Here is a 57,671-nt window from a genome sequence, read left to right on the forward strand (position 1 = left end):
GAGCTGTACGATATGCTGTAGAGAATGTAACAACTATTTCCCTATGTTGTGCTTCACACAATGAAGCTTCGAATAAATTGTATTATGAACTATTAATGGAGAAAAATATTCCCTTGAATCATAAACATGTCAATTCTTCTCAACTACTTGGCATGAGTGATAATATCACTTACAATCTCTCAGCCTTAGGCATGAATACGGCAAAGTATATGCCTTTCGGTCCAGTGAAAGAAGTGATTCCTTATCTTATTCGTCGGGCACAAGAAAATACTTCTGTAGAAGGGCAGACGAGTAGAGAGTTGCTGTTATTGGAGAAAGAATTGAATAGAAGGAATTTATAATTTATTATTGCAAGGAAAAAATTAGTAAGTTAAAAATATCAGCAAGAGAATTCTATGAGATATGTCAGTATATTTATTGCAATTATTAGTGCTATTTCAAGGTTAAATTCTCAGGTCTATGTTAAGGAACCTACTCCTAATTGGGTAAAAGAAATTAAACTAGACACCATTTCGCTGGAAACTTTAAGTGCAGAAACTAGTGGTAATGGTTACAATCTAGCCGTTTCAGACTTGCAATTTAATTTGAGTGAGAATATTGCTTATACACATAAAGCAATAAAGGTTGTTTCATATTCAGGAATTACTGAAGCTTCTCAACTTACTGTTGCAATAGATACGTCTTACGAGAAGTTAAAAATTCATCATTTATATATCTGGCGAAAGGGGAAAAAAATTGATAGAACTCAAGATTTATCGTTCAAAATCTTAAACAACGAGGATAAATTGGCAGATGGATTATACTATGGAAAAATAACTGTATATAGCAACTTAGATGATATAAGGAAGGATGATGTTATTGACTTTGGATACTCTACTTATGGCATTAATCCTATTTTCAACGACGAGAAGTTTTTATTCATGCTATTAGAGGACGATTTTAAGATAGATTTTTTTAGTATCAGAGTGCTGTACAATTCTGATAAAGAATATAAATATGATTGCACTCGTTGTGATAGTGCTCAAGTTTTATCCTCTAAGGTTGAAGGTAATTATAAAATACTTGAATTAATGAAGAGGAATACAAAAAAACTTGATTTAGAAAATAATCTACCGCCAGGTTTCATTCCATGTGGTTATTTCACCGTATCTAGTATTAATAGCTGGAGAGAAGTAGGGGAATGGGCAAAAAATGTTTTTAATGTAAATGATAAACCTCACCTTGACATTGTCTTTAAGGAATTGTTTGATGGAACCGAATCACAAGAGAATAAGATAAATAAATTATTAAACTATGTACAAGATGAAATTCGATACATGGGAATAGAATCAGGAATAGGGAGTATAAAACCTTTTCACCCTGATACCGTTGTGAAAAGGCGATTTGGCGATTGTAAGGACAAATCAAATTTATTCGTACATTTACTCAGACATATTGGAATAGAAAAATCTTATCCTGTGCTTGTGAACACAACTTTTGTTAAAGAACTAGCCAATCTACCTCCATCCAATCAGGTTTTTGATCATTGTATTGTAAGATTTGAATTTAATGATACAGTTTATTATATAGATCCAACAATATCTCAACAGGGGGGAGACTTTAGGCGTACTGGAATATTTGATTATGGCAAAGTCTTGGTTGTTGGCTTGGAATCTGATAGTCTAATTTCAATGAGTTCGAAAAAAAATGATAGAACATATTTTAAGGATGAATTTTTTATTAAGTCATTCATGGATCCAGTAATATTGGAAATGCAATCGAAACGCTTTGGTCTTAATGCTGATATGAGAAGAATGTATATTCAATTGCAGCCAAAAGATGATGCGACAGATTTAATTTCAAAAGAATTAAGACTTAAGTATACTGGAATTCAAGAACTTGAAGCCCCAAATTATATAGATAGCATTGATAAAAATGAAATTACCTGCAAATATAAGTTTTCACTTGATAAAGTCTGGAAAGATGGTAATGAGTTGAAGTCTTCTGGATTATCTGGTCATTGGTATTATCATTTTGAGCCGCTTTCTGTTTATCAATTGTTAAATGATTATGATTGTAGTAAAAGAAAGAATAATTATGGATTGCCTTACCCGTTTGAGATGGAGTATGAATATATCTTTAATTTCCCTAAGGAGATTTTGATAATGGATGATTATAAAAAATGGGTAACTTCGAGCTATACTATTATTAAAAGGACAAGACAATTGAGCGCGAATAGAATTGAAATTTTATATAATTATAGTACTAATAAATCAATTTTGACACCACTAGAATTGGTTGAAACTTGCAATGAAAAAGAGAAAATAGCCAATGAGCTACCAACAGTATTTTATTTTAAAAAGTAGTCCAAAATTTTTATTACATAGTAAGGACTTGGTACTCTCTTTTTATTAAATAGTTATGTGAGAGTTTGCTAATTAACTAAAAACCTATATCTGAATGAAGAGACTTTTATTTTTTGTAAGTATGCAATGTTTTTTTGTATCGAATTTCTATTCTCAAGACACAATAAATGTTTTGTATGATAAGAACTGGAAAGAGGTCAAAACTAGGGAAGAGGCTGCGTATTATAGAATTGCGTTTAAAAATGAGGAAGGCAAATGGGAGGCATACGATTATTTTATGAGCGGTGTATTGCAAATGATAGGGGCTTATAGTGATAAAAAAATGACTACTAAGGAAGGAAGTTTTGTGTTTTTTTATGAGAATGGTAACAAGTCTGAGGAATCGTTTTATTCTAATGGTAAATTAAATGGACTTCTCACTGCTTTTTATGATAATGGTAATGTTAAGCGTAAGGCAATATATGTTGATGGTAAAAAGAATGGAGAATCCAGCACATGGTCAGAGAAGGGCGTAAAGATCTCGGAAGGCCTATTCGTTAATGGATTCGAAGAGGGGGTTTGGACAATATACCATGAAAATGGTAAAAAGAAAGCACTTGGTAATATTACATTGGGCAAGCTAGATGGCTATTGGATATATTGGTTTAATAATGACTCTGTTCAAGGAAAAGGGAAATTCGTGATTGATAAAAAGGATAGTATTTGGGTTCATTATAATGAGTTTGGAAACTTGACTGAAATTGATTCTTTCGTTGACAGAGAATTAGCAGGAGCTAGAGGGTTTCATTATAATGGCAAATTGTCATATTATGGCAATTATTCTTCTGGAAAAAAAACAGGGGCATGGCATTTTTTTAACGATAAAGGTGAACTTATTTTTGTAGGAAACTTTGTCAAAGGGAAAAAAGATGGAGAATGGATAAGGTATTTCCCAGATGGAAAAGTAATGAAGATTTTTTATAAAGAGGACAATGCTATGAATAAGGATTTAGGGAGTGTTATGATTGATGAATAATTATTTTGATTCTTCTATCGAACTACGCACTCTCCGCCAAGGTTCTAAAATCGACAGGAACTACTCTACTAACACCTTGTTCTATCATGGTGACACCATAGAGAACTTCTACACTCGCCATCGTTTGCTTATTGTGTGTGACGATAATGAATTGTGAGTTCTTAGAAAACTCTTCAATGATTTTATTGAATTTAGCTATGTTCGTATCATCCAAAGGTGCATCTACCTCATCGAATATACAGAATGGTGCAGGCTTCAAGAGATAAAGCGAAAAGAGAAGAGCAGTTGCCGTGAGTGTCTTCTCACCTCCCGAAAGCTGGTTGATAGTAAGTGGTTTCTTCCCTTTAGGCTTAGCTATAATCTCTATATCCGAATCAATAGGATTTTCAGGATCAACAAGTATCAAATCACAATCGTCATCTTCGGTAAATAAGATGCGGAAGGTTTTGATGAAATTCTCTCTGATTTTATCGAAAGACTCTAAGAAACGCTCCTTCGCATTCGCATCTATTTCCTTGATTGTTTCTAATAAGTCATTTTTAGCTGCCAGTACATCTTCTTTCTGCTCTACTAAGAAGTCATAGCGCTTTTTCATTTCGTTGTAGGTCTCTATAGCCATAGGATTGATCTCTCCATAGGTATCTAGTCTCTTTTTAAAATGAGCTAATTTAGTTTCTACCTCTTCTTGAGGTATAGATACTGTCAAGTCTGAATTGATAAATTCATCTAATTCCATTTCGAATTCAATTTTCAATCGCTCTTTGATAGACTGTAATTGAATACGCATTTCTTGTAGTTTTGAATCATAGGAATATACGATTTCTGTTTGGCGGGTCAGTTGACTTTGGATCTCACGAATAGCATTTTCCTGCTCTGCTACTAGATTTCGAGAAGTGAAATAATCTTTTTCCGCCTCTTGTACACTTAATGTTAGACTATCTCTTTCGGTATAATTGGAGAGAATATCCATTTCCATTTTGGAAAGCAATTCTGTCTTTTCTGCCTCCTCTTTATACTGACTTTCAATTTTATTTTGAAATTGAATGACGTTATTATTTAAAGTATCTAACTGTTTAGTAAAGAATAAAATCTGCTGATTCTGCTGCATAATAGTGATGTGAAGCGTATTGTATTCCACATCGATTTTATTTGCCTTTTCTTTTATTTCATTGTATTTGGCCAGATAGGCTTCTAATGCTAATTGGTTTTGATCGTTCTTATCTTTCAGCACATCAAGACTATTTACTAGCTCTTTATGTTCTAGTTCTATCTTCTGAAGAGCTGCTTCATTTGATATTTTACTATCAGCTAATTCTACTCTTTTCTCCTCTATATGCATGAGTCTTGTTTTGGTTTGCTCTACCATTACCGATTTTTTAGCAAACTCATCTTTGACACTAGAAAACTTTGCTTGCAATTCTTCTATTTCTTTAACCTTGGTTTTGGTTTTGAGATCTTCTATTTCTTTGAGCAAGGTATTGTGTTGCTTTTCGACTATTGCTACTTCTTTGTCCAGTTCTATGATTTCGGCATTTAATGCTTCTAGATTTCTACTTCTTCCTACTTGGGCACCATCAAATAAACTGGCAGAACCTCCGTACAAAGCATGTTTATCCAAAATGGCTGTTCCTTGTAGATCAATGATCTTGATATTTTCATTTTCAAATTCGGCTAGGTTCAGTTCTTCGATATTTTCTGCGAAATAAATATTATGAAATAAATAGGAAGCTAAAGCCTCATATTGTTTATCTAGTTTTACAACCTCTGCAGCCGGAATCAAGTTCTTAAATGATTTTGGAGAAGGTGTAGATATTTTTTTGACCAATTCCATGACAAATAAGCCTACTTTACCTGCATTCTGTTCTTTTAATTTGCGAATTGAAAGTTGGGCGTCGAATAGTGTATCTACAATAAAATAATTGCCATATCCGGTTATCAATCCCTCTATGGCTATCTTATATTTCTCTTCGCATACTATGAGGTCAGAGAAAACATTTTTATGTTCAAAGAGAGATACATTTTTCTTAAGAAATTTAATACTTTCTGGAAATCCTTCTAGATTGTCAATCATTGATTTCAGAAGGTTATATTCGTTTTTCTTGCTATCATTTTTTCTATGAACCTGATTGAGCTCTATCTTTTTCTGATTGACCTGTTCATTTTTTTCTTCAATCGTTGTTTTATTGACTTCTTCTTCTTGAGTCAATTTTTGAAGTTCTGACTCTAAATTATCCTTTGATTGCGTGATGAGATTGAAAGCATTGTCGAGCGTTTCTCTTTCTAAATACAGCCCTTCATATTCATTTTCAATTTTTAATCTATTTTCCTCTGCTAGTAAAATTTGAGACTGTAGTACAGATTTATTCTTATCTAACTCATACACCTGTTTCTGTGTTTCTGTGAAAAGATTCTTGTCTTGATCTACCACAGATTTATTTTCCAAAAATGTTTTTTCATTGGCATCTAATTCTTCTTGTATAGCCTTTCTTTCTATCTCTACAGAATTAAACTTTTCTTGAGACTTTGCCACGACATCATTGAGCTCTCTAAGAGATATATTGACGCGTTCAATTTCCGATTGTGCTTCTTGAATCTGAATTTTTATCTGCTCATTATTTTTTGAAAGATTCGATATCTGCTCACGAAGAAGGTTGCGTTCATTTTCATTTCTACCTATTCCTCCTATAAGATCATTGACTTTTTTCTGCACTTCAGTCAGTCTTGTCTCTTTGGTGACAAGTTCTAGTTTCAGTTTCTGGGTCTCCGCATCTCGAGACTGTATCATTGTTTCTATCTCATTCTTTTTGTCTTGTTCTTTTTGCTTATCGGCAAATAGAGTATTATAGCTCGTTTTATAATTACTAACTTGATACTTGATAGATTCTAAAGAATACGTCTTGTATTCCTCTTTGATTTGATAGTATCGCTCTGCTCGTTTGGCTTGAGTCTCTAATGTTTTCATATTGGATTCGATCTCAGCTAGAATATCCTTTAATCTTTCGAGATTTTCTTCTGTCGCTTTCAACTTCTGCAAAGATTCTTTCTTTCGGATTTTATACTTACTGATGCTCGATGCTTGTTCAAAGAGTCGCTTTCTGGATTGCTCTTTATTTTGTAAAATTTCATCAACCATACCTAGTTCGATAATAGCATAGCTATCACTACCAATACCAGAGTCGATAAATAGATTATGAATATCTTTTAATCTACATGTGACATCGTTGATTCTGTATTCGCTCTCACCAGTGCGATAGAGACGTCTAGTAATGGTCACTTCCTGGAACTCTGTGGTAAGAATATTCTTCGTATTATCAAATGACAGCGAAACTTCGGCTAGCCCACTTGACTTTCTTGATTTCGTTCCATTAAACAGAACATTATCCATTTTTTCTAATCTGAGCTGAGATGTTTTCTGCTCGCCTAATACCCATCTGATAGCATCTACTATATTGGATTTACCACAGCCATTCGGACCTACTATTCCAGTAATATTATCATTGAAGTGTACGGTAGTTTTATCCGCAAAACTTTTAAATCCCTTAACCTCTAAACGCTTTAATTTCACCTTATATCTAAATTAATTTTATGTATGCCATGCTTCAAAAGAGCAGCATTAGTAAGATAGTTCTTATTCTATCTATTATTTTAGGCAATAGTAGGAATATTTCGATAAAAATTTAACTAAGAAGCAATAAAATCTAGCTTATCAACATTATTTTTAGCAGTATTGTAGAAAATATGTGGAAAAAGCTATTCGATTGTTTTCAAAACATAAATTAATTCTCTTTTAACTCCTTCTTGATACGGACTGAAATCCCACCAATTATATAATTTCTCTATGTCTAAGTTATTTTCAAGAAAAAGCTCATCCATTTGCTGTTTGGTCATGAATCCTAGTTCAATATGTTCGTGAAATTGGCTTAATTCACCTTCTAGATTAGTTACCTCGAATTCATATTTTGTTCTTAGAATTTGTCTTTCAAAATCAACCCATTCTATCTCGGAATATCTTTGTACAGTAGATAATAGGTTGGGGTCGAAGTATTCATAATCCAAGCTTCTTTTGTTCTTATTATCATTTAATATTTCAAAATTGGGATCAAATGCATTGATAATGATTCTACCATTTTCTGCTAAGTGGTTTTTAATAGTTTGTAGACATCTAATTTTATCTCCTATACTTGTTAAGGCTTGAAATACTCGAAAGGGAAAAATGACTAAATTGAATTTTTGGTTTAAATCAAACTGTACCATGTTGGCTAATTGAAATTCAATTTTAGCTGTAAACTCCTTACCTTCTACTTTCTCACGAAATATGTGCAGCATAGCTTGAGAATAGTCTATCCCTATAATTTCAATAGGCAAATGGGCTAGCGCCAAAGCGACTCTTCCCGTTCCACACCCTACATCGAGTATACGGCTACCTTTTTGAATATAATGTTCATAGAATGAAATATCTTCTTTGAGATTTCTATTGTTTCCACCATCATAGAATTGAGCCGTATTTTGATATAATACCATTTATAATTTAAATATGGTCCAAATGATTTTGGTATAATACCGACATACATTGAAATCTAACAACTATTATTGGACTATTTTCAATGTATCGTCGGTATAAGTTGATAGTCATTCTTTAATATTCAGCTATCATTTAAATACTTTAACTAAGCTTCGTTTAGCTTAAAATTTTGTATGCCAATAGAGCGCTTAAATAGGCTAAGGTTAACATAATTGAAAAAGAGATGAAAGGATATTTCCAGCTCCCTGTCTCCTTCTTCATAGCTGCTAGTGTGCTCATACACTGAAGAGCAAATGCATAGAATAAAAGCAAAGATATACCCACTGCTAAAGTATATACTGGTTCATTAGTTGTAGCATTTTTTTGACCTTTTATACTTTCAAAAATTGTTCCATCCTCTTCTGAATCTATATGATATAATGTAGCTAAGGTAGAAACAAAAACCTCACGTGCTGCAAATGAAGATAGTAATGCAATTCCTATTTTCCAATCATAACCAAGTGGCTTAATTGCAGGCTCTATCGTTTTTCCGATATCGGACAAAACGGAGTGCTCAATAGTTACCTTTTCTATTTTTTCATCATTGAAATGAAAGGAACCTAAAAACCAAAGCAAGATTGAAATAGAAAGTATAAATTTCCCTGCAGTTTTGACAAATGGAACTACAGCATTTTTTATATTGGTCAATAAATTTCTAAACGAAGGTAATCGATATGGAGGTAGCTCCATAATTAAAAAACTTTTCTCTTTGGTATCAATTAATTTATCGAGAGCCCAAGCAAAAACTAAGGCGAACACAATACCCAATATATATAGACCCAATAACGAAATACCCTGATATTTTAATGGAATAGTAATAGATATAAGTAGAGCATATACTGGCAAGCGTGCCGAACAAGTCATAAATGGTATGCTTAATATGGTTATCAACCTTTCTTTTTGAGTAGGAATAGCTTTTGTAGAAGCAATAGCTGGAATAGCGCAAGCGTTACCAGAAAGGAGGGGCAGAATACTTTTGCCACTCAATCCGAATCGTCTCATAAACTTATCCATAAGAAAAACAATTCTTGCCATATACCCACTTTCTTCAAGGAAGGTGTTAAGAAAGAAAAGTAGAGCTATTTGCGGTATAAAAATGAGAACACCACCAATTCCAGGGACAACAGCTTCCGCTAAGAATTCAATAAACCACTTCGGATTTTCAAATTGATTTAGGCTAGCAGAGATAAATCCAAATAGCATATCTAGCCATTCCATGGGATAGGCTGCAATGGTGAATAAGGTTTGAAATACAATAAATAAAATGATGAAAAGAATCAAATATCCGAGTATTGGGTGTATCACCCATTTATCAATTTTATCTGTCCATTTAATTCTTTGGAAAGCTTTCGATGTCTTTTTGGTAGTTAATTGCAGAATACTCTCAATTTTATTGTATCGAAATATTATTTCTTTACGTTTAGTGTTTTCTATGATGGCATTATTTGGTGTTTCATAGACATACTGTTGCCATTCTCTGTAGTTCAAGGCATTATCATTGGTTTTGTTTTCAAATAATTCGGCATTTCCAAAGAAACTACTCGACGCCTTGAAGTTTTGTTTGCTAATAAAATCTTTGATTTTATCGATTCCTACTCCTTGTTTTGAATTGGTTAAAAAAACTGGTACTCCTAGTTCTTTACTTAAGAAATCGGCATCTATTATTTCACCTTTTCGTTGGAGTTCATCGACCATATTAATCACTACAATATTCGGCAAATAACAGTCTGCAACTTGGGTGTATAATAAGAGGCTTCGCTGTAAATTACTAGCATCTGCTACAAAGATGATGAGCTCGCTGTGATGATTTATCAATTCATCAATGACTACTTTTTCATCTATGGAATTTGGATAAAGAGAATAGCAACCAGGTAAATCAATCAACTCATACTCCTGTTCATTGATTTTTAGCTTGCCTGATTTCTTTTCAGTGGTTACTCCAGGATAGTTCGCCACTTTTTGAAATATTCCCGTCAACTGATTGAACAAGGAGGATTTCCCTGAATTAGGATTGCCAATAAGAAGTATTTTTTTTATTTCCGTCACAGTTTAATAGTGGTCAGTTATAAGTAGTCAGTCACAGTAGGATAAAAAAACATTTTCAAATTGACTAATTTTCAAATGAATCATCATATCTCCACATTTTCACAGCGTCTCACCACCACTCCTTTGGCCTCTTTTTCTCTCAGCATTATTTTACTATTGCCTAGGCTTACACAGATAGGATCATTTCCAATAGACTTAGCCTCTACGGTCAGCATTTTATTTTCATAAAAACCAATCTCAACCAGCTTTAACATAAACTCGTTGTTCAATAAAGACTTGATAATAGCAGATTCGCCGACTGGGATTTCGTTTAAAGTCATTAGGGGCAAATATAAGGCTATTTAGAGAGATTCTAAATAAAATTTTCGTTTATTTTAATTTTTATCTTATTTAACTTCGTTGATTGATTAGAATTTAGAATAAGTTTTTTTACATATATTTGTCAGGTACAAATTAATTATTTTTTTGATATGAATTTCGAATTGAGCGAAGAGCATTTAATGATAGAGAAAATGGCGAGAGACTTCGCTGTGAACGAACTTTTACCTGGCGTTATAGAGCGAGACGAACACCAAATCATGGCCACCGAGTATCTAAAAAAAATGGGAGAACTAGGTCTTATGGGTATGATGGTAGATCCAAAATATGGAGGTTCAGGTATGGATTCTCTATCGTATGTTATTGCCATGACAGAAATTTCGAAAATAGATAATTCATGCTCAGTGGCTATGAGTGTCAATAATTCACTCGTGTGCTATGGACTGGAAAAATATGGCAATGAAGAACAAAAAGAGAAATATCTCAAACCATTAGCTAGTGGCGAAAAGCTCGGAGCTTTTTGTTTGTCTGAGCCGGAGGCTGGTAGTGATGCTACGAGCCAGAAAACGACAGCCGTGGATATGGGAGACTACTATCTTCTCAATGGTACAAAAAATTGGATCACTAATGGAACACAAGCCTCTACTTATCTGGTGATAGCTCAGACGAATCCTGAATTGAAACATAAAGGAATCAATGTGTTGATAGTTGAAAAAGGAATGGAAGGTTTTGTAGTAGGTCCTAAAGAAAATAAACTTGGAATAAGATCAAGTGATACGAATACACTGCTATTTAACGATGTAAAAGTTCCGAAAGCCAATAGAATAGGAGAAGATGGATTTGGATTCAAATTTGCTATGTCTACCTTAAATGGAGGACGCATTGGTATCGCAGCTCAAGCACTAGGTATAGCTATGGGGGCATTCGAGCGTTCAGTAGCCTATGCGAAAGAAAGAAGTGCATTCGGTGATAAAATTTCTAAACTTCAAGCTATACAATTCAAATTAGCAGATATGGCTACCGAAATTGAGGCTGCTAAACTATTAGTCTATAAAGCCGCTAAGTTAAAAGATGAAGGTAAGGATTATTCACAAGCGTCTGCTATGGCGAAGCTGTATGCCAGTAAAGTAGCTATGGAACAAACCGTAGAAGCCGTGCAGATACATGGTGGTTATGGTTATGTCAAAGAATACCATGTAGAGCGATTGATGCGTGATGCCAAGATTACTCAAATTTATGAAGGTACTTCTGAAATTCAGAAAATAGTCATATCTAGAGGTGTCTTAGCTTAAACTATTTTTTGATTTTATACGTTAAGAGTGCGTTAGACTAATTCAAAACGATGCAGCTGCGCTCAAGTTTTTTACTATATATATATATATTGTTATGTCCGTCACTTTTTGGTCAGTTCCGGGAAGTGGGTACATGGCGGTATTATGCCAATAGAAGTGAATTTCTGGAACTAGAAAAGGTAGATAAAAACCTTATAGTGAATGCTAAGCGTCTTTTATTTGATCTAAAGGTAAATCCACTGGAGGTAGCCAACCTTGATCGAACCAATGGACTGGCCGATTATGCTATTTCTACAATTGCCTACGGAGAAAAGGCAAAGAAATTATTTATCGTCTATGAAAATTCCATGATGGATATTATTAGTTTCCAAAATGGACGAAGAATCATTACATCCAACTTCGATGTCTATAACAAATTAGTCGTAGCTGATAAGACTATTACCCAGATTAAGTTTTATAGAGATAGAGCCTATTTTTGTTCCAAACTAGGACTTATAGTTTATAATTATGATCGTAATGAAATCGAAGATAGTTATATCATAGGACCTGGTGGACAAAATCTAGCTGTGCACACCATGGAAATAAAGGATAATAAAATTTATGCATCCACTGATCTTGGAATTAAGGTAGGTGAAATAAAGCCTGCTATCAATTTGAAGGACTTTGCAAACTGGTCAAATCCTTTAAGCATTATCCCTAACGATACATTTATGCGGTCTGGGCTACTATCAAATAAGCTATTTTGGATGTCAAAGTATACCTTGGTAGAATTTGATGGAACCAGCTCAAATACCATAATAACTAAGGATACTTTGAGGGTAATGAAACAGTTACGTACTATTGGTAATCATATTTTTCTAATCTATGATTCACTGCGTGCGGATTATTCGCTTCATTCTTCCAAGGTATTAAAATTGGATGGGGTCAATATAGAATTGATAAAAACTACCAAAGGGGAACATTTAAACGATATACAAGAAGTTGATGGTAAGTATTATTTTACAGGGTTTGGTTTTTTCGAAAATGGGAATGGAACCGATTTAAAAAAGAATAGATTAAACGACTATCCATGGGATAATCCATTTCGAATGAGTTATCAAAACAATAAACTATACGTCAATCTAGGAATAATGGCTAGAAATCTCGATGCTTCTCAAAACAAGGATGGTCACTTTACTTATGGTCCTGCCGACTGGTCTAATGGTCAGTATATATGGATAAATAATGGAATTTGGTTTGATTCTCTTTCAGACTGCACGAATGAGATAGCAACCATAGAGCGAGATGGGGGTAAGTATCGAGCCTTTGTCAGAGGAGGGGTAGCATTTGAGAAATCGGGGCAACCTATAATTAAATATAATAAAAGAAATTCCACTTTGGAAACCAAAGATAGTATCTATAGAATTAGCGACATGGTCTTGAATCCCTTAGACCAATCTATATGGATAGCTAATAATGAAAGCCCAAATCCATTAAAATGCTTGACCAAAGAAGGTAAGTGGTTGAGGTTTAAAATTTCTTCTGTCACGAATACAGATGCTATCTATCGAATTATTATTGATCAAACTGGAAATAAATGGCTTCTGACTAGAAATGAAGGGGTTATATTATTTAATGAAATGGATATCAATGATACTACGGATGATATTGTTAGACAATACACAGAGATAGCAGATAAGAATTGTAAGCTCGATATAAAGGTACCTTATTGTGGAGCAGTAGATAAGGACAATAATTTATGGATAGGATCTGAGAAAGGTGTTGGGATGATGACGACCTGCACTTATAATCCAGAAAGAGAATGCAGAATGTCTATACCTATACAACAAATCTCCAATCCGAATGATACTACGGTGTATACAGAGTGTGTATTCCTCAATACTGCAGTGACTGCTATGGCTATAGATCCGGGAAATAGAATGTGGATAGGAACCTCTGATGGAATTTTTTACAACAACGAGTATTTGAGTGATGAATTTATACGATTAAACAAACTGAATAGCCCTTTTTCAGTAAAATCTGTGCATGATATTCTGGTACTGCCTCAGAATGGAGAAGTTTTTTTTACTACCGAGGTAGGCTTGCTTTCTTATATGGGACAGAGCAGTTCAGCAGAAATCAATGAAGGAATTTCCCCATATCGAGTTATCCCCAATCCTGTGCCAAGAGATTTCGAAGGCTTAATCACTATTGATGGGTTGGCAGATGGGGCTTATTTTAAAATCGTAGATGTCATAGGTAATGTCATGTATCAGGGACATGCCAATGGCAGCCGGGTTACCTGGGATACTCGCTCATTAAATGGTTTTAAAGTACCCACTGGAGTTTATTACATCCTATCTAGTCGCCCTCAGTTAAAGGGAAATCAGGGAGTAGCAAGTTTTACAATTATTCGCTAGATTCATATCCTAGTCGGTAAAGTTTCCATCTTTTTCTTACATTTGCATATATTTTAAATTATATGTTATTAGAGATTAAGTCCATTTTAGCCACAGGAGTTGTAGGTAGTGAGATAGAAGTTAAAGGTTGGGTGCGAACATTTCGAAATAATCAGTTTATTTCCCTTAATGATGGCTCTACGATTCATAACTTACAAGTAGTGGTAGACTTTAATCAAACAGATGAATCCTTATTAAAGCGCATCACCACAGGTGCCGCTTTACATGTAAAGGGTCAACTAAAAGCCTCACAGGGAAGTGGTCAGGCACTTGAGTTAATCGCCAAAGATGTAAATGTTCTCGGAGATTCAGATCCCGAGAAATATCCTATGCAACCTAAGAAGCATAGTTTAGAATTTTTGAGAGAGAATGCTCATCTACGATTTAGAACACAATTGTTTAGCGCAGTGTTTAGAGTTCGTCATCATCTGGCCATTGCTATCCATAAGTATTTTGATGAAAAGGGATTCTTCTATTTGCATGCGCCTATTATCACCGCATCTGATGCTGAAGGCGCAGGTGAAATGTTTCAGGTGACCAATTTGAATATTGAAAATTTACCTAGGAATGAATCTGGTAAAGTAGATTACTCCCAAGATTTTTTCGCAAAGAAGGCTAGCCTTAGTGTTTCTGGTCAGCTACAAGCAGAATTAGCGGCTATGGGTCTAGGCAAGGTGTATACTTTTGGACCTACGTTTCGTGCGGAGAATAGCAATACTGCAAGACATTTAGCAGAGTTCTGGATGATAGAACCCGAAGTAGCATTTATGGATATTCACGGAGATATGGATTTGGCGGAAGGGCTTTTAAAATATTGTATTCAATACGCTCTCGACCAATGTACAGATGATTTACAATTTTTACATGAACGACTGGAAACTGAAGAAAAGCAAAAACCTCAGCAGGAGAGAAGTCCTATGCCTTTGATAGAAAAATTGAAATTCTGTGTAGATAATGAATATGAAAGATTGACCTATACCGAAGCAATAGAAATTCTCAAAAACTCTTCCCCTAACAAAAAAGGTAAGTTTCAGTTTCCGATCACAGATTTTGGAGCAGATCTGCAGAGCGAACATGAGCGCTATTTAGTAGAAAAGCATTTTCAAAAACCTGTCATTCTTATAAATTATCCAAAGGAAATCAAAGCCTTCTATATGCGTGTCAATGATGATGGAAAAACTGTGGCTGCTATGGATATCTTATTCCCTGGTATAGGCGAAATGGTAGGTGGTTCGCAGCGTGAAGAACGCCTTGATGTATTAATTAAAAAAATGGAAGAGTTTCACATACCTCAGCACGAGATGGAGTGGTATCTTGATACACGCAGATTTGGGACTAATCCACATGCAGGTTTCGGTTTAGGTTTTGAACGTTTGGTTATGTTTGTCACAGGTATGAGTAATATCCGAGATGTAATACCTTTCGCACGTACGCCGAGGAATTGTGAATTTTAACTCAATTAATAATTAGTAATTAATAATTATTAATTACATTTGCGCTCCAAAATTTAGTGAAGGGTTATTTACTTACCACTTAAAACTTTTCACTTAAATTAATTTATGGAGGTTATAGCTCAGTTGGTTAGAGTCCCGCAGGTGCGGGATGGTTCCGAAGGGGTAAATAGCCGAATTAAAATAAAAACGGAGGTTATAGCTCAGTTGGTTAGAGTCCCGCAGGTGCGGGATGGTTCCGAGGGGTAAATAGCCAAATTAAAATAAAAACGGAAGTTATAGCTCAGTTGGTTAGAGTCCCGCAGGTGCGGGATGGTTCCGAAGGGGTAAATAACCGAATTAAAATAAAAACGGAGGTTATAGCTCAGTTGGTTAGAGTCCCGCAGGTGCGGGATGGTTCCGAAGGGGTAAATAGCCGAATTAAAATAAAAACAGAGGTTATAGCTCAGTTGGTTAGAGTCCCGCAGGTGCGGGATGGTTCCGAGGGGTAAATAACCGAATTAAAATAAAAACGGAGGTTATAGCTCAGTTGGTTAGAGTCCCGCAGGTGCGGGATGGTTCCGAAGGGTAAATAGCCGGATTAAAATAAAAACGGAGGTTATAGCTCAGTTGGTTAGAGCATCGGATTGTGGTTCCGAGGGTCGTGGGTTCGAGCCCCATTAATCTCCCTTCTTTTCTCTTTTTTACAAGGCTCATAGGATTTGAAATTTTTCATTATACTTTCTGAAAGTCATAACTTTCAAAAAGTATAATGAAAAAAACGTCTAACAAAACCTCATTTTTCTTTTATTTTTTCATTGATTTTTGCCTCATCTTTGTTTTAGAAAAAATAATTATTAAAATATCGATTGGAATTTATCCACAGTATATTGCAAAATAATGAAATAAAAATAGCAAAAAATGGAGATTATTCGTATCTTTGTCAATGGTAAAAAATATCTATTTATGAAACATTTATACTTTTTAGTATTGGGTATACTATTTGGCAGTGAGGCTTTGTGCCAGACTACAGTTGCCACCACGCTCACACCCAGTGGTTCTCTAGGTGGTGGTGGGTCTCATGGTATACAGTTTTGGGTTAAAAATAATAATTCATACACTATCCGATTATTTAGGATTAACGCAATGAATAGTGTAACTAGAAATCCACAAAACCATACCTACACAGTCTCATTTAAGAATACAGCTAATAATTCGGCTCCGGGTAATATTAATGCAGGGAATGGTTGGACTTCTGCTGGAACTTTTGTGCATAATCAATGTTTCAATACATTATATCCTGTCTTATCTAATTTGGCGATAGATATTCCTGCTGGGGCGACTTATAGAATATGGATCACGAATACTGATGCAACAAACAATGTGAGAAGTTCCATATTTTTTCCATCGGTAGGTGTTACTACCAGTTCGAATGGGGGAGTAGATTTGATGACAGGCGATAGTGTCGGATGGTGGGGTTCACCCACTGCTAGTGGTGCTAGTAACCCATTTATTGACTTTATAGGGAGTATTGAATTTTATCAATTGGTATCATGTACAGGTACTCCTGAAGTTGGGAACATTATAGGTAGTTCTGGGTCTTGCAATGGGGATACAAAATTCTACTATTTAGATGGTTACATCCCAGCGAATAATATCACCTATCAATGGCAAATATCAACTACGTCGCCTACTACTGGTTACACTAATGTAGCGGGAAATAATACTACCATGCTAGCTAGAACACATGGAGCTACTAATGAATTTATACGCTGTATTGCTACCTGTGGCTCTCTGCGAGATACGACGCCCGTATTTCGCGATACCTTAAATCCTTTTTACCTGTGCTATTGTAATCCTAATGCTTCAACAAATACTACAAATTGGGGTAGCATTGAAACGGTAGAAGTTTCTACTACAAATACTTCAAATACAACAGGTACTTGTGAAACCTATACGGACTATCGTACTTTACCCATCCCAAAAGTTAGAGCTGGCGAGCTATTGAAGGTAAGGATTAAAAATAAAAGTTGCAGTCCTAATTCAAATTCAGCTGCTACTTGTTGGATCGATTTAAATAGAAGTGGGGCATTTGACGCGGCTGAGGCTATAACAGGTGGTTTTGTTTTCGGAGGTTCTGGTTCAGTAGCAACAGTTGAAAAAACTTTACAAATACCTTTAACTAATCCCCTCGGTATTACAGGTATGCGCATGAGTTTAGATGCTCTAGGAGGCACCCCACCAACCACTCCATGTTCAGCAAGTTTTTGGGGAGAGGTGGAAGAATATCTCGTTGATATCATCCGCGACTCCAATGATATCAAAATGGATTCCATAACAGGTCTGGCAGATGGCTGTGATCTAGGAAATACGAATATTAACTTTAAAGCAACCAATATAGGTCACAAAACTATGAATCCTGTCACGGTGAGTTATTCCGTCAATGGTGGTACACCGGTTACCGAGAATTTTGCTAGCTTAGCACCGGGAGCTACGGCTGCTTATACTTTTTCTGCTCAGGCAAATCTAGCAGGTAATGGTACTAAAGTTATTCGAGTATGGCATCAGAATACCCTGGATACGAATAAACGAAATGATACGCAAGTAATGACTATCATCAGTCATCCTACACCGCCGAATTTGACACCGATAGACGATACTGTCTGTGTGGGGTCTGACTTTACTACTTTTACGGCTGCATCCAATCCTCCATTTATGACTCGCTGGTACACCGATGCCGGTGCATTAAATGAAATTGCTACTGGAAATAGTATCGTGGTAAATAATCCGACAGCCTCTTCCATACGATATGCAAAATCAGTCTATACCTTTAATGGTAAGGTGGGACCAACGGCATTGACTCCGTCTATTACAGATTTTAGTTCGGTGGGTCAGGGCTTATTGTTTAATGTATTGAGAAATAGAGTTCGCATCAATTCGGTCAAGGCAAGATTTACACAGGCTGGTGTAGCAGCTATCGAAATCAGAAGCCCATCAAATGCTGTATTACAAACGACTAGCTTCCTCATATTGACAGCCAATACAGATGTAGTTGTACCATTAAATATTGATCTACCAATAGGTACAGGCTATAGAATGCTTATGAATTCTACCTCTGGTCAGCCTTTTTCTATCAATGGATTTTCTAGTTTTCCGCAGATGATACCTGGTGTTATTAGTATTACTGGAAATACGAATACCTTTACACCTCCACGATACAATTATTTCTTTGACTGGGATGTCACCTACGATGCCTGTTCCAGTCCAGTGGTGCCAGTGAACTCTGTTTATCTCGGCAGTGTCAATGCTCCTCTGAAAACTTTATATAAGGATACTTTTTTCTGTCAATTTCCTACTGTCTTTTTAGATGCTAATAATGCTGGGTCTAGCTATAAATGGCATGATGGTAGTACAGGAAGAACGATACAGGTGACCAATTCTGGGGTCTATAAAGTAACAATAACTAGTCCCGAAGGTTGTAAATCAACAGATTCTTCAAAAGTTCAAGTGCGTACATCTCCTATTTTTAATATAGGTAATGATACGACAATATGTTCTGGGAAAAAAGTCAAACTTAAATCTGGTTTTTCTAATGAAGGATTCAATCATACATGGAGCACAGGTTCTTTAGATCCATCGATTGAGGTACAGGCTCCTGGACAATACACTGTAGATGTATTTAATACGAATACATCCTGTGGATACAAAGACACCATCATAGTAAGCACCGTTCAAAGTCCGAATGCATTTTTAGGAAGAGATACTTTTGCATGCAATAGTGCGCCTATCACTATAAAAGCACCAAACCCGGGCAGTTATGCCTATTTATGGGATAATGGTACGAGCCTTCCTACACGTACAGTTTCGCAGAATGGGGTCAATAAGATTTTTGTAGAGGTGACCGATATTTCGAATCCTTATGGTTGTAAGAGTTCAGATACCTTGATAGCTGCGCTATCCAGTTTGACTAAACCAAATTTAGGAAGCGATGTGACTACCTGTACAAACCCTTATACCCTTGGTATAGCTGCAGACCCGCTCCTAGAGTATAGATGGAGTAATGGTGGAACGACCAATAATATTAAGGTGACGGAATCAAATGACTATGTACTAACTGTAACACAGGTGAATACCACATGTTCATATATGGATACTGTCAAGGTGACTATTAACTCTAATCCTCCATTGGACTTAGGGGATGATATAGTGACCTGTAAAAATGACCCTATAACTATTACTGCTAATACAGGTTGGACGACCTATGCATGGAGCAATGGATTTAATGTCAATAAAATCACCGTTATACCTACACCAGGTACGAATACCTATACGCTGACTGTCACAGGACCATGCGGCAATAAGACGGTTTCAAAAAATATCATTTATACTGCAGATGTTCCGGATGTGGATTTGCCAAGTGATATGGTAGTTTGCGAGCCTACTACTCTGAGTATTACAAATCCAGGAAGTGGCATTGATGTTCTATGGTCTACTACTGAGACAGGTCTTAGTATCACGGCTGATAAGACAGGAACGTATTGGGTAAAAGTCTCTAATGCCTGTGGCTCTAAGTCTGATGCCGTAAGAGTGACCTTTGACACTATCCCTACTCCTGAATTTATTGCGAATTGGTCTGGTAATTTTGCTTCATTCTCTAATAAAAGCACGAATGCTGTAAGTTATTACTGGGAATTTGGTGATGATAGCACCTCTACTGACAAACATCCTACTCATATTTATAAAGATAGAAAACAATATACCGTTAAACTCACAGTTAAGAACTCTTGTGACTCTTCCGTTACCATAACAAAATCTATTGATCTTAGCAAAAAGCCTGTGGGTATACAAGTAGCTCAACTAGATGGCATTACCGTATTCCCGAATCCTACAACCGATGTATTTACTGTGAAGTATACACAGGCAAATCAGCAAAACTATACTTTGGAACTGCTAAGTATGGACGGTAGAATCGTGAAAAATGTCAGCGATAAATTTGATTTGAATAGCGAGATAAAGCTCGATGTGTCGGATCTAGCTACAGGTAGTTATATTCTTAGACTATCTGATGTGAAAGGCAACCAGGAACTTAAAAAACTTTCTATTATAAAATAAACTAATCAACCTTAATTTTTAAACACTATTGAGTATGAAAAAAATTCTAAACTTGACAAAACGAATAGCTTTAGTGCTTACACTTGTTATGCTCTATCAATCGACAGATGCCTGTCCTAATAGAGGAAATATAAGAGTAGATACGAGCCGATGTGATATAGGTAGAGCTAAACTATGGTTAGTGAATCATACAACCACTGCAGGTACTCAGTATTTCTGGCAGTCTTCCAATGATGGAGGATTGAGTTGGGGAACCATGTCTACCAATTCGGGAAGAGATACTCAATTGGTCAATACTATATTAGGTAGAATGTATCGTTGTCTATCAGTATGTCCTAGTGGAAATACCTATTCGGATACAATTATGCTTTTTTTACAGAATAGAACAATCACCGTAGACCAAATTTTTTGTAGTGCTACGGCTGGGGGTAATGATAGTTTATTGTTAAAGGCAGCTCCGCCTAATGCTATAACTGATACCGCATTTTCGAAATATTTTAAATGGCAAGTATCTGCTACGAATGGTTTATTATGGAATGATATTGGGGGGAATTCATCAACCCTGAAAGTGGCTTTTACACCGAATGTTTTACAGTATAGAGCCTATGTTAGTTTTTGTAAACTGACAGGGCCACCATCAGGTTACCCTACAGCTGCTCCTTCATTTGTGCAGCCAGTAAGTATAGGGTTGAATAATATTGGTCTGACAATTTCAAATAAAGATTGTGTGAATGATACGGCTAGATTAAGTCTTACTAATTTAGATAATAGTTTAAGAAACTTTCTAAAATATAGATGGTCTGATTCCAATCAAGTTTCTGGGGTATTTTCATTTATGGGAAAGACGGATTCTTTTATCAATGTCAAAGTAGATAATGTTAATAGATTCTATAGATCGAGTGTAAAACTGTGTACAAGCCCTCATCAATCCAAGGACTCCGTTTATACCAATACCTATGCGATGTGGGTAAAGTTAGGAGCTATTTCACCTGTGTTAAACTGTGCAGCGGAAGTAGTAGAATTGGATTATACTAATAGAAATCTTACTAGAAAAAGTGTTCATGTTTCATGGACTCGCTCCCAGAATGACTCTATAACGCACTCTAGTTTTACAGATCCAGCAGATTCTATCAAGTATTCTTTTTCATTAACTAATGGAACAAATAATTTTTATAAACTTTATTCTAAATTTTGCAATACTTCTACCAATGTCTTAGACTCTACATTTAACATTAATGTAAAACTTAAGATAGATACTGGTCAGCTAAAGGGAAGTTTCCAAACCTGTACGAATGATTCTGTTTATATGAGGTTGTTGAATTATAAGGATTCAAGTAATTTTCCTTTAGTTAAAAAGTGGATGGTTTTGAAGAATGGCAGCAGTTTTTGGGAAGATTACAATCAGGCTCCATTGACGGATACCACGATAGTATTTCGTATGAATAATGGATTGAATTCTTACAGAAAATCTGTCGCCCTCTGTGCTGATAAGTACGCTAGAAAATGGTCATCAACTGTAGCTAGTACTTTTCTCCCATATCAGGCGGTATTCAATGCTACTTGTACAGGTAGCATGACAATAAATGTCTTAAATGACACTGTAAAAATAGTCGATTATACTGGCACTATACCGCGGAGTAATTCTACCTTTGCATATCAATGGCTTCGATCTACAAATAAAGTATCTAGTACTATTGTAGCGGGTGCAAATTCAGCCAATTTAACTATAACTCAGGCTGATAGAAGAGCCTTCTTTAGGAGATTGACAAGAATTTGCTCTGCCAATACCTTCTCTGATACTACGAATTGGTCTAATACCACGGTCGGTAATCCTACAGCACAAAATGGTAGAGCTATCGTAGTAGACCAAATTTGCCTCAATGAAACTGTTCGTTTGTGTTTAGATAACTATTTGCCCTTAACTACAGATACACCAACTTTCGTCTGGCAATATTCCCCTGATGATATCACTTGGACGAATATGAATACTAATAATTCAAATGACACTTGTATTACAGCGGTGGTTGGGGCTGATTTTCAATATTTCAGAAGATTGACTTATTGGTGTCCATCTGGTCGAGTAGATTCTTCTGTATCTACACCATTAGTCTATATCAAAAATTTACCTTGGTTTGAGAGCTTTACTGCACAGCAACAGTTCGGTAGAGATATCTTGTTTAACTGCTGGAGAGCGAGTTCTCCTGTTTGTAATACCTATAATCCAGTATATGCTGGTGGGCAAATATGGTCAAGAGCATCTGGTGGTAAATCAGATAAATTTATGTCTAATTGGGGACCTGCTCCTGTTGACCCTAAAATGCCTCCTGGTCGCAGAAATGACATGAAACTCATCACTCCTGCTTTTGATCTTAAAAGAGGTAAGGTGTATAGATTTTCTTTCTGGCATAGAGAGACTACTGCGAATATCTGCTGGGATTCACTCTATGTTACTTGGGGTACAAAGCCTACACCATGTGATATGACAAATAAATTTGGTGAGCAATTGACAAAATTCAGCTTTGACCAATACAATAAATTCTGGTCTGATTTTACTCCACCTGATGATGGTATTTATTATTTTGCTATTAACTTAAGAGAAAGTTCACCTACAACCGGTGAGGTAGGCTTTGATGAAATAGGTTTGAAAGAGGTGGAGTCTTGTGCTGGTAAAGATCCCGTAAAGGGCTCTACTTTTGCACCCTCTCGAATTATAGATAGATCAGAAGAGCCGAGTGCAGCGAATACCTATGACAAATCAAATGTAACCCACCAGTATTGTTTACATGATACAATTATGCTTTCTTATCAAGAAGCAAACTATAATTCTAACTTTGACTATCATGGTATGACTTATCAGTTCTGGAAAAAACGCTCCGATATCGATTGGAAGGTTGAAGATACCTTTTTCAGACCAGTACCGAGCGATACATTATGCCATATCACCAATAGATCTAACTATCATGTAATGAATGTATTGGTTACCGATACGCATACGTGGTATAAAATAGTAGCTACCTGTCAGTATGATGGCAAAACTTACCACTCAGATTCTTTATTAGTAAATGGTACGCATTCTGTACCTTATTGTGAAGATTGGGAAGGTGTAGGTAATATCCAGAATCAGCAAAGCCCTATGCCAGCTCAAAATTCAGGTGAGATATCTGGTAGAGTGCCTTCCTTTGCTTATTGTCCTACTTGCTGGGCTGCCTTCCCGCAGTTTACACCGACCAACCCTCAACCGAATCCTCAAAATCTTCATAGTTTGACCCTTCCTATTCGAAATCCGCCTCCAGGACCTCCTGCACCTCCACAATTGAGCCCTGATGCTGGATATAATGGTAATAATGTCGTCATGACATCTGCCTTGGCACCTACTACGAATAGGAAAGTATTGGTCATGCCTGCTGTTAGATTATATAAAGGTAGAGGCTATCGAATCTCGATGCGATGGACGGATAATAGAACTTCGACACAAAACCCGTGGGGAAGTGTAAATCAAGACTTGGACAGTTTGTACTTAACCGCCGTCAAAGGTAATGAATCGGGTAAGGTGATTGATAGTTTCCCTCGTTCTAAAATGGTACCAAACAGTTTGCACCTCAATCTTCAGTCGAATATTCTAGAAAATGGACCAGCAAAATACCGAACATACTGGGTAGATTATACACCGAATGATACGGGTACTTATTTCTTTGGTATTGTTATTGTACCTGGTCCGTTGAATAATGGAGCTTATCGCTTTGTTATGGATTACTTCTGTATAGACACTATTCCTATGGATGACTGTAGTGAAATACCTAAGTTTAGAGATCCACTTCGAGTCCGTGTAAACCCTGATGGCAAAACATGGCTACCAGGAGATACTGAAATATCTCCTGCTGGTGTGCAGTGGTGTGTGGGTAACCGTGTCAACCTAGAATTGGATTTCGGACTGGGTGCAGATAATGCATGGAAGTATGGATGGAAACATATTTGGTTAAGAACATTAATGGATTACAATCTTCCACCAGCGAATGGAAACCCATGGCATCCTAGCATAGTTTGGACAAAGGTAGATTCTACCAATGGTATTAATTATTTATTGACCAATAAATTTCAAGATTATGCACTTATTTTATCGAATAGCTGTAGCACAAAGTTTGACACCATAGGTCCTTTTAAAGTGCGAGCATTTCGTGGTACCGAGTCTTGTGTAGTAGGTTTAAGAGAGACTTTTTTAAATGAACAGTTTAATTTTGCTGCTGTACTTCCACAGTGCTGGGATGTATATCCTCAGTGTCGAGTCAAAATATTAGATGATGCTGGTGTGGGTAATGAATTCCGTCAAAAATCTAAATTGGATAAGAACTATCTAGATATGGATTTCATCTCTCCTGCCACGGGTACCTGTCCTATGCCTACAGTACAAACCTTCGTTCCACCGGGTTATGGTGTCACGGGTGGTGTTACTTATAGATTTTCATTCTGGTATAAAGACAATGGTATCAGTGTGCCTATTGATTCTATCGTAGCAGGTTATTCCTTCTTGAGACCTACTGATGTTTATCAGGTTCGCTTATTGAATAGAGTGAATAATGACGTCGTGAAAAATTCTAGAACGAATAAATGGAGATACTATACCACAGAGGTAACTCCTGCGGTAGATACCGCTATTCACTTCAAGGTTAAGACGTTTAATTTAGGTAATAAGCGTATTTATAGAACCATGTTCGATGATTTATTATTTAAACCTAAGCAGAATATAGATGCCTTGGTCATAGCAATAGATTCACCAGAATATGCATGTGATTTAACTGCCAATACCACCGTAAAGGTAACGGTAATGAATATTGGTAATAGTAGTATAACAAATCTGCCAATAAAAGTACAAGCAGGAACAGCTACGCCTACTAGTTTTACTGTTTCAGGTACTTTAGCATCGAATGAGACCAGAACAGTATTGGTGCCTAATGTAGATTTGTCAACTGTAGGGACGAATATAGTCAAAGCATGGACAGAGGCACCGGGAGAGCAGTTTACTTGTGATGATACCTTCTTTACAGAAATTATACATCTGGAAATGCCTAAAAAACCAACAGATACTATAGATTCAGTCTGTGTCTGTACTTCTCACACAATGTATGCTCCATATGCCAATGCGCGGTGGTATAAGAATGCAACTGACTTTACACCTATATTTAGTGGACCAGAATTTAAAATGGATTCTGTATGTAAGGATACCAATATCTATTATTCGATGTGGAATGGTGCAGAGTGTAATACCTATCCACCGAACTTCTCCTATGGTGCCCCGACGTATAGTGCTGCAGCTGGAGGTATAGCTTTTGATAATATTTCTAAAGATACCATACTCATAGATAGTGTCATGGTGTACGCCAATACCTTGAGTCCTGGTCCTACTTTAAACTTGACTTTAACTCAATTTGTTGGTGGACAACAAGTTACGATTATTTCGGTAAATGCGCCAGGAATTACTAAGTTAGGTAGACAGTGGATTCCTGTGAAAATTAAAGTACCCCCAGGAACCGATTATAAACTACGATATGGTGGTGGTGCATCTCTAGCACAACTACCTGGATTTATATTCTTAGGTGCGGGTTGCGTGACTATGGATATTAATTTCTACGGAGATGAGAATTATCCTACTGCTGCTACTGCTTATAAGTACTTCTTTAATTGGAAATTAATAAGATTAGGTTGCGAATCGGAGCGCGTCAAAAAAGACATCAAGATTGTTCCTTCACCTAAATTTCAGTTAAAGGATACCGCACGAGTTTGTTCGCGTCCTATTTTCCAATTCTGTGGTCCAGCAGCGCCTGTAGGTGATGTATACCGCTATAAGTGGGCATCTGCAGATCCTAATGATACGAATCAATGCAAACCAGCTACGGCTACTGGTTGGTTTAAGTTGACCGTAACAAATTCCTTTGGTTGTGAAGAAAAGGACAGTACTCAAACAATAGTAGACCCATCCCCTGAGTTTACTTTGGGAGCAGATACTAGTTTCTGTCGCTTCACCCCTCACACACTTTCTACTGGTCTCAGCCCAGCGAATAATGTGGTGACATGGAGTGATAATCAGGCTGGAGTTAGTATTAGTATCTTGAATCCTGGTACTTATATTGCTACTGCTTATAATACTCAAAACTTCTGTACGGCTAAGGATACTATTAATGTGATACGGCATGAATTGCCTGTATTTTCTCTAGGAAATGATCGTGTATTCTGTGGCGGCACTGCTGATTTACAAGCATTAGCGACGAATATGCCATCAAACCTTACTTACACATGGGGTGGTCCAGCACCAGTTCCAGTCATTAATAAGTCTGGGAAGTATTGGGCGACTGGGTTTGATCCTGTTACAAAGTGCAGAAGTACAGATACGGTTCAAGCTAACCTACAACCAAAACCTACGTTTGATTTAGGTCCTAATGTATTGGCTTGTGGCAGTAGCTATACGATAAATGGACCCACTGGAAACCTCTTCTACAAATGGAGTACTACCGCTACGACTAGATCTATAGCCGTATCAGCACCTGGCATGTACTATTTGACGGTGACGGATAAGACATTCGGCTGTGATTTTGTAGATTCGGTTCAGATAGGATTTAAAGTAGTTCCTGTATTTGATTTAGGAGCTGATGTTGTCAAATGTGATATTACTCACTTACTCACAGGACCTACACCACCTGCTGGTGATACCTATACTTATTCTTGGAAAAAACCTGATGGTAGTTTGGCTACTGGTTCTACCTTTATTGCTGACAAGTCAGGAGTTTACTATCTCACCGTAGATAATGCATGCTATAACTTCCGAGATAGTATTCGTATTACGCTGAAAGTACGTCCAACCGAGGCTATAGATTTATTAAAAGATACGTTTGGTTGTAAAAAAGTAAATTTACAGGCTACATCCACGACTACGTATACCAATCTTACATGGACTGGACCTGCTGGGTCTGCAGTGACAGGTTCTAAAGCAAATATGGTCTTAGCCGATAAGACGGGTACATATTCCGTGTCATTAACCAATGAATGTGGTTCGGCTACGAAAGCAGCTTATGTTCGCATTGATGACCTGCCTGTGGCTGACTTTAGGGTCGAGTATATTGACTCTCTTGGTGGCGATACGTGTATGTCCATAGTGTTGAAAAATGATTCTAGAAATGCAATTACCTATCTGTGGTCATTTGGAGACGGTAAAACTTCTTCTATTGAGAACCCATTACATGTCTACGAACAGGAGGGTAGTTTCTTAGTCACGCTTAAAGCTTATAATTCTTGTGGATTCTCGTCTAAAACGGTTGCGATCAAGAAACGAAGCTACAGATGCTCTACCTTAGGTATTGCCGGTCAAGATTTCAAAGCTTCAGATATTTACATTTATCCTAACCCTGCACGAGATCAAACACAAATTTTAGGTGTAGGTCTGCCTAATGGAAGTTATCGATTGTCTATTAGAAACATATTGGGTCAGTTAGTATTTAATGATGATATCAAAGTGATAGGTAATGAAGTGAATGTCAAATTAGAAACGGCTAAGTTTTCTAATGGTGAATATCTCATTGAGTTGTCGAACGATTATGAATCGATAGTGAGAAAACTACAGGTTGTAAAGTAATCATCAATCAATTTTAAAAAGAGAACGGCTACTTATATTTGGTAGCCGTTTTTTATTAAAAGAAAATGGAATCTGATACCAATAGCGGTTTTAAAATGGTTCAACCCATTTTAAAACCTTGCTATGGTAAGTGCCGTAGCTGTATTTGTTTAGTGCAATGAGCCATGCGATATTAGACTATTACTAATACGCTTACGGTATTAGTAATAGTCTAATGAAAATTGGAAAGAGGCAAGACAAAGAGAAATATTTTTTAAATCAACTCAAGGTAAAAATTGGCTAAAAGAAAATGGAATCTTAAACTAAATAATTTTCTATATTTGCACTCCAATATTTAAGTACCTGCCGTAGGCAAGGCAAGCCTGCCCGTGTGGCGGAATTGGTAGACGCGCTAGACTCAAAATCTGGTTTTCGCAAGGAAGTGCTGGTTCGATTCCAGTCGCGGGTACAACTAAAGCCTTCTCAAATCGAGAAGGCTTTTTTGTGTTCGTTTTTGTATTCACTTAAAGGTGAAATGTTATGATTAAATAAGGCTAAAAATTGGGATAAACATAACTTTGTATATGCTTTCGCAATATTTGGAAATGCCTGACTTGGCTTATATCAGTGATGAGAAAAACTATCATCAGTATGAGATTGGCTATCATGTAAAGTTTTTAGAAGACGATATCTATGACTTTACTGACTATGACATAGCTATACTAGGTGTAAAAGAAGCTAGAGCTGCTGGATTTAAGAATCTTAGTTGCGACATGGCTCCAGATGAGATCCGTAAAGATTTTTATAGATTAAATATTACGAATCCTATGCCTAAATTGCTAGATTTAGGAAATATATTGGACGCAGAAGAAGTCAATGATACTTATGACAAGTTGGAGGCCGTTTTAAGTTATATTTATAAGAACAATATACCAGTTATTATCATCGGAGGTAGTCAAGATTTGACGATATCTCAATTTACGAGTTTGAGCAGCATCATTGAAGAAGCCTCTGTGGCTATAGTAGATGAACGAATAGACTTGCTAAAATCGCAAGAAACGATAACTTCTGATGGTTTTATACAGCATTTGTTGGCTAGTAGTCATCCTCAGTTGTTTCATTTGACTATGTTTGGCTATCAGTCATATTTTACGAATTATAATGTACTAGATGTCATCGATTCTATGTCGTATGAGTCTATACGACTAGGCCAACTGAGATACGCCATACCACAATGGGGTCATATATTTCAAATGGCAGATATGGTAAGTATAGATATCTCAGCAGTAAAACAAAGTGATGCACCTGGTAGGAGCATGCAGTCACCGAATGGTTTTCAATCAGATGAGCTATGTCAAATCACAAGGTTATGTGGTATGAGTACCAAAGTGAAATCTATCGCTATTTATGAAGTCAATCCTCAATTTGATATTAGACATTTGACAACCCAAATGGTTGCTCATAGTCTTTGGTATTTTCTAGAAGGATTTACTTATCGTACGGATGAATCACCTGAAATAGCTGACCAGTTTGACAATTTTAACGTATTTATGATTGAGCATTCCGAATTTGAGTCTAAACCGTTTCACTTCTGGCAGAGTAAATTGTCCGGAAACTGGTGGGTAGAATTGCCCCTCGGAGAAAGTGCCCAGGATCGTTTTTTCCCATGCAGCAAAGCAGACTACGAGTCTAGTGCTCATGGAGAAATGTCCAAATGGGTATTCAACCTAGTAGCAAAGAAAATGTCATAATCATTTTATTCTTTTTAGAGTATATACTTCTGTGAAAGATGTTAGATTTGCAGAGGATTAGACAGAGGTATACTTAAGTCCATCTGTTACCATTTTTTATTGAAAAAAATATTTTGTGAGAGAATTTTCAAATAATTTTTATTTAAACGAGAACTTGTTTTTCGGACATCTAGGAGAGTTGCTGATTATACTAGCATTTGTATCCGCATTGTTTACTTTTTTGCTAGGTATGAAGTATTATTTAAGCAAGGAAAGGTTTGAGACAGACTTGAGACAAGTTCGCATATTTTTTTGGATTCACTTAATTTCTGTCTTAGGGATTTTCTTCCTTTTAATCTTTTTATTCAAAGGACAATATTTTGAATATCATTATGTATGGAGACATTCTTCGAAAGATTTGCCGTGGTATTATATCCTCTCCGCTATGTGGGAAGGGCAGGAGGGTAGTTTCATCCTATGGCTGCTGTGGCAGGCAATATTGGGCTATTTTTTAATGAGAAAAACAACTGAAATTAAGGTCGGTGCGCTTGCGATACTTATGTTTATTCAGGTTTTACTTCTTACTATGATATTAGGAGTTGATGTTTTTGGAAAGTTAATAGGTATGAATCCTTTCATTTTATTGCGCGATGAAATGAATATTCCCATACTGAGTAACCCTAATTATCTATCTTTAATAAAAGATGGAAATGGTTTAAATATTTTATTGCAGAATTATTGGATGGTTATTCATCCTCCAGTTTTATTTCTGGGATTTGCGAGCGCATCGATTCCCTTTTCTTTTGCCTTGGCATCGCTTTTGAAAAAAGACTATATTGGCTGGACAAAAGAAGTCAATAGTTGGACCTTATTTTCAGTAGCAGCTTTGGGAGCGGGCATACTTATGGGAGGTCGCTGGGCTTATGAAGCATTGAGCTTTGGGGGCTTCTGGGCATGGGATCCGGTAGAGAATGCTAGTTTAGTGCCTTGGTTATTTTTAGTCGCAGGCTTGCATACCTTATTAATTTATAAAGCTACAGGCCATAGCCTTAAGGCAAGTTATATTTTATTGGTCTTGGGATTTGGCTTTGTATTATACTCTACCTTTCTCACACGAAGTGGCATTTTAGGGGATAGTTCAGTTCATTCGTTTACTGATTTAGGGATGACAGGTCAGCTACTCGTTTTCCTAGCCTTATTGCTTATTCCTGTATTTTTACTCCTTGCCTTTAATTGGTCTCGAATCCCCGATATCAAAGAAGAAGAACATACCAAGAGTAGAGAATTTTGGATGTTTTTAGGGGTACTTTTTATCGTAGTTTCTGCTATACAAGTAAGTTTTACGACATCTATTCCTGTGTGGAATAAGTTGTTTGATTTTAAGGAAAAACTAGCACCACCTGTCAATGCCAATGAGCATTATAATAGTATTCAAATCTGGTTTACGACAATAGTTTGTGCTCTGATGGCTTTCTCCTTATGGCTACAATATAAAGTCACTAAAGGATTGAAAAAGATAAAGGTTTTAGGAATTGTTTTTCTCGGTTGTTTCGTAATCACAGGTGTCCATTTGTATCTATGCGATATATTGCCTTTTCAAGAGTATGTGCTTGAAGTTAAATCTTATAAATTGACTGTTAAATTTATCTCAACGTATTTGCTCTTGTTTCTATCGAGTCTAACAATGATAGCTTGGTCTATTTATTATATTGTTTCACAATTGAGAAATTCAAACAAGCTATACTGGGGTGGGAGCATTGCACATATTGGCTTCGGATTGCTAGTTATAGGAGCTCTCATTTCACAATATCAGAAACAAGCTATTTCTCTTAATAAAGCCGGATTTGATTTGGGAAAAGAATTCAGTATGGAAGAACAGTCTAGCAATACGCTATTAATGAAGAATAAGCGAGAGGCTATGGGGAAATATTGGGTAACCTATATAGAAAAGTCAAATGTATTCAAAGGAGAGAAGTATAAAGTATTATTTCAGTCACAAAAAGATTTATCTGACTCCTTTGTAATCTATCCAGAAGCTAAAATTATCAAAGAAGGGGAGAACAATAGATTAAATCCAGAACCTGGGATTAAAAATTTCTGGAATAAAGATATATTTTCTCATGTAAGCTCAGTGCCTGATGACACCGAGACCAAAGACAAGGCAAGCATAAAAAAGGTGAAGATAAAAGATACATTTTATACCGGGAATCGATTTGTAGTTTTAGACAAAGTGACCTCTAGTGAATCTAATTCAAAAGAGCATATCGAAGCGAAGGCATCGCTGAGAATATGCGAACTCAATGGTGCCGAAGAGCCTATGGAGGTTTTTTACAAACTGAGTTTGAAGAGCCGCAGCATGGAGAATCCTATAGCGATTTCTAAAGATGGTCAATTGAAAATTAACATTGCTACTATCGTGCCAGAATTGCAAGAGTTTCATTTTGCAGTTCAAGATAGTGCTGCTACGAATGATTGGATCATATTGAAAGTATTAGAATTTCCATATATACAAATACTATGGCTAGGTTGTATCTTGATGGTGATAGGTACCCTCATGAGTATGATGTATCGAAGAAAATTTAAGAAGTAAAGCTATTAGAAATGAAGTATCCTGTCATGGAGCATTTTTATACCTTACAAGGCGAAGGTTATTGGTCGGGGCATGCGGCTTATTTTATTCGTCTGGCTGGATGTGATGTAGGCTGTACCTGGTGCGATGTCAAAGAAAGCTGGGATGAGACAAATCATTCCTCTTTTTCTATAGAAGAAATAAAGACTTGGTTAGAAAATTGTCCAGCATCTATTGTGGTTATCACTGGTGGTGAACCCACCTTATATCATCTGGAAGCGTTAACTTCTATGATAAAAAGTATGGGCAAACGCACCCATATAGAAACCTCAGGAACGAATGAATTAACGGGGATATGGGATTGGATCACCTTTTCACCAAAGCGGTTTAAGAAACCTATAGAAGAATATTTACAGTGTTCTAATGAACTAAAAGTAATCGTAGCTCATAAAAATGATTTGAGATGGGCTCTCGAATTTGAACCAAAATTATCTGCGAATACTCGATTGTTTATTCAACCTGAATGGGAGGTTCGAACAGAAATGGAACCACTATGTATTCAATTTGTGAAAGAAAATCCCAGATGGAATCTCTCATTGCAGACACATAAATATCTAGGTATAGACTAGGAGGTCTGTGTTAAAGTTTTCTTCCTAGCTTGCAGCGTATTGAATAATAACATGGTCACTGTCATAGGACCTACTCCACCAGGCACAGGAGTGATATATGAGCATTTCGGGGCTACGCTATCGTAATCAACATCTCCTTCGAGGTGAAAACCCTTTTCAGAATCATCAGCTACACGTGTTATTCCCACATCAATAACAACAGCTCCCTCTTTCACCATATCAGCGGTTACCATTTTGGGTTTACCTATAGCCACGATGAGGATATCTGCTTCGCGGGTATAATTTTCAATGTTTTTAGTATGAGAATTTAAGATAGTAACGGTACAATTACCTACTTGGCTATTCTGTCCTAGCATAATTCCAATGGGCTTTCCTACAATATTGCTTCGCCCAATAACTATACAATGCTTGCCCTTGGTGTCGATATGATATCTTTCCAGCATTTTTATAATGCCAAACGGAGTAGCAGGCTTAAAGCCATCAAGTCCTAAGGTCATAAGCCCAATACTGTGAGGTGTAAATCCATCTACATCCTTCTCAGGTTTTATCTTTAATAAAATTTTGTTTTCATCGATATGCTTTGGCAGGGGGAGTTGAATAATAAAACCATCTACTGATTCATCTTTATTGAGGTCTTCAATAATTGCTATTAGCTCATTCTCGGACAAAGAGGCATCTTTCCTAATTTCAGAAGACTTAAAACCACATTCCTTGCAGCTTCTGATTTTATTATTGACATAAGTCTGACTAGCTCCATCATCACCTACAAGTATTGCCACGAGATGTGGAGGTCTATGTCCTTGGCTGATTAGCTCGTCTACTTCTGCCTTGATTTCGTTCTTTATCTTTTTAGATAATTCTTGTCCATTTAGAATTTGCATATCTTCAAAATTTTTAAGCTAATTCAAACAACTCTTCTCTTCCAGGTCCTACAGAAACTAGATTGGCTTTTACCCCAATTTTTCTCTCTAGCAAAGTAACATAGTCTTTGACATTGTCATTTAATGTTGAGAATTGGTTACCTATTTCAATATTAGTATTCCAACCATTTACAAATTCTAGTTTTGGTTTAATATCCTCAGTGAGATATGAGGGCATCTCCTTGGTAGGTCCTGAGGAAGTTTCATATTGGTCACAATATCCAATGCTTTCAAAATTATTAAGTACATCGATCTTGGTGATACATAATTTGGTCACACCATTGAGCATACAGGCGTAGCGAAGCGCAACGAAATCTATCCATCCACAGCGTCTTGGACGACCTGTAGTAGCTCCGAATTCCCCTCCTTCTTTACGTAGCTTTTCACCTATTTCGTCATGTAATTCTGTAGGAAATGGACCAGAACCTACTCTGGTACAATAAGCTTTGGTTATACCATATACTTCCTTAATTTTTTGTGGAGCTACACCGAGACCAGCGCATACACCGCCAGTAATAGTATTCGATGAGGTGACGAATGGGTAAGTGCCATAATCTATGTCTAGCATAGCACCTTGTGCACCTTCTGCCAATATTTTTTTTCCTTCATTTAACCTAGCATTGACATATTGTTCGCAGTCGATAAAGGAATACTTCTTTAAATCTTCGAGGCTTTGTAACCATTCGTTTTCCTTAGATAAATCAGCTTGGCAACCCATAGAGGCTATCATTTCTAGGTGTTTATCCCTAAGAGTTATATATTTTTCTTTAAAATTTGAAGAGAAGATTTCTCCAATTTTCAGTGCATTACGACCAGTTCTATCCATATAAGCTGGTGAGATACCACGAAGGGTACTACCTATTTTAGCATCACCTCTTTTTTGTTCTGAAGCCTTATCTAGCTCTATATGAGTGGGAAGAATTAAGCTAGCCTTTTTAGCAATAAATAGTTTTGAAATGATATCGACACCCGCTGCCTCTAAGGTCTTTATTTCTCCTAATAATGTAATTGGGTTGATAACTACTCCATTGCCTATAATGTTTCCGATTTTATCATGAAAAATGCCCGAAGGAATCGTGTGCAATACAAATTTATCTCCATTGAGATAAATTGTATGGCCTGCATTTGGTCCACCTTGATATCGTGCTATAAAATCATATTTAGGCGCCAGGAAATCAACGATTTTACCCTTGCCCTCATCGCCCCATTGGAGGCCGAGAAGTACATCTACACTCATAATTGGTATTAAGGTGTAAATCTAAGCTAATAAAAATTTATTCTACTTCTAGACTTTTCACACCCTGTTGATTCTTCACAGGTTGCTGATTATTAATGGATTCTTTTGCAGGCGGAGCAGTCTCTACAGCTGGCTGGGTTATCTCTTCTTGTTTGGGCTCTGGTTCCTTTGCCTTAAAATCTGCTGGAGGGTCATTAGGATTTACACGTCCTTTACCCATTATTTCCAAAATTTTAAACTCTGTACGTCTATTTTTTTCATGTTGTTCTTCAGTGCAATTTACACCATCCACACATTCATTGATCAATTTGGTCTCGCCATAACCCTTAGCTACCATTTGATTAGCATAAACTCCATTGTTGGTTAAAAATTTAACAATATGCTCAGAGCGCTTTTGTGAGAGTTCTTGATTAGCTGCACTTTCACCTCTACAGTCTGTGTGTGAGCTTAACTCGATTTTAATATCTCTATTCTTCTTTAGTAATGTTGCTAGTTTGGTCAGTTGGGGTACAGCAGAAGTGGGGATTTCATACTTGGCAACTTCATAATTTATCTTATCAATACCTATAATGTTGTCCAATTCTTTTTTGTATAGCTCTATTACAACTGTTTTTTTGAATCCGTCGTAGTAGAATAAGTTATTAAGATAGAAATCATGAGTCGCTTCTACATCAAAGTCATTACAGCCTTCTACCAATAAATGAATTTCCCCATTCTCATCCGAGATATCTTGATAGACCCTACCATCTAGCTTGACAGTCATTTTAAGATCGGTATTTGGGATTCTCTCCCTCGTTTTTTTATCTACGACTATTATCTTAAAGTTCTTAACAGGATCCTTACATACTTTATTATTTTCATAACTAAATGAATATACATCGTCCCCTCCTTTGCCATCACTAGTTCTATTCGAAGAGAAAAATCCTTCCGTGCCATAATCATCACTGAATGTGAGGGCATAGTCGTCATCATGACTATTAAATGGAGGCCCAAGGTTAATGGGTTTTTTGAATGCGTGAGACCTTGTCTTTTCTGATTTGTTTAGATCCAAGCCACCCATAATGGAGTGACCAGTTGAAGCAAAATATAAAGTAGTACCTTGAGGATTGATATATGGGTAAAGTTCGTCTCCAGCGGTATTAACTTTATTCCCTAAATTAATGGGATATCCCCAGGTACCATCTTCTAATTTCATACATCTATAAATATCAGCACCACCTTGACCTCCTGGTTTATCAGATACAAAATAGAGCATTTCTCCATCTTGGGTTACACAGGCTTGACCTACAGAAAACAAAGGATTGTTATATGGGAACTCTGTCACATTTATCAATTGAAAATTATCATTTAGGCTACCAATAATTATTCTTGATATTTTGTTACCATTTGGGTCTACAATTGTTCTCGTAATATAAACTTTGTCTTCTACCTGATCATAGTGTGAAATTACATCATATTCATTTGGCAATTTAGGTCCAATGCTTATATACCTTGGTCTTCCTCTTCCTGTATCCATGTAATCAATTACATAAGGAGCGAACGACTTTTTTGTAGCTTTTCGGTCATAGGTGAAATCACTATTGACAAATTTAAAATTGTCAAAATAGGTTATACCACCATACTCATTATTTACAGAGTTAAAGTGCACACTTTTTTCAAAATATACTGGATCTGCCATTTTCATCTTTTCTGCGGTATCCATTTTAGCTATCAAGTCAGACTTTTTAAATCTGGTTAAATATTCATTGGCTATGGTTCTAGCTAAATCTATATCCCCGTTTTCATAGAGACAGGAAAAATAATTCAATATATGTTTTTCACTTAAAGGACCTTCTAATAAGGCTGTTTCATAATACATCAGGGCTTTCTCATATTTTTGAATATAGCAAAAGGCATCGGCTAAATCTAAAGCTACAGGGCGTGAGGGATTTCTCTGATAAACCGGTTCTAGATTTAGGATAGTATTATTATGCTTTATTTTTTCTAATCCAAACTCACCTTTTCTATTCTCCAATTGTGAATGACAGACTGCTTGTACTAAAAGTATTGATAAGCTAAATAAAAAAATTCTCATTATGTAGGTATTTTATAAACTAATTTATTTTTTTCTAAAATCGATATTGTCCTCTTCGCTACTTGTAGGTGCCAAATTCTTATTGTCTTCTACTTTTTTCTTTTGAGAGAAATCTACAGAGTCATCCTGATTGTTTTCTTCTTCCTCTTGGGTCCCTGTATTAGCTTTTATAGTTGTTACTTTCCGGTTAGGATTATCTGTATTAGAATTCGTTTTTGTCGATTTTGGTTTACCCTCTGTTTTGAATTTATAAATATCAACACCACCCAAACCATCTAATCTACTTGAACTAAAAAATCCTTCTTCACCATTTTCGTCAGTAAATATGATAGCAAAATCATCTTTATTACTATTGAAAGGTGCTCCTAAATTAGTAGGCTTACTAAAAACATTAGCTCTAGATCTGCTTGATTTTACCAAATCTAGACCCCCAAAAATTGAATTTCCAGATGTAGAAAAATAAAGTGTATTTCCACGTGGATTTATGTATGGAAACATTTCGTCTCCATTGGAGTTAACCTCTTTGCCAAGGTTAATTGGTGCTCCCCATGTGCCATCTTCTAACTTCATACAACGATAAATATCAGTTCCACCAAATCCCCCCGGCATGTCCGATACAAAATATAATGTTTGACCATCATTAGATACACAAGCGTGTCCCACAGAATGCGTAGGACTATTATACTTAAATTCTTCTAAAGGTCCAAGTTTAAATAAGGCATCAATTTTAGCCGTATATATTTTCATTGTGGTACCACTATTTAATATGTTGTTTAGATTGAATCGAATTGCTGTATTCTGGGTAATGTATACTCTTCTATCTACAGGGTCAAAATGTGTAATTGTGTACAAGAATTTGTCATTATTTATAAGTGTGTAGAACTTGGAGTTTTCATCTTGTTCTACCCTCAGACTTACTGCGTATGGGTTCATATATTTACTCGCTACAGTTATATCTCGCTGATCTGGTCGGTAGTCACTATTTAGAATTCTATAGTCTGCGAAAAGTGGATATAACCCATATTCATTATTCTTTGAATTCATGGCTAAATAATTTTCTACAATTACGGGTTTTGCTTTGCTAAGTTTTTCTAAACTATCCATTTTGGCCTTCAAATGCATTTTACCGAATTTGGTGTAGAATTCTTTTGAAACGCTAAGAGCTGCGTTTAAGTCACCAAATTCAAACAAGGCAGCAAAGTAGTTTGCCATTTCTTTTTCGTTTAGTGGTCCTATCTCCAAGGCATATTCATAATATGAAATTGCTTTTTTGAATCGCTTGATATATAGAAAGGCATCTGCTAGTTGAATCGCCATTTCTTTGGTCGGGTCACGCTGAAATAGTGGCTCTAATTTGCTTATGTTTTCAATTACCTCTTGTCTTTCTTGATTGGAGAATCCAGTTTGATAGATTTGAGGTTGTGAATATCCAAATAAGTTTAGACAAGTAAAAACTATGATATATAAATATTTTCCACTATAAATTTTGCTCATACTGCTAGGTTAATATAAAGATATAATTGATTTTTTTGAATAATTAATTATACAAAATGCATTACAAAAATAAACAAATTTTATTTTATGTATGCATAATAATTTTATTTATTTACTACTCTAATACCAATAGCGGTTTTAAAATGGTCCAACCCATTTTAAAACCTTGCTATGGTAAATGCCGTAGCTGTATTTGTTTAGTGCAATGAGCCATGCGACATTGGACTATTACTAATACGCTTACGGTATAAGTGCTATACCTAATTATATGTATTTGATTTTGAGTTGACATTAAAAAGCCTCCCCCTGTTGTTCACAGGAAGAGGCTTCTATTATTAACTAAATCTAAATTATTCGCACTAAAAGCTTAGAAGCTAGCTCTTAGTGTTAGTCTGAGATTTCTGCCGGGTGAAGATATTCCAGAAGCAAAAACTCTATAATGAGTGTCGAATATATTCTCTAAAGCGGCCTGCAAGGTTATATTTTTATGAATATCATACGACGTTCTTAAATTTAAAATTTGCCAAGCAGGAGTATATCCATTGACAGGGTCAGCCGATTTGTCGATATTATCCTCACCTGTCGTAGCATAATCTTCTGAATTTTTAGCTCCATTCATAAGCATGGATAACTCAACTTGTCCTTTCTCTAAAATATATTTTAAAGCAAATCTTCCTGACATTGGAGGAATATGGTCTAAGGGTTGCTCTTTAGCAGCATTATTCGCTCGAAATCTTCCATAAGTAAAGTTGACATTACCGTTTAGCTCCCAGTTTTTATGTGGTGCAAATTTAAAAGCTCCATAAGCCCCTAATAAATTAGCTGTAGCCGCATTGCCCAATCGCTGGTAGGTATATTTCACCCCATTGATTGTTTCGGTGCTCTGACCATTGACTGTTGTCGCTTCATTGACAATGTAGTCTTGCACACGTGTATAATATCCTCCAAATTCTATGGAACAATTCTCTGTTAATTTATTCATTGAATTAATTTCATAATTCATACTCAATTCAGGTTTGACATTAGGATCATTGACCTGAATCCACGATACATTATCAAAAACTTTAGTGACATCATCAAGATTTGGCGTGCGATATCCTGTACTAAAGTTTAAAGCAATTTTATTCTTTTTGGTCGGCATAAGGCTTAAACCTGCATTGAAAGAGTATCCATGATTTGAGATATCAAATGACCCATACTTTCGATTCGTATCGGTGACGGTTGATGCTATCGTATTGTACGAATATCTCGCCCCAAGATTGATATATGCTACATCCTTAGATACCTGCCAGATGTCTTGAATGTATGCGGCATAGCTTCCAGTGCGTGACCCACCATCGGGATAGCGGGAAGATGCATAACTACTGGCTCCGGTAACGATATTAAATCTTTTGACCGAGCTAGCTACCCAGTTATTATTTAACTCTATACCATAGGTCAGTTGATGTTGATTTATCATTTTATATAAATCAAAATTGATAGAAGCTACATCTACGTTTTCCATTTGCGATCGAAGGTTATTGTTACCGAAATTTCGTGTATTTCTGCTTTCCTTATAGTTTTGGTAGGCCGCTGTCAATCGAAAATTGTCAGAAAAAATAAAATTTCCATTGTGAGAGAGTGTATAGGCTGCCATCAATCGGGCTTCAGGGCCATAATACCATTCTGCACTGGTAAATCTATTGCTAACAGGATTGGCATCTATAATGCGATTATTCGTTTTTTCTGTAAGTCTGTCATACCTATTGACGTCGCTAGAGTTTGAATATTGAAAATTTATCAAGTGATTGGTATTAGCATTGGGTTGAAATAAAAACTTTTGCAAAATATTGTATTGTGAATACGCAGAGCCTACTTGTTCATTAGGATTCGGATTAAGCGTCATGACATCTACTCCATTGATTCGCTCGGCATAATAGATCCTCTTTCCCCAGTTTCCGTAGCGAGGGTCACGAATATTGCCAGCAATGACATTACCGAAATCGGTATATGTAAAGCTCGTAAGTGAAGCCCATTTCTCACGACCATAGTTAAGGGTAAATCCACCTGTTTTTTCATTCTGAGCACTTGCGTATCGTACAAAGGCGTCTCCACTAAAACCTTTTCCTATCTTTGGTTTCAGAGTCATAAAATTTAAAACTCCACCTAAAGCATCACTACCGTATAAGGTAGAACCTGCGCCATAGAATACTTCTAAACGTTCTAGCTGTCCATTGTCCACACGTAAAACGTTCTGAAGATGACCACCTCTAAAAATAGCGGTATTCATACGGACACCATCTACCACTATTCCGATTCTATTAGCTTCAAAGCCTCGAATAATAGGACTTCCGCCGCCATTCTGGCTTTGCTGTACGGTTATCATACCCGTATTCTGAAGAGCATCACCTGTGTTTCCGGCAGAATTAAATCTCAATTCCTTTTTTGTTACAATGTCTATGGTTTGTGAAATTTCCTGTTTTTCAGTTTCTTTTTTTGCACCCGATATGACGATTTCTTTGATTTGTTTTGATTCCTGTGCAATGGACTGCAAGGATATAAATAGGGTTGATATATAAATAATTGTTTTTTTCATTTTAAATATAAATTAAATGCACACTGCTCTTAAGTAATTTGACTCAAGGCAGAATTAAATATTAATAATAAGTGATAAAGGAAAAACTATTTAAAACTCTGGTGGAGGAGACTCCAAGAGCAAATGCCCATTATGAATGGATGCTATAATATTTATTTGAGTTATAGTTTTGACTAATAAAAATTTAAAAAAATGAAAGGACTCTAATTCTTCGAATATTAGGTTTTTTAGAAATAAAAACAAGGATTTGGAAAATTCTGATTGAATAGGATTTTGCGAGAAAAAGTTGGCTAAACTCGCATACATTTTTCGCTTCAATTCGGACTCTTTATGGTCGCGATAGCATATGTATATGAGAGAATCCGAATAAGAAATATCTGAAATAATATCATACATCTCGCCGCCAATTTCGATCTCACTGTCTTTGACATGAAAAATAATATCCTTTCTGTTTGATAGATCAGTCTTATGAAATCTCAAGGTGAGGGTATGACTTGGATCTATCCTAGCTAACAGTTCTTTTTTGATGGACTTTTTGAGCTGCTTTATCTCTAGACGCAAACCTACAAACTCTGCAAATGGAAGAGCTAGAATAGCAAACAGAAAGAAAACTAGTATTTTTTTCAAACTTTAATTACCTGCTTTCCAGTTTTGATATTTAACAATTTCTTTTTTTATCTGTGTTAAAACGAAACCCAATACTACAGCGTCATCGATATATCCTATGATAGGAACATCGGGAATAAAATCTACAGGAGAAATAGCATATATTATAGCTAAAACCATTAAAACAATAGTCCACTGAGACAAGCCTGTGTACGCTTTATTAAAGTGATCACGCATCATATCAAAGAATGCTCTAAATTGACTTTGTTTTTTAGTGCCAGAATTGTTGGATGGTATTATTTCACTCATGCTATTGATTTTTACAAAAATAGTTGATTCTAATTTATTAAGATTGAATTGTTCATCTATATTTGTGTTGTGGAATTGAACGATATTTTTGACTATTTAATCGAGCCATATAAGAATTACGAGCATTTGCATATCGTTCTAGAGTTACTAGCGGCTTTTTTTGGCATATTTTCTGTTTTTTTATCTATAAGAAAAAATATATGGGTTTACCCAATTGGTATCATTAGTACATCCATATATGTCTATCTCAATTTTCAATGGACACTTATAGGTGAAATGCTAATCAATATATACTATACAGTTATGAGTCTCTATGGCTGGTGGTTATGGTATTGGGATGCGGAAGTATTTACCTCGAGTATAAAGCTGACAAGTTCAAATCTCACTGTGCGAACTATAAGCTTATTTTTCATAGGTTATATCGCGGTTATTACTATCTATTATTTCAATTTTGGTTCTTTTCTTGCTATTCCTGCTATCAATTATATTGATACCTTAGCAAGTGCTATTTTTTTAGTAGCTATGTATCTGATGGCGCACAAAAGAGTAGAGCATTGGCTATTCTGGATATTGGGAAATGGACTAGCAATTTATCAATTTGTAGTCAAAGGCTATGCTATCACAGCTTTTCAGTTCGTAGTTTTTTTGATACTTGCGGTGATGGGTTGGAAAACATGGAGAAAAAAATAAATTTCACATTTGTTAAAATACTATATTTGCGTTAAATATATATAGCTATAATGTCTCAAGAATTAAAGTGTCCAAAATGCAACAGTTTTCGTCATGTGAAAAGTGGTATCATAGCTGGTCGTCAGCGCTATCGTTGCAAAGATTGTCTATACTATTATACTGTAAATAAAATTGGAAAAAAAATAGATGACTATTATATTACGAAGGCATTGCAGCTCTACCTAGAAGGTATCAGTGCGCGCGAGATCGAACGCCTAATAGGGGTAAGCCATGTCTCCGTGCATAATTGGGTCAAGAAATTGGGTATTCAAAGAATATCAAATGATTCTCATCATCCAACTTATAAAGTATTTAATCATAATGAGCTAGCTGAATATATGGCAGACCGTTCTAATTTGGAAGGTTTTGGTGCAATAATTACAGAAGTAGGCGATAAGTTTATGATGATACGATGGGAGCGATTCCGCAAATAGCCTTAATTTAAATAACTTATATATACATATTTTACAGATATATACTATCTGTTTTCATTTCTCATTTTTTTAGTTCACCTTTGGCTCGAATTAAAATTAATTAAATTTAAAATTTATGAGAAAATTGTATTTATCAGCCTTAGCATTCATAGCGAGTATTAGTATGCAGGCACAGGGCTCTGACCTATATGGTTCAGGGCTCAAAATTAAGTTTAATGACGATGGATCGAAGTATCTGCGTGTTATATCTTGGGCTCAGGTCTGGTCTCGATATAATTATAACAATGAAGGAACAACTAGACAAGGCGCGGAGCAGGAAGCCACTTTTGATGTAGGTCTTCGCAGAGCTCGTATGCTTTTCCTGAGTCAAATTAGTCCTCGATTTTTGATTCTAGCACATTTCGGAATCAACAATCAAAATGCATTGAGTAATAGCTTGGCTAATAATGCAGGAAACACTTGGAAGCCAGGCATTTTCTTCCATGATATGTGGACAGAGTATCTAGTCACAAAAGGCAAGATGAAAAATGGTACTCCTTACGAATTATCTTTTGGAGCAGGATTGCATTATTGGAATGGAATATCGCGGTCTACTAATGCATCTACATTAAATTTTATGACTCTCGATGCGCCAATAGTAAACTGGGCGACGATAGATGCAGCAGATGAGTTTGCTCGTATGATGGGTATCTACGCTAAAGGTAAACTAGATAAGTTTGATTATCGATTTGCTTTGAACATGCCTTTCTCAAGGCAAGCAGCTATTGCCCAAGGAAGCACTGCTGGAAGATCTGGATTCAATAGAAAAAATAATAGTGTTAATCTTCAAGGTTATGTCAGTTATCAGTTTTGGGATCAAGAGTCTAATTTGTTGCCTTTTGCTGTTGGGTCATATTTGGGTACAAAAAAAGTTTTAAATATTGGTGTAGGATTCGAGCACGGTTTTGATGCCATTATGTCTTATAATTCTCTAACAGATTCTGCTGTTCAAGATATGCGATTATTTGCTGCGGATATTTTCCTAGATTATCCGCTAAGTTCTAAAAAAGATGCAATTACTGCTTACGCCGCTTATTATAATTATAATTTCGGAGAAAACTATGTGAGAAATGTCGGAATTATGAATATGGCAGATGGTTTTAGTAGTGGATCTACTGGGGCTGTTAATCGAAGTGGGTTTGGTAATTCTTATCCAACGATTGGTACTGGAGAAGCAATACATGCTCAAGTAGGCTATTTATTGCCAAAAACATCTGACAAGTTAAGAATTCAGCCTTATGGAAATATTACACTTCAAAATTGGTATGGTATTCGCAATACTGATGGTAGTATGAAAGGTTGGATAGCTAATGGTAACATAGGATGCAACTGGCTTTTAGAAGGACACCATGCCAAGATTACTACAGATATTGGTTTGCGACCAGACCTGAATAATATAAACAATGAAGTTAAGATTCGCCCTTGCTTTACGGTACAAACCATGATTTTCCTTTAATTCAATTTCTTCACTTAAAAATTTTAATATATGTCACATCAACCAGAACAAAAAAGCTCTTTGTTTACTATCATTGGAGCTTCATCGGTCGGCACCATGATCGAGTGGTACGATTTTTATATCTTTGGTAGTTTGGCTACCATCATTGCTACTAAGTTTTTCCCCACAGGCAATGCTACGGCTGCATTTTTATCCACCTTAGCTACTTTCGCTGCAGGTTTCGTGGTTCGACCTTTTGGCGCACTTTTCTTTGGTCGTCTTGGCGATCTTATCGGTAGAAAATATACATTTATGGTTACCCTTCTATTGATGGGAGGTGCTACTTTCTTGATAGGTTGTATCCCTGCTTATGAAACCATAGGATTTATGGCACCGGTTCTTGTACTCTTACTCCGGCTATTGCAGGGCTTGGCTCTCGGTGGCGAATATGGAGGAGCCGCTACATATGTCGCAGAACATTCCCCAAGCCATAAAAGAGGTCTTATGACATCTTGGATTCAAACCACAGCAACGGTAGGTTTATTTGTATCACTTATTGTCATTATGATTACCAAAAAATCTATGGATAAAGCAGCCTTTGAAGACTGGGGCTGGCGAGTTCCTTTTTGGATTTCATTATTGATGGTAGCGATTTCTTATGTTATCCGTAAAAATATGCATGAGTCGCCTTTGTTTGCAAAAGCAAAAGCTGAAGGTAAGACTTCGACCAATCCGTTAAAAGAATCTTTTGGTAATAAATATAACTTTAAATATGTTTTATTAGCACTTTTCGGTGCGGTGATGGGTCAAGGTGTGGTTTGGTACACAGGTCAGTTTTATGCCATGAGCTTTATCGAAAAAGTTCTAGGAATATCAGACCAAGTGGGTGAAATTATGATGTACGCTATCGTCTTTGCTACACCATTTTTTGTATTTTTTGGATGGTTATCGGACAGAGTAGGTAGAAAGTGGATTATGATGGCTGGTATGTTGATAGCCATTCTATCTTATCGTACCATCTATGAGAAAATGTATCAAGTGGTTAATCCTGAAAATAAAACGGAAATAGTAGAAAAGGGAACATCGACAGCAGAAATGGTTGAGAATAAAAAAACTTCTGGATTTGATTCGGTTTATACTACTACCAAAGTCTTTACTGATGGCACGACCACTAAGTCTGTCAAGACAATTGCTTTAGAAAATGGCTCAGTAAAAATGAAAGATGGAAAGCCTATGATAGAAACAAAAAATACCAAGGTTATTAATAGTTCAGACCAATGGTCGCTGGTATTCTGGGTGTTTCTTCAAATTTTATTTGTAACGATGGTTTATGGTCCTATTGCAGCTTTCTTAGTCGAAATGTTCCCAACTAAAATCCGATATACATCTATGTCACTTCCTTATCATATCGGTAATGGTATATTTGGTGGATTGCTTCCGGCTATCGCTACCTCTTTGGTCACATCGGCTCAGAAAGCCAATGAAGCAGCAGGACTAGCTAAAACAGCCAATCAATCATACTTAGAAGGATTATGGTATCCGATTATAATAGGCGGTATATGTTTTATCATAGGTGTCTTATATTTAGATGGTAAGGACAACAAAGTCGAGGATTAATTTTTAAAATTTAAAATAGTAAACAATGAGTGCATTAAAAAAAGTATTAGGTTTAGTATGGATAGGCTTGGCCCTATTCGCTGGTTATTATCTATATTTCGATCAGGCGCAGCCTAAATTTGAATCGGGCAAGCCTGAAGATATGATTCCAGCTATTATTTACACATTCATTTTACTCCCTCTTATCGTAGGTGGATTGGGCTGCTTTGGCTACTTCTCTCTTACTGGCGAATATAAGGAGTACAATGATTAGAATTTTTTGGTTTAGGAGTCTTAGGTTTTCTTTTTTCATGTTTTAGAATTCCTAAGATGACAAGGGAGATAGCACAAGCTGTCTCCCTTTGTTTTTTGGTAAATTATAAGTTATTTTATGAAGCTCTTTAACATTTGATTGCCAAGAAAAAAGTCAAGAAACTTTCAAGGTAGTAAGGTTTAAATAGTTCATTTATTAAAGATATTTGAAATATACATTAAAGCTTTTATCTGAAACTTATGGTAATAGGTAAGGTTAGTTTAACTGGTTATTGTATCAGGTTTATAGCACTCAATGATATATAGATGTTTTAGAAGATACTTTAAAATTGGGTATGGGGCAGGCAAAATAGATGATATTTGAGTGGGTGTATTCTAAAACTGCCGGAATGAATAATTGTAATCTTAGGAGAGTTTCTATGGTAATGCAGTATAATTACATATTAATAAATTCATTTAAAAAATGTAATTTTGATTCAAATTAATAATTGAATCTTTGATTATTAAGCATTAGAAATTATTAAAAATTTAAAACAATCCCATGGCATATATAAGTACAGGAGTGAATCAGCCAGGTATAGTGGAACTTCTACGTTACAAACCATCTACAGGAAATGCACTTTTAAATTTAGCGAACACCTTGTTGATAGAAACTTCTCCATTGAGTTCGGGTGAGAGGGAGTTAATTGCTTCTTATGTTTCATATTTAAATGAATGCGAGTTTTGTCATTTATCTCATACAGCCGCAGCTAATGCACATTTTAATGACCATGGAGAAACAGTGAATTGTGTCATTCAGAACATAGATACAGCAAATATTTCAGATAAGTTGAAAGCCTTGCTTAGAATAGCAGCTAAAGTTCAACAAAGTGGTAAACAAGTCCTAAAAACAGATATAGAAACCGCCTTTGAAATGGGAGCTAGTGATGAAGAAATTCACGATACAGTTTTAATAGCTGCCGCATTTTGTATGTTTAATCGATATGTAGACGGTTTAGGGACGACCCCCGCTAAAGCAGAAGAGTATGCAGAAATGGGAAAACGAATGACAAGAGGTTATAAAATGCAGCCAATCACCTAGTGCACTGCACATACCTATTATGAGTAAATTTTTATTGTTTGTTTGTTTTGTTATACATTCCACAGCTTCTTACAGTCAAAGACAAAAAGATACTGCTAGGGCATTAAAACTCTCGGAAGTCAATATAATAGGTCATGAGCAGCGAAATCAAGTGACTAGACATCCAGCTATTTCTGGGACTTATATCTTTGATGGGAAGAAATCAGAAGTCATTTCGTTAAAGACGTTAGATGCTAATATAACGGACAAAACTGGAAGACAGATATTTGCTAAAGTACCTGGCGTTTTCGTTTACGACATGGATGGTGCGGGCAATCAGATGAATATCTCCACTCGTGGGCTAGATCCTCACCGCGGCTGGGAGTTTAATATTCGTAAAGACGGTATCATCACTAATTCTGATATGTACACATATCCTGCGAGTCATTATAGTATTCCTATGGAAAGTGTGGAGCGGATTGAATTGGTTAGAGGTACTGGCTCCTTGCAGTTCGGAGCGCAATTTGGCGGTATGCTCAATTATGTATCTAAACAAGCAGATACATCAAAAAAATTAGGTTTTGAAAGTTACAATACAATTGGCTCCTTTAATTTATTGAGTAGCTATAATGCCATTCATGGAAAGTTAGGAAAATGGAAATACTATGCTTATTTTGCTAAAAAGTCGAGAGACGGCTATCGAAAAAATGAACACACGGATTACGAGGCTCAAGGGGTTCAATTGTGCTATGAGCTAAATGCTAATCTCACATTGAGAGCAGACTGGGCGAGATCTTATTATTTATATAGAATTCCAGGACCTTTGACGGACGCTCTATTTCAAACCGACCCTACCCAATCCACTCGCTCGAGAAATTATTTCAGTCCTTCAATTAACATTCCTTCATTGAGTATCAAGTGGAAATTGGCAGATAAAACAGATTTAGAATTTACAAGTTCTGCCGTTCTCGGTGCCAGAAATTCAGTTCTATTTGATAAACCAGCTACGGTTATGGATAGTATTAATTTTTCTACCAATCAATATAACTCAAGACAAGTGGATATAGATGAATTTAATAGCTATACCAATGAATTGCGCATTTTACAATCGTATAAATTAGGCAAACATGCAAGTCATCTTTCGTTCGGAATTCATCTGATGAATAATAATATGCGCCGCAGGCAGCAAGGCAGAGGAACTACAGGTAGTGATTATGATTTGAGTCTGACCAATACTACTTGGGGAAGAGATGTATATCTAAAAACGAGGAATACAGCGCTATTTGCAGAGAATTCATTTAAACTTTCAGAGAAATTATCTATCAATGCAGGTGGGAGATACGAATCGGGTTCTAGCAATATGAGTGGGTTCATTGTTTATTACCCTACAGATAAAATTCCTTTAGAATTGAATAGAAATTTTATTTTATTGGGCACTTCGATTAGTTATAAAGAAAATAGCCATGTTGAGTTTTATGGCGGATGGTCGCAGACATATAGACCAATGATTTTTAAAGATATTATACCTACAGATGCGTTTGAAAAAGTAGATCCTAATATAAAAGATGCAGATGGATACAATGCTGAAATAGGAACGAGAGGGAGTTATAAATTTTTAAAATGGGATATCACAGCCTTTGCTCTGCAATATAATCATCGATTTGGTAGCATACTTCAATCTGACTCCTTCGGAAATTTTTATACATATCGGACAAACGTGGGAAACTCATTGACGAAAGGAATCGAATTCTATATTCAGGCAAATTGGACTTTAACAAAGGATTTGAACATGACTATTTACACCTCCACTACCTATATGGAAGGGAAATACACGAGTGGTATCATAAAATCGGGGACTACTAATTTTAATATCGAGGGTAATGAGATAGAGAGTGTGCCTAGGGTGATCTCTAGAAACGGTTGGACGATTCAATACAAAAAACTAAGCATCTCCACTTTGCTTAGTTATACTTCTCGTTCGTTCGCAGATCCGCTCAATACTGAGGTTCCTTCTGCTAATGGTGCCGTAGGTATTGTCCCAGCTTATACCCTACTTGACATGAATGCCAGTTATAAAGTATCCAATCACCTAACCATCAAATCAAGTTTAAATAACATAACCAACACTCAGTATTTTACAAAGCGACCTCTTTTTTATCCTGGTCCAGGTATATGGCCTTCCGATGGATTTAATGGTTCTTTTTCGTTTATAGTTAAACTATAGATTAATATAAATGTTATATTTAAATTACCTTTAAATTTAAAAATCCAATGACCCCTCTCAAAAGAATTATAGCCGCCATTGCCTTAGCTATTTTATTTTTTGTTTTGATAAACTTCCCATTGATTTCAATAGTCAATCGAGATGAGTTTTTCATCGGTTTTCCTATTTTATATTGTTATGTCTTTGCTCTTTGGTTTTTATTTATATTGGGTATTTTCTTAATTTACAGGAGATATGAATAGCTTCCAATTCCTAGCTGTATTTGTATCTATAGGCTATCTTGTAGTTCTATTCATTATAGCCTATCTTGTCGAGAAAAAAACCTCTTGGAAAGATTATGTCAAGTCTAGTTCCACTATCTATGCCTTGTCTTTAGCTATCTATTGTACAGCTTGGACCTTTTATGGCAGTATTGGATCGGCTTCTAAATCAGGTATCTCATTTCTACCTATTTATCTTGGCCCTACTATTATGATGCCTTTCTGGTTTTTGATTATTAAAAAAATTAATCGTATAGCCAAGGCAGCCAATATTACCACATTTGCAGACTTTCTGTCGATACGTTATTCGAATAGCAGCAATCTCGGTATGTTCATTACTTTACTGATGATTATTGGTATTATACCATATATTTCATTACAGATTAAGGCTATTTCTGAGAGCTTTTACTTACTCTTGCAGATCAATCATCAAGATTTAGGATTATTTTCGAGTTTAAATTTACCGGTGACGGTGACTGCTGTCATGGGGATATTCATTATCGTATTCGCTACCCAAAAGATGGAATCTACCGAGCACCATACTGGCATTGTAGCGTCGATAGCGTTTGAATCCTTATTTAAATTACTTGCATTTCTGATAGCTGGTTTTGTAATCTCTTACTGTATATTTAGCAGTCCGACCGACATATATCTGAAAACAACGCTTATTCAAGGAGGGAATAAATTTCTGACTATGCCTGCTCAACAAAGCTATCTTGAATGGGCGGGATTTACTATTCTGTCGGGAATTGCCGTTATTATTCTACCGCGGCAATTTCAGGTTGCTGTCATAGAAAATACCAATGAAATCCATTTAAAATCCGCCATGTGGAAGTTTCCACTTTATTTGTTTTTAATTAATCTATTTGTACTGCCTGTCGCACTGGGAGGCAATATTTTTCTAGCCAATTTTCAAGGACTAAACCCAGATTATTATCTATTAGAAATACCATTGGTCAATCAGATGAAGTACATTGGTCTCTTAGTATTCTTAGGCGGATTCTCTGCTGCTAGCGCTATGATAGCTATAGAGACGGTAGCTTTGAGCAATATGTTGAGCAATAATTTTATAATTCCGTTGAGTTTAAAATTTGGAGAGAGCACCATGCGCGATACCATAGCTAAAAGGACACTTTTATTGCGAAGAGTGAGTGTAGTCATCATTTTATTGTTGACTCTTATTTACTTTAAATCTATTTCTCCCTTGTATTCTTTGGTGAGCATTGGCTTGATTTCCTTTGTCTTCGTGGCACAATTTTTTCCAGCTATACTAGGTTCACTTTACCTAAAGCAAAGCAATTCAAAAGCTGTTTTCGGCGGAGTTTTCATCGGATTTTGCATTTGGCTCTATACCTTGGTTTTGCCTTCCATCATCGAAGGAACTACTTGGGGGCAAGATATATTGACACAGGGCTTGTTTGGACTTAGTATATTCAAGCCGAATGCTTTATTTGGTCTTTCAGCCTTTTCACCAGTTATACACAGTTTTTTTTGGTCTATGTTTTTCAATGTGTTGGTCTATCTATTATTATGTTTTTGGAACAAGCCTACGAACTATGAAAAGCAGCAAGCACATATATACGTCGATGTTTTTAAGTATTCTAGTGTGGATGAATCTCGTGTAGTTTGGAAAGAATTTGCCGCACTAGCAGATTTGAAAAGTTTGATGATGAAATTCATGGGCGAGGAAAGAACCAATACGGCACTCAATTCCTTTATGAAGCGGTTTGATATCAAAGATGAGACAGAAATGACTTCTGATCCTAGACTAATTCCCTTTGTCGAAAGGCTGTTAAGTAAGTTTGTGGGGACAGTCTCTGCCAGGATATTAATCGAGTCAGTCATAAAAGAGAAAGATATTTTTATAAATGAAATGCTGGATATCATTCAAGAATCAAAAGAAGTAATCTCTCTCAACAGAGAATTGACTAAGAAGTCCAATGAACTAGAAAAAGCAAAATCAGAGTTGGAACATATAAATCAACAACTTCGATTGCATGACCAGACCAAAAATGAATTTCTCTCTACAGTAAGCCATGAGTTAAAGTCTCCTTTGACTTCTATACGCTCTCTATCCGAAATATTGACAGAGTCAGAAGGTCTTTCCGAACAAGAAATATCAAATTTTTCTGGTATTATCAATAAAGAGAGTGCACGAATTACTCGTCTAATTAATCAATTATTAGACCTAGAAAAATATGATACAGGCAAGGAATCTTTAGTTTTAGGTGTGGTGAATTTAACTGAATTTTTCGAAGACATTCAGGATGCCTTGAGAGCAGAGCTGTCTGATAAAGAAATGATACTGCGTATTGATGTAGATAAAAAATTGAATGAGCTCATCATGGATCGAGATAAACTCATGCAGGTATTTATCAACCTCGTGAGTAATTCTATAAAATTTTCACCCCAAAATACCTCCGTAGAAATTCTAGTTTCTAAAATAGGCGATTATATTCTTGCTGAAATTAGTGATAAGGGGCATGGTATAGATCCGCTCTACCACGAATTAATTTTTGACCGATTTTTTCAAGCCAAAGATCAAACCATACTTAAACCTAAGGGAAGTGGATTAGGACTTGCTATATCCAAGAAAATAGTAGAACTGCACAAAGGAAGAATTTATGTAAAAGAGAGTAGCGAAAAAGGCACTACTTTTGCTATAGAATTGCCACAACTTAAAAACGATGAGCGCTAAACTTTTACTTGTTGACGACGAACCCAATATCCTTCTCTCATTAGATTTTCTAATGCGCAAAAATGGTTTTCAAGTATTAATAGCGCGCAATGGCACAGAGGCCTTAGAGCTGCTCAATGAGCATACACCCGATCTTGTTATCCTAGATATCATGATGCCGGATGTGGATGGCTATCAGATTTGTCAGCATATCAAATCCGACGCAAAATTAAAGTCCACCAAAGTAATTTTCTTATCTGCAAAGTCAAAAGAGAGTGATATAGCCAAAGGATTAGAACTCGGAGCCGATGCTTATATGACCAAGCCATTTGCCAATAAGGCTCTATTGGAAAAGGTAAAGGAATTGATTTCTTAATTGCCTATATCATTTTAACGCTCTATACACATTCTAGTCATTTTTTATACCTACCTTTGGTTTCGTATAAAACGATTCAATATGCGTATAAGAACTCTCGCTGAATACCAAACTGCTTATCAAAAAAGTGTTGAAACTCCAGAGCTATTCTGGGATGAGATTGCTTCGAATTTTCAATGGAAAAAGAAGTGGGACAAAACTTTGGACTGGAATTTTTCTGAACCCAATGTAAAATGGTTTGTCAATGGCAAATTAAATATCACAGAAAATTGTATTGACAGACATTTAGCAACCCAGCCTGATAAAACGGCTATTATCTGGGAACCTAATGAAATCGGTGAGCAGTTTAAAACATTTACCTACCGTCAACTCTATCATGAAGTCTGTACTATGGCGAATGTTTTGAAAAATATGGGGGTCAAAAAAGGCGATAGAGTTTGTATATATCTACCTATGATACCGGAATTGGCATTTGCGGTATTGGCTTGCGCTAGAATAGGTGCAGTGCATAGTGTGGTATTTGCAGGTTTTTCATCGAGTGCTATTGCCGATAGATTGATTGATGCCAAGGCTGATTTTATCATTACCTCCGACGGAATGAGCCGAGGGCCTAAGGCTATGAATATTAAAGAGATCGTCGATGGGGCATTGGAAAAAATAGATTTTATCAAAAAAATTCTTGTGGTCAATCGTATGAACTCTGCTGTGAATATGCAAGATGGCAGGGATATATGGTATCATGAAGTCAATCAAGGAGTTTCTAACGAATGCGAGGCGGAGGAAATGGATAGTGAAGATATGTTATTCATTCTTTATACTTCCGGTTCTACTGGCAAGCCTAAGGGCGTAGTTCATACTTGTGGCGGTTATATGGTTTATGCTGCTTATACATTTGCGAATGTATTTCAGTATGAATCGGATGAAATTCATTGGTGCACTGCAGACATTGGATGGGTGACAGGACATAGCTATATAATCTATGGACCATTAGCGAATGGTGCTACTACCTTGATGTTTGAAGGAATTCCTACCTATCCTGAAGTAGATCGTTTCTGGTCTGTATGTGATAAGCATAAAGTTAATATTTTCTATACTGCTCCAACAGCTATTCGTTCATTAATGGCTTATGGATCTGAGCCCGTCGATAAGCACAATTTATCTTCATTGCGAAAATTAGGCAGTGTAGGGGAGCCTATTAATGAAGAGGCATACCATTGGTTTGAGCGCCACGTAGGTAAGGGAAGATGCCCTGTGGTAGATACATGGTGGCAAACTGAAACAGGTGGCATTATGATAACGACTATGGCAGGTGTGACAGAATCGCCAGCGAGCTTTGCGGGTTACCCGATGCCAGGGATACAACCGAGCTTGGTGACACCAGAAGGTAAATTGATAGAAGGAAATGATGTAGAAGGATATTTATGCATCGACTATCCTTGGCCATCTGTGCTTCGCACGACATACGGCGATCACGAACGCTGCCGAATCAATTATTTCGCTACCTATCAAAATAAATATTTTACAGGAGATGGCGTATATCGGGACAAAGATGGAAGATATAGAATCATAGGTAGAGTAGATGATGTGATTAATGTTTCCGGTCATAGATTCGGAACTGCAGAAATAGAAAACGCTATCGATGAAAATCCTGCTGTGATAGAAACTGCTGTGGTGGGCTATCCGCATGATATCAAGGGGCAGGGAATTTATGCATTTGTCATTTTAGAAAGTCATGCAGAGCCCAGTGAGGATACTAAGAAATCTATCATCGATACTTTGGTCAAGGAAATAGGACCTATTGCTAAACCTGATAAAATACAATTTGTCCCAGGTCTTCCAAAAACGAGAAGTGGTAAAATCATGCGCAGAATATTGAGAAAAATTGCCGAAGGAGATACATCTAATTTAGGCGATGTGACGACATTGATAGACCCTTCTATCGTCGAAAAAATTAAGTCAGGAGCGATATAGATTATATCTGAATTAGATACTTTCAACTATTAACTATTTTATGTCCTACAAAGAAATTTATCATAGAAGCATTCAAGATAGGGAAGGTTTTTGGCGTGAACAAGCACAAGAGTTATCGTGGTATCAATTTCCCAATACTATTTTATCGAAAAATGAAAATGGACTGTATCGATGGTTTGAGGATGGTATGCTAAATATGTCTTATCTCTGTCTAGATTTTCATATAGAACAAGGTAGAGGTGAACAAGTAGCTATCATATATGACAGTCCTGCTACTGGTAATGTCCAAAAGTTTACCTACAACCAAGTGAAAACTCAAGTAGCTAAACTAGCTGGTGTATTATCTTCACTCCAAGTGGTCAAAGGAGATACCGTAGTTATTTACATGCCTATGATTCCAGAGGCTGTAATTGCTATGCTAGCCTGCGCACGTATTGGAGCTACGCATAGTGTTGTTTTTGGAGGATTTGCACCTCATGAATTAGCCATAAGAATTGATGATGCTAAGCCAAAGATTATTATCAGTGCTAACTATGGAATAGAATTCGATAAGAGAATAGAATACAAACCACTCCTAGATAGAGCGATAGACGAGTCTAGTCACAAGCCTCAGAATACGATTATAGTGGAGCGTGAGGGTATGACTATTGATTATAAAGATAACTACGATTTGCCATATAATCAATTAATGTCTAATGCCAAAGAGGCAGAGCCTGTAGAAGTCAATTCTACCCACCCTTTGTACATACTTTATACAAGTGGTACGACAGGCAAGCCCAAAGGTATCGTTCGTGATACAGGTGGGTATGCAACAGCCTTGAAATTCTCTATGTCACATATTTATAATGCAAATCCTGGTGATACCTTTTGGTCAGCAAGTGATGTAGGATGGGTGGTAGGTCATAGTTATATAGTGTATGGGCCATTGATACATGGATGTACGACGGTATTATTTGAAGGTAAACCCATACGAACTCCCGACGCAGGTACATTCTGGCGAGTCATTGCAGAATATAAGGTAAATACATTTTTCACTGCTCCTACAGCCATCCGAGCTATCAAAAAAGAAGACCCAGATGGAGAATTGATGAAGAAATATAATTTGTCTTCATTGAATTTAATCTTTTTGGCTGGCGAGCGCTGCGATCCAGCCACATTTGAATGGCTAGGCGAAAAAACTAAGAAACCTGTGATAGATCATTGGTGGCAGACAGAGAGCGGATGGCCTATGCTAGGTATTCAATATGGTGATGAGAAATTATCTGCCAAATCGGGTTCTTCCAATTTCCCTATATGCGGATATGAAATCGATATTCTCGACGATGATGGCAATAAATTAGATAGAAAAGAAGAAGGATTCGTTTCCGTAAAATTACCTATGCCACCAGGAACTCTTATGGACTTATGGCAGGATACTGAAAATTTTAAATCATCATATTTAAGTAAATTTGATGGATATTACTTATCGGGAGACGGTGGCTATATTGATGAGGACGGTTATTATTTTATCATGGGGCGAATAGATGATGTCATCAATGTAGCAGGGCATCGCTTGAGCACAGGAGAAATGGAAGAGATTTTAGCCGCACATCCAGCTATCGCCGAATGTGCAGTCATAGGTGTCGAGGACGAACTGAGAGGTCAGCGACCCATCGGATTCATAGTTTTGAAAGATGGTCAAGATAAAACCGAAAATCAATTAGAAGAAGAAACAATTGCTATGGTTCGTGAGAAAATCGGAGCAGTAGCCTTTTATCGCAATACTATTCTTGTAAAACGATTACCAAAGACTCGGAGCGGTAAGATTCTTCGAAAAACAATGCGTCTAATCGCCGATGGGAAGCCATTTGCTGTGCCATCTACCATAGATGACCCCTCAATTCTAGAAGAAATTAGAGAACGAATGAAGGATAGAAAATTAAGTCTAGCTTTTGAATAAAATAGACTAATTCTCTTTGATCAGTAACATGGTCTCTGCAACTCCTGCTCTACTCATATTAAATATGAGGGTGTCGGCAGTTAATTTTTCAATATCTACTGCGATTTCTAGTTCATTATCAGGCGTAGAATATAATCGTCCGCCTTGAATTTTATAGGAACCTTGTTCATTCAGGCTTTGATTGTAGTATTGATAACGTCCACCCTCTTTAAATTGGAAACCTATCTTGGTATCTCCGCTAAGTTGATTAGTTCCTTTGACCGTCCATTCGACACACTTCCAGTCGCCAATGATTAATTTTTTGTATTCCCCATCGTTACAGGAATACAAGACAAATGCAAAAACTAGACTTAGAAAA

Annotated in this window: 36 protein-coding genes and 2 tRNA genes (2 of these 38 cut by a window edge); 26 read left to right on the top strand and 12 right to left on the bottom strand. The window is 36.3% G+C overall.

Annotated features, from left to right (window positions below):
• From JNL75_02250 to JNL75_02260, 3 genes are all read left to right on the top strand, one after another.
• Nucleotides 1-341 carry the end of a proline dehydrogenase family protein gene (locus JNL75_02250; GenBank protein MBL7788639.1) on the top strand. Its footprint begins 841 nt before the window's first position, so 341 of the gene's 1,182 nt are visible here — the last part of the coding sequence; the start codon falls outside the window, past its left edge; its stop codon occupies nt 339-341.
• A gap of 54 nt (nt 342-395) precedes the next feature.
• Nucleotides 396-2,345: a DUF3857 domain-containing transglutaminase family protein gene (locus tag JNL75_02255; GenBank protein ID MBL7788640.1), complete on the top strand. Its 1,950-nt coding sequence runs from the start codon at nt 396-398 to the stop codon at nt 2,343-2,345.
• Between the two features lie 94 nt (nt 2,346-2,439).
• The gene (locus JNL75_02260; protein ID MBL7788641.1) at nt 2,440-3,360 is read left to right on the top strand and encodes a toxin-antitoxin system YwqK family antitoxin; all 921 of its coding nucleotides are present in this window, start codon (nt 2,440-2,442) and stop codon (nt 3,358-3,360) included.
• Nucleotides 3,361-3,382: 22 nt separating this feature from the next.
• Here the strand turns inward: JNL75_02260 and smc are convergent, their stop codons facing one another.
• The 4 genes from smc to JNL75_02280 form a co-directional block, all read right to left on the bottom strand.
• The gene (gene smc / locus JNL75_02265) at nt 3,383-6,925 is read right to left on the bottom strand and encodes a chromosome segregation protein SMC (protein ID MBL7788642.1); all 3,543 of its coding nucleotides are present in this window, start codon (nt 6,923-6,925) and stop codon (nt 3,383-3,385) included.
• Between the two features lie 185 nt (nt 6,926-7,110).
• On the bottom strand, nt 7,111-7,881 hold the full coding sequence (locus JNL75_02270) for a class I SAM-dependent methyltransferase (protein ID MBL7788643.1): 771 nt from the start codon (nt 7,879-7,881) through the stop codon (nt 7,111-7,113).
• A 157-nt stretch (nt 7,882-8,038) separates the two neighbouring features.
• Nucleotides 8,039-9,967 carry a ferrous iron transport protein B gene (gene feoB, locus JNL75_02275; GenBank protein MBL7788644.1) on the bottom strand — a complete coding sequence of 643 codons (1,929 nt, stop codon included), beginning with the start codon at nt 9,965-9,967 and terminating at the stop codon, nt 8,039-8,041.
• 83 nt (nt 9,968-10,050) lie between these two features.
• A complete protein-coding gene (locus JNL75_02280) occupies nt 10,051-10,287 on the bottom strand; it encodes a ferrous iron transport protein A (GenBank protein MBL7788645.1) in 237 nt (78 codons plus the stop codon).
• 150 nt (nt 10,288-10,437) lie between these two features.
• Here JNL75_02280 and JNL75_02285 point away from each other — a divergent pair, with 150 nt between their 5' ends.
• The 12 genes from JNL75_02285 (at nt 10,438) to JNL75_02340 (ending at nt 33,085) form a co-directional block, all read left to right on the top strand.
• Complete coding sequence (locus JNL75_02285; GenBank protein MBL7788646.1) at nt 10,438-11,577, top strand: acyl-CoA dehydrogenase; 1,140 nt, start codon at nt 10,438-10,440, stop codon at nt 11,575-11,577.
• A gap of 50 nt (nt 11,578-11,627) precedes the next feature.
• The gene (locus tag JNL75_02290) at nt 11,628-13,976 is read left to right on the top strand and encodes a hypothetical protein (protein ID MBL7788647.1); all 2,349 of its coding nucleotides are present in this window, start codon (nt 11,628-11,630) and stop codon (nt 13,974-13,976) included.
• Between the two features lie 62 nt (nt 13,977-14,038).
• Nucleotides 14,039-15,469, top strand: coding sequence for an asparagine--tRNA ligase (gene asnS / locus JNL75_02295; protein MBL7788648.1), 1,431 nt, complete (start codon nt 14,039-14,041; stop codon nt 15,467-15,469).
• 105 nt (nt 15,470-15,574) lie between these two features.
• Nucleotides 15,575-15,715, top strand: a complete 141-nt coding sequence (locus JNL75_02300) for a hypothetical protein (GenBank protein MBL7788649.1) — start codon at nt 15,575-15,577, stop codon at nt 15,713-15,715.
• A 38-nt stretch (nt 15,716-15,753) separates the two neighbouring features.
• The gene (locus JNL75_02305) at nt 15,754-15,957 is read left to right on the top strand and encodes a hypothetical protein (protein MBL7788650.1); all 204 of its coding nucleotides are present in this window, start codon (nt 15,754-15,756) and stop codon (nt 15,955-15,957) included.
• A 102-nt stretch (nt 15,958-16,059) separates the two neighbouring features.
• Nucleotides 16,060-16,135 (top strand) — tRNA-His (locus JNL75_02310).
• Nucleotides 16,136-16,411: 276 nt separating this feature from the next.
• Nucleotides 16,412-20,557, top strand: coding sequence for a T9SS type A sorting domain-containing protein (locus JNL75_02315; protein ID MBL7788651.1), 4,146 nt, complete (start codon nt 16,412-16,414; stop codon nt 20,555-20,557).
• Nucleotides 20,558-20,591: 34 nt separating this feature from the next.
• Nucleotides 20,592-28,178: a T9SS type A sorting domain-containing protein gene (locus JNL75_02320; GenBank protein MBL7788652.1), complete on the top strand. Its 7,587-nt coding sequence runs from the start codon at nt 20,592-20,594 to the stop codon at nt 28,176-28,178.
• 364 nt (nt 28,179-28,542) lie between these two features.
• Nucleotides 28,543-28,626, top strand: a tRNA-Leu gene (locus JNL75_02325).
• A 115-nt stretch (nt 28,627-28,741) separates the two neighbouring features.
• Nucleotides 28,742-29,908 (top strand): arginase family protein, encoded by a 1,167-nt coding sequence (locus JNL75_02330; GenBank protein MBL7788653.1) that lies wholly within the window; start codon nt 28,742-28,744, stop codon nt 29,906-29,908.
• Between the two features lie 115 nt (nt 29,909-30,023).
• A complete protein-coding gene (gene ccsA / locus JNL75_02335; protein ID MBL7788654.1) occupies nt 30,024-32,477 on the top strand; it encodes a cytochrome c biogenesis protein CcsA in 2,454 nt (817 codons plus the stop codon).
• 26 nt (nt 32,478-32,503) lie between these two features.
• A complete protein-coding gene (locus JNL75_02340) occupies nt 32,504-33,085 on the top strand; it encodes a radical SAM protein (GenBank protein MBL7788655.1) in 582 nt (193 codons plus the stop codon).
• On the opposite strand, the gene JNL75_02345 is transcribed toward JNL75_02340, so the two are convergent.
• The 7 genes from JNL75_02345 to JNL75_02375 all read right to left on the bottom strand — a co-directional run bounded on the left by JNL75_02345 (nt 33,082) and on the right by JNL75_02375 (nt 42,300).
• Nucleotides 33,082-33,966, bottom strand: a complete 885-nt coding sequence (locus tag JNL75_02345) for a bifunctional 5,10-methylenetetrahydrofolate dehydrogenase/5,10-methenyltetrahydrofolate cyclohydrolase (protein ID MBL7788656.1) — start codon at nt 33,964-33,966, stop codon at nt 33,082-33,084. The two genes, JNL75_02340 and JNL75_02345, sit on opposite strands and share 4 nt — an antisense overlap.
• Nucleotides 33,967-33,979: 13 nt before the next feature.
• Nucleotides 33,980-35,242 carry an adenylosuccinate synthase gene (locus JNL75_02350; protein MBL7788657.1) on the bottom strand — a complete coding sequence of 421 codons (1,263 nt, stop codon included), beginning with the start codon at nt 35,240-35,242 and terminating at the stop codon, nt 33,980-33,982.
• A 37-nt stretch (nt 35,243-35,279) separates the two neighbouring features.
• Nucleotides 35,280-37,316: an OmpA family protein gene (locus JNL75_02355; GenBank protein ID MBL7788658.1), complete on the bottom strand. Its 2,037-nt coding sequence runs from the start codon at nt 37,314-37,316 to the stop codon at nt 35,280-35,282.
• Between the two features lie 24 nt (nt 37,317-37,340).
• A complete protein-coding gene (locus JNL75_02360) occupies nt 37,341-38,810 on the bottom strand; it encodes a PD40 domain-containing protein (protein ID MBL7788659.1) in 1,470 nt (489 codons plus the stop codon).
• 367 nt (nt 38,811-39,177) lie between these two features.
• Complete coding sequence (locus tag JNL75_02365) at nt 39,178-41,385, bottom strand: TonB-dependent receptor (GenBank protein MBL7788660.1); 2,208 nt, start codon at nt 41,383-41,385, stop codon at nt 39,178-39,180.
• Nucleotides 41,386-41,475: 90 nt separating this feature from the next.
• A complete protein-coding gene (locus tag JNL75_02370) occupies nt 41,476-42,012 on the bottom strand; it encodes a hypothetical protein (GenBank protein ID MBL7788661.1) in 537 nt (178 codons plus the stop codon).
• Between the two features lie 3 nt (nt 42,013-42,015).
• Nucleotides 42,016-42,300: a DUF1232 domain-containing protein gene (locus tag JNL75_02375; GenBank protein MBL7788662.1), complete on the bottom strand. Its 285-nt coding sequence runs from the start codon at nt 42,298-42,300 to the stop codon at nt 42,016-42,018.
• A 69-nt stretch (nt 42,301-42,369) separates the two neighbouring features.
• Here JNL75_02375 and JNL75_02380 point away from each other — a divergent pair, with 69 nt between their 5' ends.
• From JNL75_02380 to JNL75_02430, 11 genes are all read left to right on the top strand, one after another.
• On the top strand, nt 42,370-42,990 hold the full coding sequence (locus JNL75_02380) for a nicotinamide mononucleotide transporter (protein ID MBL7788663.1): 621 nt from the start codon (nt 42,370-42,372) through the stop codon (nt 42,988-42,990).
• Nucleotides 42,991-43,040: 50 nt separating this feature from the next.
• A complete protein-coding gene (locus tag JNL75_02385; GenBank protein ID MBL7788664.1) occupies nt 43,041-43,463 on the top strand; it encodes an IS1 family transposase in 423 nt (140 codons plus the stop codon).
• Between the two features lie 115 nt (nt 43,464-43,578).
• Nucleotides 43,579-44,958: a hypothetical protein gene (locus tag JNL75_02390; GenBank protein ID MBL7788665.1), complete on the top strand. Its 1,380-nt coding sequence runs from the start codon at nt 43,579-43,581 to the stop codon at nt 44,956-44,958.
• A gap of 96 nt (nt 44,959-45,054) precedes the next feature.
• On the top strand, nt 45,055-46,554 hold the full coding sequence (locus tag JNL75_02395) for an MFS transporter (protein ID MBL7788666.1): 1,500 nt from the start codon (nt 45,055-45,057) through the stop codon (nt 46,552-46,554).
• A 25-nt stretch (nt 46,555-46,579) separates the two neighbouring features.
• Nucleotides 46,580-46,807, top strand: coding sequence for a hypothetical protein (locus tag JNL75_02400; GenBank protein MBL7788667.1), 228 nt, complete (start codon nt 46,580-46,582; stop codon nt 46,805-46,807).
• Nucleotides 46,808-47,347: 540 nt separating this feature from the next.
• Complete coding sequence (locus tag JNL75_02405; GenBank protein ID MBL7788668.1) at nt 47,348-47,887, top strand: peroxidase-related enzyme; 540 nt, start codon at nt 47,348-47,350, stop codon at nt 47,885-47,887.
• A 19-nt stretch (nt 47,888-47,906) separates the two neighbouring features.
• On the top strand, nt 47,907-50,090 hold the full coding sequence (locus JNL75_02410) for a TonB-dependent receptor (protein MBL7788669.1): 2,184 nt from the start codon (nt 47,907-47,909) through the stop codon (nt 50,088-50,090).
• Nucleotides 50,091-50,324: 234 nt separating this feature from the next.
• Nucleotides 50,325-53,048 (top strand): hypothetical protein, encoded by a 2,724-nt coding sequence (locus tag JNL75_02415; GenBank protein MBL7788670.1) that lies wholly within the window; start codon nt 50,325-50,327, stop codon nt 53,046-53,048.
• Entirely contained in the window at nt 53,038-53,403 is a 366-nt protein-coding gene (locus JNL75_02420; GenBank protein MBL7788671.1) for a response regulator, read from the top strand. The genes JNL75_02415 and JNL75_02420 overlap by 11 nt, the downstream gene beginning before the upstream one ends.
• Nucleotides 53,404-53,484: 81 nt before the next feature.
• Nucleotides 53,485-55,374 carry an acetate--CoA ligase gene (gene acs, locus JNL75_02425; protein ID MBL7788672.1) on the top strand — a complete coding sequence of 630 codons (1,890 nt, stop codon included), beginning with the start codon at nt 53,485-53,487 and terminating at the stop codon, nt 55,372-55,374.
• A gap of 40 nt (nt 55,375-55,414) precedes the next feature.
• Nucleotides 55,415-57,313 carry a propionyl-CoA synthetase gene (locus JNL75_02430; GenBank protein ID MBL7788673.1) on the top strand — a complete coding sequence of 633 codons (1,899 nt, stop codon included), beginning with the start codon at nt 55,415-55,417 and terminating at the stop codon, nt 57,311-57,313.
• Between the two features lie 6 nt (nt 57,314-57,319).
• Here JNL75_02430 and JNL75_02435 read toward each other — a convergent pair whose 3' ends face one another.
• Nucleotides 57,320-57,671, bottom strand: partial view of a lipocalin family protein gene (locus JNL75_02435; protein ID MBL7788674.1) — the 3' portion only. It continues 14 nt past the right edge of the window; only the last 352 of its 366 coding nucleotides appear in the window; its start codon lies off the right edge, out of view; the stop codon is at nt 57,320-57,322.

This window comes from Chitinophagales bacterium, from assembly GCA_016787225.1.
Classification (GTDB): domain Bacteria; phylum Bacteroidota; class Bacteroidia; order Chitinophagales; family JADJOU01; genus CHPMRC01.

What these genes read in the sequence shown, in the direction of transcription:
- JNL75_02255 (MBL7788640.1), top strand. Translation starts at nt 396, where the DNA reads ATGAGATATGTCAGTATATTTATTGCAATTATTAGTGCTATTTCAAGG.
- JNL75_02260 (MBL7788641.1), top strand. Translation starts at nt 2,440, where the DNA reads ATGAAGAGACTTTTATTTTTTGTAAGTATGCAATGTTTTTTTGTATCG.
- JNL75_02270 (MBL7788643.1), bottom strand. Translation starts at nt 7,881, where the DNA reads ATGGTATTATATCAAAATACGGCTCAATTCTATGATGGTGGAAACAAT.
- JNL75_02280 (MBL7788645.1), bottom strand. Translation starts at nt 10,287, where the DNA reads ATGACTTTAAACGAAATCCCAGTCGGCGAATCTGCTATTATCAAGTCT.
- JNL75_02285 (MBL7788646.1), top strand. Translation starts at nt 10,438, where the DNA reads ATGAATTTCGAATTGAGCGAAGAGCATTTAATGATAGAGAAAATGGCG.
- JNL75_02290 (MBL7788647.1), top strand. Translation starts at nt 11,628, where the DNA reads ATGCAGCTGCGCTCAAGTTTTTTACTATATATATATATATTGTTATGT.
- asnS (MBL7788648.1), top strand. Translation starts at nt 14,039, where the DNA reads ATGTTATTAGAGATTAAGTCCATTTTAGCCACAGGAGTTGTAGGTAGT.
- JNL75_02300 (MBL7788649.1), top strand. Translation starts at nt 15,575, where the DNA reads ATGGAGGTTATAGCTCAGTTGGTTAGAGTCCCGCAGGTGCGGGATGGT.
- JNL75_02315 (MBL7788651.1), top strand. Translation starts at nt 16,412, where the DNA reads ATGAAACATTTATACTTTTTAGTATTGGGTATACTATTTGGCAGTGAG.
- JNL75_02320 (MBL7788652.1), top strand. Translation starts at nt 20,592, where the DNA reads ATGAAAAAAATTCTAAACTTGACAAAACGAATAGCTTTAGTGCTTACA.
- JNL75_02330 (MBL7788653.1), top strand. Translation starts at nt 28,742, where the DNA reads ATGCTTTCGCAATATTTGGAAATGCCTGACTTGGCTTATATCAGTGAT.
- JNL75_02340 (MBL7788655.1), top strand. Translation starts at nt 32,504, where the DNA reads ATGGAGCATTTTTATACCTTACAAGGCGAAGGTTATTGGTCGGGGCAT.
- JNL75_02345 (MBL7788656.1), bottom strand. Translation starts at nt 33,966, where the DNA reads ATGCAAATTCTAAATGGACAAGAATTATCTAAAAAGATAAAGAACGAA.
- JNL75_02350 (MBL7788657.1), bottom strand. Translation starts at nt 35,242, where the DNA reads ATGAGTGTAGATGTACTTCTCGGCCTCCAATGGGGCGATGAGGGCAAG.
- JNL75_02355 (MBL7788658.1), bottom strand. Translation starts at nt 37,316, where the DNA reads ATGAGAATTTTTTTATTTAGCTTATCAATACTTTTAGTACAAGCAGTC.
- JNL75_02360 (MBL7788659.1), bottom strand. Translation starts at nt 38,810, where the DNA reads ATGAGCAAAATTTATAGTGGAAAATATTTATATATCATAGTTTTTACT.
- JNL75_02365 (MBL7788660.1), bottom strand. Translation starts at nt 41,385, where the DNA reads ATGAAAAAAACAATTATTTATATATCAACCCTATTTATATCCTTGCAG.
- JNL75_02375 (MBL7788662.1), bottom strand. Translation starts at nt 42,300, where the DNA reads ATGAGTGAAATAATACCATCCAACAATTCTGGCACTAAAAAACAAAGT.
- JNL75_02385 (MBL7788664.1), top strand. Translation starts at nt 43,041, where the DNA reads ATGTCTCAAGAATTAAAGTGTCCAAAATGCAACAGTTTTCGTCATGTG.
- JNL75_02390 (MBL7788665.1), top strand. Translation starts at nt 43,579, where the DNA reads ATGAGAAAATTGTATTTATCAGCCTTAGCATTCATAGCGAGTATTAGT.
- JNL75_02395 (MBL7788666.1), top strand. Translation starts at nt 45,055, where the DNA reads ATGATCGAGTGGTACGATTTTTATATCTTTGGTAGTTTGGCTACCATC.
- JNL75_02400 (MBL7788667.1), top strand. Translation starts at nt 46,580, where the DNA reads ATGAGTGCATTAAAAAAAGTATTAGGTTTAGTATGGATAGGCTTGGCC.
- JNL75_02405 (MBL7788668.1), top strand. Translation starts at nt 47,348, where the DNA reads ATGGCATATATAAGTACAGGAGTGAATCAGCCAGGTATAGTGGAACTT.
- JNL75_02410 (MBL7788669.1), top strand. Translation starts at nt 47,907, where the DNA reads ATGAGTAAATTTTTATTGTTTGTTTGTTTTGTTATACATTCCACAGCT.
- JNL75_02415 (MBL7788670.1), top strand. Translation starts at nt 50,325, where the DNA reads ATGAATAGCTTCCAATTCCTAGCTGTATTTGTATCTATAGGCTATCTT.
- JNL75_02420 (MBL7788671.1), top strand. Translation starts at nt 53,038, where the DNA reads ATGAGCGCTAAACTTTTACTTGTTGACGACGAACCCAATATCCTTCTC.
- acs (MBL7788672.1), top strand. Translation starts at nt 53,485, where the DNA reads ATGCGTATAAGAACTCTCGCTGAATACCAAACTGCTTATCAAAAAAGT.
- JNL75_02430 (MBL7788673.1), top strand. Translation starts at nt 55,415, where the DNA reads ATGTCCTACAAAGAAATTTATCATAGAAGCATTCAAGATAGGGAAGGT.